Genomic DNA, 55,672 nt, shown 5'->3' with positions numbered 1-55,672 from the left:
CGGTGGACAGGATGTGCAGGGGTGCGTAGGTGTCGCCAATCCAGACCGGGCGGATGGCCAGGCCGGTGATCTCGCCGGTGATCTCCGGCAACGGGCGCGCGCCGCTGCAGCGGGCGGAGAGCGGGCGGCGGTGGTGGCGGGGGTTCTGCACCAGGTCGAAGCAGGACAGGGTGCTGGGTTCGCCGGGCGCGCCAGAGACCAGGAGCAGGCGGCGGTTGGGGGTGAACACGCCGCCGCGGACCCGGGTCAGTGGCAGTGGGCTGGGGCCGAGGTCGATGTCCCAGTACGGCAGGTGGGCCAGGGTGCTCGGGTCGTAGGCGCGCAGGGTGCGGGGGTGGCAGGCGGTGCTGGTGTAGAGCAGGCCGAGCTGGCTGCCGCACCAGGTGAACAGGTCGGCCTCGGGCAGTTCCCTGGCGGGCAGCCAGCTCTGGTCGGTGCCGTCGGGGCGTAGTCGCCAGATCCCGGCCGGGCCGGTGACGGGCACGTCGAGGTGGCCTCGGTGGGAGACCGGGGCGCCGTAGCCGGTGGCCGAAGCGGGCACCGGGGCGGTGGGGTGCAGCAGGCCGAGTTGTTCGCCGTCGTGGGCGTGCGCGCCGAGGGCGGGGCGGCCGCCTGCGGTGGTGGGCAGGTACCAGCAGAGGTGTTCGCAGGAGGTGGTGGCCTCGGCGCGGACCTCGGTCCAGGCGGCCACGTCCGGGGGCGCCAGGCCTGGGCTCTGGTGCTGGGTGCTGGTGTGGGCCATGGACGGGTCCTTCCGCGCCGGCGCGATGTGGTGGGACCGCCCGCGACCCCCAAAACGCGGGCGAGCCCACCTCATCAAGCTTCTGTCATCGGTGTGCGCCGGTGCGTCGTGGAAACTACGGACATCGGGCGCGTCTTGGGTGCTGTCACAGCTCGATCGGCTCGGGCACCGCCAGTCCGTGTGCGCCGCCGTGCGCGGTGAGCACGTGCAGTGGGGTGAACTTCCCGTCCTGCCACCAGGACCGCAGCACCAGTGCGGTGGTGCGGCCGGGCAGCTCGGGCAGCGGGCGGGCGCCGGTGCACACCCCGATCAGGCGGGGTTCGCCTGGCACGCGGAGCAGGTCGAAGCAGAACACCGTGTTCGGGTCGTCGGCGATGAGCAGCACGCGGGAGTTCGGGGTGAACAGGCCGCCGCGCACGCCGGTCAGCGGCAGTGGCGCCGGGCCGAGCGGGATGTCGCGGCCGGGGTCCGGGGTGTGCGTGGCGGGGTCGTGTGCGCGCAGCCACCGCGGGGCCGTGGGAGCCACGGTGTAGTGGACTCCGTCGTGTTCGCCGAGCACGCCCGGTTGCGGTGGTCGGTCGGGCAGGCCGGGGCAGCCGGTCGGCGCCCAGTCGCCCACGTGCGGGACCGGGCGCAGGGCGGCGAGGTCGTGGCCGATGAAGGTGCTGGTCATGGCGAGTCCCCTCCCGGAACGGTGGCGCCAGGGAAGAGTGGCCGCATCCGGTGGGGAGTCGCGTCGGTGTAACTACGTACATCCGGCGATCGGGTGAACTTCTACCAGAGGTCGCCGTCGCGCCAGTCGCAGGTGAGCAGGCCGGTGCGGTCCAGGGCCGCGTCCACGGGCAGGACGTGCACGGCCTCGGTCTCCTCCGGGGTGGGCAGGATGCCCTCGGGGGTCAGCGCCGCGGTGGTGCCGAGCCAGGGTAGCCAGCCCCGGCGGCGGTAGAGGGGCTGGGCGTCCTGGGCCGCGCCGAGGGCGCCGAGCTGGTAGCCGTGGCGGATGATCCGCTCCAGTGGGGCCATCAGGGTGCCGCCGTGGCCGCGGCGCTGGTGGGCGGGGTGCACGGCCACGCCTTCGACGTAGCCGGTGCGCAGTGTGCGGCCCTGGTGCAGCAGCTGTCGCTGGACCACGGCGGCGTGCCCGATCAGCGTGTCGCCGGAGTACAGGAGGGCGTGCAGGCCGCCGAGGCAGTGTTCCCAGTCTTCGTCGGGGAACTCGCCGTCGAAGGCCAGGTCGAGCAGGGCGCGCAGGTCGCGGCGGGTGGGGGCGTCGAGGTCGGCGGTGTGGAGTACGCGGGGCTCAGTCATGGGTGATGTCCTGGGCGATGCGGCGCAGGCCTGCGGAGAGGTCGGCGGCGGTGGGGGCGGCGTCGGGGTCGATCAGCCATTGCGCCAGCACGCCGCTGAGCAGGGCCTGGTGGATGGCGCCGACCTGGCGGGCGTCGCCGCTGGCCGCGCCGATGTTCTGGAGCAGTTCGGCCAGGCCGAGGCGGGCGTGTTCCATGCCTTGGGCCAGGGAGGCGCGCACCTCGGGCAGCTGGTCGATCAGCGGGAAGATCTCGAAGGTGGCCACCCACATCCGGCGGTGGGTGCGGAAGCTGGCCTGCACCCGTTCCCAGTAGCTCTCGAAGCGTTGCAGGGGAGTGGCCTCGGGGTCCAGCTCGGCGGAGAGCGCGGCCTCGACCTCGTCGCCCCATTCCTGGATGGCGGCGTAGAGGGCCTGGTTCATCAGTTCCTGGGTGGAGCCGAAGTGGTAGCCGATGGCGGCCAGGCTCACCCCGGAGGCGCCGGCGATGTCCCGGGCGGTGGTGCGCGCGTAGCCCTTGTCGTAGAGGCACTGCTTCGCCCCCGCCAGCAGGGCCTCGCGGTTGTTTCCCATGGTCACCATCCTAACCCGCGTCTGAGACACCTGTCTTGCACAAATGTTCTAGACACGCGTCTGAGACACTTGTACTGTCTGCGGCATGACCAAGACCGTGCTCATCTCCGGCGCCAGCATCGCCGGTCCCGCCCTCGCCTACTGGCTGCGCCGCCACGGCTTCCGGCCCACCGTCGTGGAACGCGCCCCGGCCCCGCGCGAAGGCGGCTACAAGATCGACGTCCGCGGTGCGGCGATGACGGTGTGCGAGCGGATGGGCATCCGGGCGTCGATCGAGGCGGTGGACACCAAGGTCCGCGGTGTCACCTTCGTCACCGAGGGCAACAAGCCGATCGCGAGCATGGACGCGGACTTCATGTACGGCCGCGGCACCGGCGACGCCGAGCTCTGGCGCGGCGACCTCAGCCGCATCCTGGTCCAGGCCTGCGACGACCAGGTCGAGTGGATCTACGGCGACTCGGTCACCGCGCTCACCCAGACCCCCGAGGGCGTGCAGGCCGTCTTCGAGCGCGCCGCGCCGCGCACCTTCGACCTGGTGGTCGGCGCGGACGGCCTGCACTCCACCACCCGCGCGCTGGCCTTCGGCCCCGAGCCGGACTACCTACGGCACCTGGGCCGCTACATCTCCATCTTCACCACCGGCCACCACATGGACCTCGACCGCTGGGAGCTGTTCCACAACGGCGTCGGCGGCACCGCCAGCATCTACCGCACCAGCCCGCGCGAGGCGGCCAAGGGCCTGCTGATGTTCGGCGCGGGCGAGCTGAACCTGGGCCGCGATGTCCAGGCCCAGCACCAGGCGCTGCGCACGGCCTTCGCCGGGATCGGCTGGCAGGTGCCCAACCTGCTCGCCGACCTGGCCACCGCGCCGGACTTCTACTTCGACGCCGTCGCCCAGATCGAGATGCCCGGCTGGAGCACCGGGCGGATCGTCCTGCTCGGCGACGCGGGCTACTGCGCCTCACCGGCCTCCGGGCAGGGCACCAGCCTCGCGCTGGTCGGCGCGTACGTGCTGGCCGGGGAGCTCGCCCGCCACGCCGAGCACACCGCCGCCTTCGCCGCCTACGAGCGGATCATGCGGCCCTACGTGAGCGCCAACCAGCAGCTCGGCGTGCACGGCGCCAAGGGCATGATCACCGACACCGCCTGGCAGCGCAGGCTGCGCGGACTCTCCTTCCGGATGATGAAGTTCACCCCGCGGGGCGCGCGCAACCGGATCGCGGCCAAGATGCACGAGCAGATCCAGCACGCCGCGCACGCGATCGAGCTGCCCGACTACCCGATCAGCACCAGGGTGTGAGTCAGCCCCACTCCGGCTCGGTCGCCCCGGCCGCGATCGCGGTGACGATCTTGAAGCACTTCATCGCCTCGGTCATGTCGGGGGCGTCGAAACCCACCCGCAGCACATCGACCTGCTCCACGGTGGGGATCACCGCGGCGGCCATGGCCAGGTGCGCGGCGTCGAACTCCACCTCGATCCGGTGCGGGCCCGGCACCGGGTCACCCCGCCCGGCCCGGTTCATCGACCGCTGCGCCGCGCTGATGATCAGTTCCCACGATCGGGTGGGTGGCAGGCAGATCGCGGCGTAGCGGCTCACGCACTCCTTGACCGCCACCCGCTCGGCCTCCGGCACGTAGGCCGCGGCGTCCTCGCAGCACCGGTCGTCCCCGGTGATCATGAGCACCGGGACGCCGTGCTCGGCGGCCAGCGCGGCGTTGAGGCGGCCCTCGCTGGCCAGCACCCCGTCCAGCCACACCCCGGTGATCGAGTTTTCCAGGTAGGTGTGCGCGAGCACGCCCTGCTGGCCCGCGGCGGCGTGGTAGCCGAGGAAGACCACGCCGTCCACGCCGGAGTCGATGCCCTGCATCATCGACAGCGGCTTGTGCCGCCCGGTGAGCATCCGGGCCCGCACATCCAACTCTTCGATCAACAGGTTCCGCTGCGAGGAGTGGGCCTCGTTGACCAGGATGTCGGTAGCACCACCGGCCACCAGGCCGGAGATGCAGGCGTTGACATCGCCGGTGAACACCGGCCGGAACCGCTCCCAGCCGGGCGTGCCGGGCTTGACGTCAGCGCCCCAGGTCACCCCGGTGACACCTTCCATATCGGCCGAGATCAGAATGCGCACGGTTGATCACGTTACGACCTGGACAGTTCTTCGCGGTACTCGTTGACTTGTTATGTGGCGAGATGGTTATTTCTTGGCACCAGCTGGAAGGGGAAGTCGATGACCTCGGCACGCAGGGTGCGCGGACTGCTCGGCGCGTTGCTCGCCTGCGCGGTGGTGGCCGCGCCGGCCATGCTCGCGGCGGCGCCGCAGGCCACCGCGCAGCAGCAAGCGGGCACCACCTTGCGGGTGGGCCTGTTGCAGGGCATCGACTCGCTCAACCCGTTCCTGGCCAGTCTCCAGTCCTCCACGGAGATCGGCAGGCTGATGTATGACTTCCTCACCTCCTACAAGGCCGAGGACAACAGCCCCGGCGAAGGCCTGGCCAAGGAGTGGTCCGCCTCGCCGGACAAGCTGACCTGGACCTTCACCCTGCGGGACAACGCGAAGTGGTCCGACGACACGCCGATCACGGCCAAGGACGTCGCCTTCACCTACAACCTGATGATGAAGGACCCGGTGGCGGCCACCGCCAACGGCAGCTTCGTGACCAACTTCGAGACCGTCACCGCCTCACCTGACGGCAAGCAGGTGGTGATCAAGACCAAGACGCCGCAGGCCACCATGCTGGCCCTGGACGTGCCGGTGGTGCCAGAGCACGTCTGGTCCAAGGTCGGCGCGGGCCTGAAGGACTACACCAACGAGCAGCAGCCGGTGGTCTCCAGCGGGCCGTTCACCCTGCTGGAACACAAGGCCGAGCAGTACGTCAAGCTCAAGGCCAACAAGAGCTACTGGCGCGGCGCGCCCAAGATCGACGAGCTGCACTTCGTCTACTTCAAGAACAGCGACGCCGCCGTGCAGGCGCTGCGCAAGGGCGAGATCGACCTGGTCAACCGGCTCACCGCCGCCCAGTACCAGGCCCTGCAGAACGAGAACGGCGTCAAGCTGAACAAGGCCAACGGCCGCCGCTTCTCCGAGCTGGTGCTCAACCCCGGCGCGGCCACCAAGGACGGCGCGCCCATCGGTGACGGGCACCCCGCGCTCAAGGACGTCAAGGTGCGCCAGGCCATCGCCAAGGCCATCGACCCCAAGCAGCTGGTCGAGCGGGTGCTGCAGGGCTTCGGCCAGGTCGGCGGCGGCTTCATCCCGCCGGTCTACCCCGACTTCCACCTCACCCCCGAGGCCGCGGGCAGCGCCTTCGACCCCGCCGCGGCCAACGCCGCCCTGGACGCCGCCGGATACCCCAAGGGCGCCAACAACATCCGCGCCGGGGCCGATGGCAAGCCGCTGACCTTCCGGCTCTTCGCCCGCAACGACCGGCCTAACGACATCACCAGCGCCGAGTACGTCAAGCGCTGGCTGGCCGACATCGGTGTCGGGGTGGAGCTGCAGACCATCTCGGCCAACCAGATGAACGAGCGCACCACCGGCGGGCAGTACGACATCGCCTTCTCCGGCTGGGGCACCAACCCCGACCCCGACTTCATCCTCAGCCTGCACACCTGCGACCAGCGTCCCGGCGCCGACGGCAAGGGCGGCACCACCGACTCCTTCCTCTGCGACCCGGAGTACGACCGGCTGTACAAGGCGCAGCTGGGCGAGTTCGACCGGGCCAAGCGCGGCGAGCTGGTCAAGCAGATGCAGAAGGTCGCGGTGGACCGGGCCGCCAGCGTGATCCTGTACTACGAGAACGCGATGGAGGCCTACCGCAGCGACAAGTTCGCCGCCTTCACCACCCAGCCCAGTGAGGGTGGCGTGATCCGCGAGCAGAACGGCATGTGGGGCTACTACAGCGCCACCCCGGTCGGCGCGAGCGGTGACACCGGCTCCGGTGACAACACCGGGCTGATCATCGGCATCGTCATCGCGGTGGTCGTGGTGGGCGGCATCGCCGTGCTGCTCATCGCCCGTCGCCGCAAGGCCTCCGCCGACGATCGGGAGTGAGCTCGTGACCGACCTGCTCGCCCCGGCCGAGCAGCTGGAACCAGCGGGCAAGACCGGTAGGAAGTCCACCGGCACCCTGCGCTACGTGCTCGGCAAGCTCGGCGGCGCGCTGATCAGCGTGCTGTTCGTGATCGTGCTCGGGTTCCTGCTGTTCCGGGTCATCCCCGGCGACCCCGTGCAGACCATGACCCGCGGCCGCCCGGTCGGGGCCGAGCAGCTGGCCCAGCTGCGCGTCGAGTTCGGCCTGGACCGTCCACTGTGGATGCAGTTCCTGGACTACTTCGGCGGGCTGTTCCAGGGCGAGCTGGGCGTGTCCTACACCTACCGGCGGCCGGTGGGCGAGCTGATCCTGGACCGGCTCGGGCCCACCCTGCTGCTGGTGGGCACCGGCACGCTGATCGCGGTGCTGATCGGGCTGTGGCTGGGCGTGCGCAGCGCGTGGAAGCACGGCAGCCGCTTCGACAAGCTGGCCACCGGCAGCGCGCTGACCCTGTGGTCGGCGCACACCGCCTGGCTCGGCCTGATCCTGATGATGGCCTCCGGCAGGCTGTTCCCCTCCGGCGGCATGGAAGACCCTTCGGTGCCGAATGAGTTCTTCCCCAAGCTGCTGGACATCGCCCACCACCTGGCCCTGCCCTGCCTGACCTTCGTCGCGGTGGTCTTCGCCCAGTACCAGCTGGTGATGCGCTCGGCGCTGCTGGAGGAGACCGGCGCGGACTACCTCACCACCGCCCGCGCCAAGGGCCTCACCGACGACGAGGTCCGCCGCCGCCACGCCGTGCCGAATGCCATGCTGCCCACCATCACCCTGATCTTCCTGCGCCTGGGCCTGGTGGTGCAGGGCGCGGTGACCGTGGAGACCGTGTTCACCTGGCCCGGTCTCGGGCTGTTGCTCTACGAAGGGCTCAGCGTGCCCGATCTGCCGCTGCTGCAAGGAGTCTTCACCGTGCTGGCCGGCAGCGTGGTGGCCATGAACGTGGTGGCCGACCTGCTCTACCGGGTCTTCGACCCCAGGGTGCGTGCCGCGTGAGCGCCCCCGTCTCGCCCCGCGCCCTGGCCTGGGCCCGCCGCCGTGAGGCCGCCGGCCGCGCCTGGCGGCAGTTCCGGCTCGACCGCGGCGGCCTGGCCGGGCTGTGCGGGCTGATCCTGATCACGCTGCTGGCCCTGCTGGCCCCGCTGGTCACCGACGCCACCCAGCTCGATGTCACCAAGACCACCGGACGGCCGTTGCAGGGGCCCAGCGCGGACTACCTGCTCGGCACCGACGAGACCGGCCGCTCGGTGCTGCTGCTGGTCTGGTGGGGCGCGCGGGTCTCGCTGACCGTCGGCCTGGCCGCGGCGGTGCTGACCATGGTCATCGGCACCCTGGTCGGGTTGCTGGCCGGGCACTTCGGCGGCTGGGTGGCCGCGGTGCTGATGCGCTTCACCGACTTCTTCCTGGTGCTGCCCTCCCTGGTGCTGGCCATCGCGCTGAGCAGCGTGCTCGACCGCAGCCTGCTCACCATCGTGGTGGCCATCGGCCTGACCTCCTGGCCCAGCGCGGCCCGCCTGGTCCGCGCGCAGACCCTCGCGGTGGAGGCCAGGCCCTACATCGAACGCGCCCGCGCCCTCGGCGGCGGGCATAGCCACCTGATCCTGCGGCACGTGCTGCCCTCCACCGCGCCCCTGGTCTTCGCCGACACCACGCTGCAGGTGGCCAGCGCGATCGTGGCGGAGTCCACGCTGTCCTTCCTCGGCCTGGGCGACCCCACCGTGGTCACCTGGGGATCGATGCTGCGCGCCGCCCTCAACAGCGGCGCGGTCTCCGCCGGGGCCTGGTGGTACGTGCTGCCACCCGGCATCGGCATCATGCTCGTCGTGCTCGCCTTCACCCTGTGCGGGCGAGCCTTGGAAGCCGTGCTCAACCCACGGCTGCGCAACCCGGGGGGACGCTAGAGATGACCCTGCTGGAACTGCGCGACCTCACCATCACCTACGCCTCCGCGCGCGGCCCGGTGCCCGCGGTGCGCGGGGTGAACCTGTCCCTGGACGCCGGGCAGACCCTCGGCATGGCGGGGGAGTCCGGCTGCGGGAAGTCCACCGTGGCCATGTCCATCCTGCGGCTGCTGCCGCGCAGCGCCACCATCGAAGGGCAGATCCTGCTCGACGGGGAGGACGTCACCGGCATGTCCTGGGGCCGGCTGCGCGCGGTGCGCTGGGCCGCGGCCTCGGTGATCTTCCAGGGCGCCATGCACGCGCTCAACCCGGTGCGCCGCATCGGCGAGCAGATCGCCGAACCCATCCTGGTGCACAAGGGCGCGGGCGCGGCCTCCAGCCGTCCGTCCGATGTGGACGCAGCAGTGGCCGAGCTGCTGGAACGGGTCGGACTGCCCGCCCGGCACGCCCGCGCCTACCCGCACGAGCTCTCCGGCGGGCAGAAGCAGCGGGTGATGATCGCCCTCGCGCTGGCCTGCTCACCACGGCTGGTCATCGCCGACGAACCGACCACCGCGCTGGATGTCATGGTGCAGGCCCAGGTGCTGGACCTGCTGGCCGAGCTGGTCGCCGAACGCGGCATCGGCCTGATGATGATCAGCCACGACCTGTCCGTGCTGGCCCAGACCTGCCAGCGGCTGGCGGTCATGTACGCCGGGCGGATCGTCGAGCTCGGACCCGCCCGGCAGGTCACCACCGCCCCGGTGCACCCCTACAGCGCCGCGCTGTCCGCGGCCTTCCCGACCGTGGGCGACCCGGCCTCCCGGATGGCCCCGCGCGGCCTGCCCGGCGACCCGCCCGACCCGGCCGACCTGCCCAGCGGCTGCCCGTTCCACCCCAGATGTGGTGTCTCCCAACCGGAATGCGCCACCACCGATCTGCAACTGCGGCCCGCGGGCGAGGACCACGCCGCGGCCTGCGTGCACGCCCACGTCCCGGAGGCCGCCCGATGAGCCCGCTGCTGCGCGCCGAGGACCTCGCCGTGCACTTCCGCTCCCGCGCGGGCGCCACCGCCCGTGCGGTGGACGGGGTGAACCTGACCGTCAACGCCGGGGAGATCACCGCGCTGGTCGGGGAGTCCGGCTGCGGCAAGACCACCCTGGCCCGCACCCTGCTCGGCCTGGAACGCCCCACCCGCGGCCAGGTCAGCTTCGAAGGGCAGCCGCTGCCGAGCTCCAGCAAGGGACTGCGCGCCTACCGCCGCCAGGTCCAGCTCATCCTGCAGGACCCCACCGGCGCGCTCAACCCGCGGCACACCGTCTACGAGGCCGTCGCCGAGGGCCTGCGCATCCACCGCACCCCCGGCAACGAGGCCGAACAGGTCGCCGACGCGTTGTCCCGCGCCGGGCTCCGCCCCCCGGAACGCTTCTTCCGGGTCTTCCCGCACGAGCTCTCCGGCGGCCAGCGCCAGCGCGTGGTCATCGCCGGCGCGCTGGCCCTGCACCCCAGGCTGCTCATCGCCGACGAACCGGTGGCCTCCCTGGACGCCTCCGTCCGCGGCGAGATCCTCGCCCTGCTGCTCAAGCTCCGCGCCGAGCTCGACCTGGCCGCCCTGGTCGTCACCCACGACCTCGGCCTGGCCTGGAACATCGCCGACCGGGTCGCGGTGATGTACCTGGGCCGCATCGTGGAAGCCGGACCGGTCGAACAGGTCCTCACCAGCCCCCGGCACCCCTACACCCAGGCACTGCTGTCGGTGCTCGGGGAGAACCGCACCGTGCTGACCGGCGAGGCCCCCGACCCCACCCGCGTGCCCGGCGGCTGCCGCTTCCACCCCCGCTGCCCCGCCCTGGCCGGTGGCGCCGCGGCCGCGGTGGCCAAGGACTGCCGCCGGATCGACCTGCCCGTGCTCACCGCCGACACCGGAACCGAGGTCGCCTGCCACCTGGCCACCGCCCCCGTGCACCGCTGACGAGCCGGGAAGGGCATGCTGAACCCGTGCCAGCCGAACCCGCCATCCCCGTCGAACTGGTCCAGCACGCGCTGCGCGCCATGCGCGCGGGCACCTACCGGCTGGAGTCCACCGCGGACGGGGTGACCGTGAGCCTGGTGATGGCGGTCAGCCCCGCGGGTCGCCGCAACGCCGCCGAACGCCTGCTCCGGTCCCTGGCCGAGTACAACCTCACTCTGGCCACCCCGGACCCGCTGACCGCGCTCACCGACAGCCCCACCGGCCTGCGCGTCATCCACGCCCATGGCTGAGCGCCTGGGCGGCAAACCCGCGCCCGCCACCGACACCACCGTGCACGACCGGGACTGGGACGTCGAGCAGGACCTCTCCGGCCAGAGCTTCACCCGGGTCGCCTTCCTGGACGTGGACCTCTCGGAGATGGACAGCCGCCAGGCCACCTTCACCGACTGCACCTTCCGGCAGTGCCGGTTCAACGCCAGCGAACACACCGGCAGCGCCTTCCTCAACTGCACCTTCACCCGCTGCCGCTTCTTCGACACCCGCTTCGCCGACTGCAAGCTCACCGGCAGCATGTTCGACGGCTGCACCTACGAGCTGTTCACCGTCACCGGCGGCGACTGGTCCTACGTCGGCCTGCCCGGCGCCAACCTCAGCCGCGCCACCTTCACCGGCACCCGCCTGCGCGAGGCCGACCTCACCGCCGCCCGCCTCCGCAAGGCCACCCTGCACCGGGTCGACCTCACCGACGCGCTGCTGCACCGGGTCGACCTCACCCAGGCCGACCTCCGCGGCACCGACCTGACCGCGCTCGATCCCCGCAACGCCGAGCTGCAAGGCGCGCGCATCGACCCGGACCAGGCCCTGGTGCTGGTCACCGCGCTCGGCCTGCGCGTCGGCTGACGCGCCGGAAATCCCGCGACCGGTCGCCCCCGCAGCGGCTAGCTTGCCCGCCATGAAGGACCGGCCACCCACCCTGACCGACGAGGTCCTGCGCGAAGCCCTGCGCGCCTGGCACATCACCCCCACCACCCTCACCCACGCCCCCGTCGGCTTCGGCGACCACCACTGGACCGCCACCGACAACCACACCCGCCGCTGGTTCATCACCGTCACCGACCTGACCGACAAGCCCCACTGCGGCCCCACCCCCGAGCTCGCCTGGCACGGCCTGCACCAGGCCATGGCCACCGCCGCCGCCCTACCCCTGGACTTCGTCGCCGCCCCGCTCCGCACCCCCGACGGCCACACCCTGCGCCGCCTCGGCACCCACTACGCGATCAGCGTCTTCCCCTACCTGGACGGCATCGCGGGCGACTTCGGCGACCCCCTCACCCCCGACGACCGCGCCGAGCTCCTCGACCTGCTGGCCAGCCTCCACGGCACCCCACCCCCGCCGACCACTCCGCCGCACCGCCCTGACCTGCCCTCCCGGTCCCACCTCGACTCCGCCCTCAAGACCCTCCACGACCCCTGGACCGGCGGCCCCTTCGCCGAACCCGCCCGCGACCTGCTCACCCGGCACGCCGCCACCCTCCAGCGCCGACTGGAGGAGTTCGACCACCGGGCCGCCACCCTGCGCGGCCGACCGGTGCTCACCCACGGCGAACCCCACCCCGGCAACCTGCTCCGCACTCGGCGCCGCCGATACCTGCTCGACTGGGACACCGTTGCCCTGGCCGTGCCCGAACGCGACCTGTGGCTCATCGCCCAGGACATCGAGGACCTGGCTCGCTACACCGAAACCAGCGGCCACCCGGTCGACCCCTCGGCCCTGGAGCTGTACCGGCTGCGCTGGGCACTGGAGGACGTCGCCGCCTTCCTCACCTGGTTCCGCGCCCCGCACACCCGCACCGCCGACACCGAACAGGCCTGGACCGGCCTCAGCGGCACCCTGGCCGAGCTGGGCGATGGCTAGGGTGGGTGATCATGAGCGAGCAGAAGGAACGCATGCTGCGTGGCGAGCTGTACCGGGACAACGACCCGGTGCTGGTTGCCGAACGCCGGCACTGCCAGCGCCTGGTCGATGAGTTCAACGCGACCCGCTCCGGTGAGGACGAAGAGCGTCAACGGATCCTGACCGAGCTGCTGGGCGGCATCGGCGCCGGATCGTGGATCATGCCGCGGTTGCAGTGCGACTACGGTTACCTCATTCGCTTGGGGGACAACAGTTTCATCAACTACGACGCGATCCTGATGGACTGCGCGCCGATCACCATCGGCAACGACGTCTCCATCGGGCCGAGGGCCCAGCTGCTCACCGCGCTGCACCCGATCGAGGACCACGAGCTCCGCCGCCAGCGCTGGGAGACCGCGGCGCCGATCACCATCGGCGACAACGCCTGGCTCGGCGGCGGCGTCATCGTCTGCCCCGGCGTCACCATCGGCGCCAACACCGTGGTCGGCGCGGGCAGCGTGGTGACCAGGGACCTGCCCGAGCGGGTGCTGGCCGCGGGCAACCCCTGCCGGGTGATCAGAAACCTCTGAGCCTCTGACCTGGGCCATTACCTCTGAGGTAATCGACAGCGTGACCCCCGGCGGGAGATCGTCATCCCGGCAAGCACGAACGACGATCTTCCGACCGAGGAGTCACGATGACCACTCAGACCACCGCCACCACCGCTGCCAACCCGCACGGCCTGCTCCGCCTGGCACTGCGCCTGGACGCGGTGGCCTCCGGCGGGATGGGGCTGCTCCTGCTGCTGGGCAGCTCCTTCCTCACCGAGCTGCTCGGCCTGCCCGCCGGACTGCTGCTCGGCGCGGGCGCGGTGCTGGTCGTCTTCGCCGCCGGGGTGGCCACCGTGGGTATGCGGCAGCGACTCAGCCGGGTTGGCGCCTGGGAGATCGTGGTGATCAACGCGCTGTGGGTCATCGCCAGCCTCGCGGTCGCCGCCACCGTGTCCATGACCGGCCTGGGCCTGGCGTTTGTGCTGGTCCAGGCGGCCACGGTGGCGGTGTTCGCCGAGCTCCAGGTGGTCGGGCTGCGCCGCGCGGCCCGCTAGCCCGGTGACTTGTCGAAGGCTCCGGTGCTGGATACAGTGGCGCTCCATTCAAACTTGAGTATTGGGGGAGTCATGCGGATCCTGGTCACCGGAGCCAGCGGGACCATCGGCGGCGAGGTGCTCCGGCAGCTGCTCGCCGCCGGGCACCCGGTGCGGGCGCTGACCCGCGACCCGGCCCGGGCCGGCCTGCCCGAAGCCGCCGAGGTGGTCGCCGGGAACCTGGCCGAACCGGACACCCTCACCGGGCTGTTCACCGGCGTGGACCGGATGTTCCTGGCGCCGGCCTTCGCGGTGGCCAGGACGGCGGAGCAGGTCGTGGCCGCCGCCACCGCCGCCGGGGTGCGGCGGATCGTGACGCTGTCCTCGGGCGCGGTGGTCGACGACGAACCCGGGGTCGAGGACGCCGACTACCACCACGCCGACGAGGTGACCGTGGAACGGGCGGTGGAGGCCGCGGGCGTGGAGTGGACGCACGTGCGGGCCGGGGAGTTCATGGCCAACACCCTGGACTGGGCGCAGGCCATCCGCACCACCGGCGTGGTCAGCTCGCCCTTCGGCAAGATCGCCAGCGGTATGGTGCACGAGGCCGACATCGCCGCGGTCGCGGTCGCGGCGCTGACCCAGGACGGGCACCACGGAGCCAAGTACGTGCTCACCGGATCAGAGCTGGTCACCCCGCCGGAACAGGTCGCCGCGATCGCCGCGGCGATCGGCCGACAGCTGCGGTTCGAGGCGATCAGCCCGGCCCAGGCGCGGGCGAGCTGGCAGGCTCAGGGGTACGACCCGGCGTTCATCGACTGGATGCTGGGACCTGAGGACGCCCCGCTCGCCGAGTCGGACTTTGTGGGGGCCGCGGAGTTGACCGATGACGTCGAGCGGGTGCTGGGACGCCCCGCTCACACCTACGCGCGATGGGCCGCCGATCATGCAGCTGACTTCCGGTAAGCCAAGGGCCTACGCCCCCGCCGGTGACCGGGCCACCCGCCCGGTCGGCGAACTGCTCCGCGGCTGGCGGGACCGCAGGCGGCTCAGCCAGCTGGAGCTGGCGGTGCAGGCCGACATCTCCACCCGGCACCTCAGCTTCGTCGAGACCGGGCGGTCCAAGCCCAGCCGGGACATGCTGCTGCACCTGGCCGAGCAGCTGGACCTGCCGCTGCGGGAACGCAACCACCTGCTCTTCGCCGCCGGCTACGCACCGGTCTACGGCGAGTCGGCACTGGACGCGCCGCACATGGCCGCGGTCCGCACCGCGGTGCGGCAGATCCTCACCGCCCACGAGCCCTACCCGGCGGTGGTCATCGACCGGGCCTGGACCATGGTGGAGGCCAACGCCAGCATCGGCGTGCTGATCGAGGGCGTGCGCGCCGACCTGCTCGCGCCACCGGTGAACGTGCTGCGGGCCAGCCTGCACCCCGACGGGCTCGCGCCGCGGATCGCGAACCTGGGGGAGTGGCGGGCGCACCTGCTGGGCAGGCTGCGGCGGCAGGTGGCGATGACCGCCGATCCAGTGCTGACCGAGCTGTACGCCGAGCTGTCCGGCTATCCGTGCGCCGAGCCGGAACCCGAGGTCGAGCTGCCGGGACCGGGCGAGGTCGTGGTGCCGCTGCGGGTGCGCCACGACGGCCGGGAGCTGACCTTCTTCAGCATGGTCGCCACCTTCGGCACCCCGGCCGACATCACCGTCTCCGAACTGGCCATCGAGTCCTTCTTCCCGGCCGACGCGGCGACCGCGGCCGCGCTGCGCGGGTAGTCAGGAGGTCGGGCGCAGTGAGCTGAGCAGCAGCTCGGTGAAGTCCGCGCCGATCTCCGCCGCGCTCTTCGGGCCGCTCGGGCGGTACCACACCGCCATGTGGTGGATGGCGCCGAAGAAGGAGTGCGTCACCAGGTCCGCCGAGATGTCCGGGCGGAACTCGCCGGTGCGCTGGCCCTCCTCGACCAGGCCGCGGAAGCGCTCGTGGTAGCGGCGGCGCTCGGCGCGGACGGTGGCCAGGGTGGTCGGCGGCAGGTGGTGCATCTCCCGGAAGAAGACCGTCACCTCGCGCAGGCTGCCCGCGCTGCTGGTCACCACGTCCTCGGCGGCCGCGCGCAGCCGCTGGGCGGGGGAGCCCGCGCTGGTGGCGATCTCCTCCAGGCGGTAGGTCTCGCGGAACAGCAGGCGCCGGTAGACCTCGTGCAGCAGCTCGGCCTTGGACTTGAAGTAGTGGTACAGGCCGCCCTTGGTCACCCCGGCGGCATCGGAGATCTCCTGCACCGAGGTGGCCGGGTAGCCCTTCTCGGCGAACAGGCGGGTGGCGGCCTCGACCAGCCGCTCCGGCACAAACCGGTCGGTAGGTTCGGGTGCGGATCGTGCGGACACAGTGCAGATAATGCCAGCAAAGCAGCCGATTGGCTGCACCCGATGAGCGGCATTGCCGACATTCCAACCGGTCGGTAACCTCTGTGGGGTGGCACTGACGGACACCCGAGAGGTCGACGCCCTGGTGGTGGACTACGGCGGGGTGCTGACCACCTCGATCCGCTCCTCCTTCCGCGACTGGTGCGAAACCGACGGCATCACCCAGGACAGCCTGCGCGGGCTGCTCGGCGACTGGCTCGGTGCGCGGGCCGAGGCGGGCAACCCGATCCACCTGCTGGAGACCGGCGAACTGGACACCGGCGAGTTCGAGCGGCACCTGGCCGGCCGCCTCGAAACGGTGGACGGGCGGGCGATCGAGCCGAAGGGGCTGATCCGGCGCATGTTCGCCGGGGTGCGGCCGGATGAGGCCATGCTCGGCCTGCTGCGGGCCGCCCGCGCGGCCGGGCTGCGGACCGCGCTGCTGTCCAACAGCTGGGGCGGCGGCTACCCGATGGCGCGGCTGCGGGAGCTGTGCGAGGTGATCGTGATCAGCGGCGAGGTCGGGCTGCGCAAGCCGGACGCGGCGATCTATGAGCACACCGTGGCACTGCTGGGACTGCCCGCGGATCGGTGCGTCTTCATCGACGACGCCGAGCCCAACGTGCTCGGCGCGCGAGCGGCAGGCATGCACGCGGTGTGGCACACCGATGCGGAGAGCACCATCGCGGCGGTGGCCGCGCTGGCGCCCGGACTGGCGGGAGGAGCGGCATGAGCGGACCAGACTCGTTGCCAGGACTTGACCTTGGGCGGTTCCGGGACTACCTCGATGAGCAGCGGCCCGGCTTGCGGGCCGGAGAGCTGCGGGCCGAGCTGATCGCGGGCGGGCGCTCGAACCTGACCTACGCCGTCACCGACGGGGCGCACGAGTGGGTGCTGCGGCGGCCGCCGCTGGGACATGTGCTGGCCACCGCGCACGACATGAGCCGGGAGCACCGGGTGATCACCGCGCTGCGGGACACCGCGGTGCCGGTGCCGACCACCGTGCTGCTCTGCGCCGACCCCGAGGTGCTGGGCGCGCCCTTCTACCTCATGGAGCGCACGCCGGGGCAGGTGCTGCGGACCCGGAGCGACGCGGCCTGGCTGCGGCCGGAGCAGGCCCGCGCGCTGTCGCTGGAGCTGGTGGAGGTGCTGGCCGACCTGCACGCCGTGGCCCCGGAATCGGTGGGACTGGGCGACTTCGGGCGGCCGGAGGGGTTCCTGACCCGGCAGGTCAACCGGTGGAAGAAGCAGCTGGACGCCTCGCGCAGCCGGGCGCTGGCCGGCATCGACGAGCTGCACGCCCAGCTGGGCGCGCGGATCCCGGACTCCGGGCCGTCGGCCATCCTGCACGGGGACTACCGGCTGGGCAACGTGCTGGTCGGCCAGGACCCGGTGCGCATCACCGGGGTGCTGGACTGGGAGATGTCCACCCTGGGCGACCCGCTGACCGACCTGGGCCTGCTGGCGGTCTACAACCACGACCTCGGCGCCGCGGGGGAGGAGATCTCCGGCAGCAACTCCGTGCCGGGGCTGGCCGCCACCGAGGAGCTCATCGCGCACTACGCCCAGCGCAGCGGCCGGGACGTCGGACGGCTGAACTGGTACGTGGCACTGAGCTTCTTCAAGCTCGCGGTGATCGTGGAGGGCATCCACTTCCGGTTCGTGGCCGGCCAGACCGTCGGCGCGGGCTTCGACAAGATCGGCAATCTCACGCCCCTGCTGGTGAGCAGCGGGTTGACCGCACTGGCAGAGGAGAGCTAGATGGACTTCGCCCTCGACGAGCGCACCCTGGAGCTGCGCGAGAAGCTGCTGGCGTTCATGGACTCCCACATCTACCCGGCCGAACGCGAACTGCTCGGCGCCGAGCCCGCGCCCGGCGCGGAGTGGGACCGGCCCTCGGTGATGGAGGACCTCAAGGAAGAGGCCCGCAAACGGGGTCTGTGGAACCTGTTCCTGCCCGGCGCGCACGGAGCCGGGCTGACCAACCTGCAGTACGCGCCGCTGGCCGAGGTCACCGGGCGCAGCCCCGCGCTGGCCCCGGAAGCGCTCAACTGTGCCGCGCCGGACACCGGCAACATGGAGCTGCTGGCCGAGTTCGGCTCCGAGTCGCAGCAGCGGCGGTGGCTGGAACCGTTGCTGGGCGGGCAGATCCGCTCCGCGTTCTGCATGACCGAACCGGAGGTGGCCTCCTCCGACGCGAGCAACATCGCCACCCGGATCGAACGCGACGGCGACCACTACGTCGTCAACGGCCGCAAGTGGTACGCCTCCGGCGCGATGAGCCCGGACTGCGCGGTGCTCATCGTCATGGGCAAGACCGATCCGGCCGCGGACCGGCACCGCCAGCAGAGCATGATCATCGTGCCGGCGGACACACCGGGGGTGGACATCAAGCGCGGCATGCACGTCTTCGGCTACACCGACGGCGCGCACGGCGGGCACGCCGAGGTCGTCTTCACCGACGTGCGGGTGCCGGTGGAGAACCTGGTCGCCGGTGAGGGCGACGGGTTCGCCATCGCGCAGGCCCGGCTCGGCCCCGGCCGGATCCACCACTGCATGCGCCTGGTCGGCATGGCCGAGCGCGCCCTGGAGCTGATGTGCCGACGGGCCTGGGACCGGGTGGCCTTCGGCAGACCGCTGGCCGAGCAGGGCGTGGTGCGGGAGTGGATCGCCGAGTCCCGGGTGCGCATCGAGCAGACCCGCCTGCTGGTGCTCAAGACCGCGTGGCTGATGGACAACGTCGGCAACAAGGGCGCGCACACCGAGATCCAGGCGATCAAGATCGCCACCCCGCGGATGACGGAATGGGTGGTGGACAAGGCGATCCAGGCGCACGGCGCCGGGGGAGTCAGCCAGGACACGCCGCTGGCACACCTGTGGGCGCAGGCCCGCACGCTGCGGCTGGCCGACGGTCCGGACGAGGTGCACCTGGCCTCGCTGGCACGCCGGGAACTGAAGAAGTACCAGGGCTAGCCGACGGGCCGGGGACCGGTACGTCCACTGTGGACATACCGGTCCCCGGTCTCGGTCAGCTGCGCCGGAACGAGAACGGGCAGTGCGTGCCGCCCAGGCCCAGCGTGGTCGGCCGCTCGAAGGTCATCCCGTGCCGGTCCGGATCGATCGCGCCGATCCAGCTCTCATCCCACGCGCACATCACCGGCGTCAGCTCGGCGGCCTCGTGTGCGACGAGCACGTCGTGGTAGAAGCACCGCCGCACCTCCAGCAGGTAGGCGCGGTCGTCGTCGGCCGCGCGGTGGAAGGTGAAACCCGCGCCGAAGGCGTGTTCCTCCCGGGCTTTGCTGATCGCGACCATGGTGGTGAAGGCGTCCTCGGCGTAGTCCAGGGCGTACTTCGTGCCCTGGGCGACCTGCTCGGCGAACGGCTCGGTCAGCGCCCGCCGCAACAACGTGTGCCGGTCGGCCTCGGCAGGCAGCGCCCGGAACGCGGCCACCAGCACGGTGACCAGGGCCAGGTTGTGCCGGGCCGCCTCATCGACGATCCGGTGGGCCTGCCTGGCGGCCAGCTCCGCGCCTGTCGCCCTGGCCGCGGCGGTGTCGAAGCCGGGGACCAGTTCGGCGAGCCTGGTGAGGAAACCGTCGATCAGCGGGGGAACCTCGCTCGCCGGATCCGGCACGTAGGCGGCGTCGAGCGGTTCGAACTGGTTGGTGGACATACTGGTCCTCTCTCAAGGTCCCAGCGCGCTCCACCAACCGACCTGGCGCTGACTAATGGTTGACGGCGACCACTATGGCACAGCGGTCAGCTCGTCAGGGTGAAATCGGTGAAGGTGGCGGTGAACCCGGTGCCGTCGGGGGAGGCGCACATCGGGCCGATCCAGGCCGGGCGCTTCGGCGGCAGGTAGGCCAGCCGCAGCATGGTCTCCGGGGCCGCGCCGTCCACGCCGTAGCGGATGGTCACCGCGTCGCCGGAGCGCTGCACCGACAGCCGCACCTCGCGCAGCCCGGCGGGCGCGGGCAGCACCGACCAGTCGGAGAACTCCCTGGTCGCCACGGCGCTGAGCCACAGCCTGCCGTCCAGCTCGATCCCGGTCTTGATCCAGTTCCGCTCGTCCAGGCGGATCATCAGCCCGGCCTGGTCGTAGCGGTCGTGGTAGTCGGCGCGGAAGGTCACCGAGGCGGTGAAGTCACCCGGCATCCGGCGGCCCAGAAAGTGCCCGGTGTCGCGGATGAAACCGTAATGGGTGACCCGCCAGAAGTCGGTGTCCGGTGCGGTGCGCACGGTCAGCCGACCGTCCGAGACGCTCCACCCGGGCGGCTCGTTGAGCCAGGCCCAGTCACTGCTGCCGAAGTCCGCCGAACTCATCCCGCGATCCTAGGTCGGCGGAAACTCGGTTGGCTCCGGCCAGACGGCGGGAGCATGATCGGCGGCGATGGCTACCGAGTCGGTTCTGGTGAACTACGTCTACGCGCACAACGTCGGCCACGCGATCGAGGCGCTGCACTACGCGCACGGCTACCACCTGGCCGGTCCGGATCGCCGGATCGCGGTGGCGCTGAACAAGAACACGCCGGTGGAGCTGGCCGCGCTCTGCGACTGCGTGGATGAGGTGTACCCGGTCGAGGTGGACCTCTTCGACGGCGGATTCGACGCCGCGGCCGCGCTGGCCGGGATCCCCCGGGACTGGGACTGGGTGGTCGGCGACGTCCGCTTCACCCAGGACTTGCAGCGGCAGTTGTTTCCCGGGCTGGCCCACTACTACGACACCGCCGCCACGCACTTCCGCCCGGCCAAGGGCATCGGCTTCGCCGGGCTGACCAAGGTCGGACCCGCCTACCAGCCACACCAGCGGCTGCGCCTGACCCTGCCGCCCGCCGAGGCCGCGCGGGGCAAGGCGCTGGTGGGGGACGCGCCGGTGACCATCGCGGTGCTGCCCGGCGGCAGCGCGCCGCGCGAGCTCTACCCCGCCACCGAGTCCTGGGAGCTGATCCTCGGCGCGCTCGCGGAAAAGTTCCCCGGCACGCGGTTCTGCTTCCTGGGCAAGCTCGACAGCAGCGACGGCCGCACCGGCACCAGCTTCGGCCCCGGCGAGCTTGACCGGCTGCGCACCGCCTTCCCCAGCGTCGCCGCGGTCGACGTGCCGGTGGTCGAACAGCTCGCCGCGCTGGCCGCCTGCGACCTGCTGGTGGCCCCGCACTCCGGGTTCGCCTTGACCGCCTCCACCCTCGGCGTGCCCTGGCTGGCCCTGTCGGGCAACCGCTGGCCCGAGTACTACTTCAACGGCGTCCCGTTCTACTCGGTGCTGCCCGACCCGGCCAGGTTCCCCTGCTACACCCTGTTCGAGGCCGATCCGGAGCTGGTGACCGAGCCCGGCGGGCCGCGCGCGCCCAGCATGAGCCACGCCCGTTTTGTCGCGGATCTCCCGGAAATCCTGACCGGAGCGCAGCTGTTGCTCGGCGACTGGCCCTATCCGGATGCGCTCAGTGACCACTTCCAACGTCTGAGCCGCCGTTTTCCCGACTGGAGCACCTGGTTCTTCTCCCTGGATGGCGCGCACCAGCCGTTCCTAAGCTGATCGTGGACCCATGTTCACCTGATGCGGGCGGATGCCGCGGTTGACCCGCTCAGCGCTCGAACCCGTCACTGAGTCTTGGCATGCTGTATCTCTGCGTGACCACTTCGCCACGGCTTCAGGAGACGACCATGCTCAGTGCGTTGCAGCGCGAGAACATCGGCGCGCTGTTCGACGTGTTCGACCACAGCGGCCTCGGCCGCATCGAGTGGGCGGACATGGAGCGCATCGCGCTGACCGTGATCGCGCGCCTCGGGATGACCACCGAGGACCCCAAATGCGTGCTCTACCTGCAAGCTTACCGACGGTGGTGGGCGCAGTTGCAGCACGACGCCGGGCACGGGGACATCGGCTGGGTGGACCGGCCCTCGTTCATCTCCGCCTTCGAGAAGGGCATGATGGCCGAGCCGGGCTACCTGGACCGGGTGCTCTCGGTCGGCCTGACCGCCTTCGACGCGGCGGACACGGACGGTGACGAAGTGCTGGACGAGGAGGAGCTCGTCACGCTCTACGTGGCCAGCGGTCTGCCCAAGGAAGGCGCGATCGCGTTGTTCCAGCAGATCGACACCGACGGCGACGGCAAGATCAGCCGCCAGGAGTGGCTGGCCGCCAGCCGGGAGACCTACGTCGGCGACGATCCGGCAGGCGTCGGCGCGAGCACCCTCGCGCAGAACTGGCTGGCCCAGACCTGAATCCGCCATGACCAGCACGCTCCCCGTCGCCCCCGGCCGCCTGCCCGGCCTCGGCCACCTGCCCTACCTGGCCCGCGACCAGATCGGCTTCTACTCCTCGGTGCGCGAGCTCGGACCGGTGGTGCGCATCTACCTCGGCCCGATGGAAGCGTTGCTGCTGACCGATCCGGCGCTCATCCACCAGGTGCTGGTCACCGATGCGGACAAGTTCATCAAGGGCCGGATCTTCCGCAAGACCCGGCCGTTCTTCGGCAACGGGGTGGCCACCTCCGACGGCGAGTTCCACCTGCGGCAGCGGCGCCTGATGAGTCCGGCCTTCCACCAGCGGCGGCTGGCCGGCTACGGCGAGGTGATGCGCGCGGAGGTGCAGCGGATGACCGCGCGCTGGGTGCCGGGCCAGCGCATCGCCTGGGAGAAGGCCATGTACGCGGTCACCCCGCACATCATCGCCAAAACCCTGTTCCACAGCGACCTCGGCGAAGAGGCCGCCACGGAGATCCACCGCTCCCTGCCGCTGATGCTGCGCGGCGCGGTGACCCGCTCACTCAACCCCCTGCCCTGGCTGCCCGCCGTGCTGTCCCGCCGCTACGACCAAGCGGGCCGGCGGCTCAACGCGATCATCGACCGCATCCTGGCCAGCTACGCCCACGACCAGACCGACCGGGGCGACCTGCTGTCCATGCTGCTCACCGCCCGCCACGAGGACACCGGCGAGGGCATGAGCCGCCAACAGGTCCGCGACGAGATCATGACCCTGCTGGTAGCGGGCACCGAAACCGCCGCGGTCACCCTGTCCTGGCTGTTCCACGAACTCTCCCGCCACCCCGCCGTGGAAGCCCGCCTGCACACCGAACTGGACACCGCGCTAGCCGGCCGCCCAATAACCTTCGCCGACTTACCCAACCTCCCCTACCTGCGCCAAGTGATCGACGAAACCCTCCGCCTGCACAACCCGGTCCCCATGTCCATGCGCGCCGCCCAAACCACCCTCCGCCTGGGCCCAGCCACAACCCGCCCCGGCACCGAGATCGTCTACAGCCCCCTGGCCCTGCACCGCGACCCACGCCACCACCCCCGCCCCCTGCACTTCGACCCGGACCGCTGGACAACCCCACCCGCCCCCGGCACCTACCTGCCCTTCGGCGGAGGCAGACACCGCTGCGTCGGCGAACGCTTCGCGATAGCCGAAATGATGATCGCCACCGCCACAATCGCCAGCCAATGGCGCCTCCGCCCCCTGCCCGGCTACCGAGTCCGCTCAGTCGCCTACGCCACCCACCACCCGGTTTCACTCCCGATGATCATCGAAAAGCGGTGATCCAGGCGTGGCGAGGGCGGGTCGGATCACCCGATGGGGTGGACAGCGAAAACACGAAGGCAACCAAAACGGGGGTTTGAGCGTTCCGCTAGAGAGCGGTGGCGGGGCGGAGGGCCGGAGGCGCGGTTCGGCGCTGCCAGCCTCCACACGCCGGCGAGTGACTTCCGCCCGGTGTGCGCGACGAGTGGTCTCCGGATGCTGGCGAGCGAGTCGGGCTGCTGGCGACCCGGGGCACCAAGCCCGGCCAGCCAGCCCAAAACCGCTGCCGCGGGGAGCCGCCGCGCGGGCTTGTCGCGCAGGCATGGGTGTCGGCATGGGCGGCGGCAGCACGCGTAGTGCCCGGGCCTCGCGCGCCCGAGGTGCGCGGTACGGCAGGCGCTGGGCGTGCGCAGAGCACCGCACCGCGAGCGAAGTGCCCGTACCGCGTGCGCAGAGCACCGCGCCGCGAGTGGGGTGCCCGCACCGCGAGCGGGGTGCGCGCGTCGCGCGGCGTGGCGGGTGTCGGGCGCGGCGTGCCCGTGCGGCCGCGGGGTGCCGCGCCTCGGGGCACGCTGCTCGCCGGGCGACCGGCGCATGATGCGCGGGGCGTCCCTCGCGTGCCTCGCCGCGGCTAACGTGGAGCCATGCGCACCATCGGCCTGCTTGGCGGCATGAGCTGGGAGTCCTCGGCGATCTACTACCGGCTGATCAACGAGGAGGTCCGGGCGCGGCTTGGTGGCCTGCACTCGGCCAGCTGCGTGTTGTACTCGGTGGACTTCGCCGAGATCGAGGAGTTGCAGCGCGCCCAGGACTGGCATGCCGCGGGGGTGCGGTTGGCGCAGGCGGCGAAGGCGCTGCACCAGGCTGGGGCGGAGTTCGTGGTGTTGTGCACCAACACGATGCACAAGGTGGCCGACCAGGTCGCCGGCGCGGTGGACATTCCGTTGCTGCACCTGGGCGACACCACCGCGGCGGCCGTGCTCGCCCGCGGGGTGCGGCGGGTGGGGTTGCTGGGGACCGCGTTCACGATGGAGCAGGAGTTCTACCGGGATCGGTTGGCGGGACATGGGCTTGAGGTGATCGTGCCGGGAGCGGCGGACCGGGAGCTGGTGCACCGGGTGATCTACGACGAGTTGTGCCAGGGGGTTGTGCGGGAGGAGTCGCGGGCCGGCTACCGGGAGGTCATGGCTCGGCTGGCGGCGGCCGGGGCGGAGGGGATCATCCTGGGGTGCACCGAGATCGAGATGCTGGTGGGGGACGGGGACTCGGAGCTGCCGCTGTTCCCGACCACGCGGCTGCACGCGGTGGCGGCGGTGGCGGAGGCGTTGCGCTGAGCGTGTAATTGGACCTTTCGGCTGGGCTTGGCGACTTTTTGTGGTGGGCGGGTCGGGTGTGTGGCTCGAGGGCTCGACCGGCGTCGTGACAGCACCGCGTCGGCGGGCTCGAACAACGCACCGGCCCGCGCGGTGAGGCAGTGCTACAACTCCTGACGACACGCCGCCAGCTCCCCGAGCGCGCCTTCGCTAGCGACATTCCCGCAGTGCAGAGATCTTGTTGTCGCGCCACGGAGCTGCTCACGCGGTCTCGGCGCCGCATCCCCGCGCGCGATGACGCTGGCGCGTCGGCGATGCTGTGCGCGTGGAGTACGTGTCCAGAGTGCCGCGACCGCCGCTGGACGGGCTGATCGACGACCTCTACTACCTGGCGGGTGCGCCGCCGTACGCCCGGCTGATGCTGCCGCCATCGCCGTCGGCGTTGCTCATCGTCAACCTCGGCGCGCCGTTTCGCATCCGCGCCGGCGCCGAGATCGAGACGGCCGAGTACGCCGACGGCTGCGTGGTCACCATGCCCACCCGCGCGTTCGAGTTCGGCTATCCACCCCGGACCCGGTCCGTCGGCGTGCACTTCAAGCCCTGGGGGCTGGCGCCGTTCCTGCCGATGCCCGCGGCCGAGCTGTGTGACCGGCCGGTGACGGTGGAGCAGGTTTGGGGTCGGCCCGCCATTGCTGAGTTGCGGGAACGGCTGGCCGCGGCGGACAAACCGCACGAGATGCTGACGCTGCTGGAGGAGGAACTGCTGCGACGGCTGTGCGAGACCGCCGGTCTCGGGCTGGTCCGCCATACGAGCAGCGTCATCGCGGCGACCGGCGGGGCGGTGGCGATCGGCGACCTCAGCGAGGCAGCCGGGGTCAGCAGCACTCATCTGGCACGGCGGTTCAAGGACCTCGTCGGCGTCACGCCGAAGCGGCTGGCCCGCACTCACCGCTTCACCGCCACCGTGTTCGCGATCGACCCCGCCGGACCGGTCGACTGGAGCGAGCTCGCCGGTGGCGCGGGCTACTTCGACCAGGCTCACTTCGGCCACGAGTTCCGGGCGTTCACCGGGCTCACGCCGACCCGGTACATCGAAGTCCGGCGGCGGTTCCTGCGCGAGCACCCCGGCCACGTGCTGGACAGCTGGCCGCTGCCGGCCGATTGATTTCTTACAAGAGCGAGAGCTCACCACGCGCTAATTTGGGGCACCCCAAGCAGAGGAGAGCCCCGTGGGCAAGGTGGTCATGTACAGCTCGGTGTCGGTGGACGGCTTCATCGCGGACGAGAATGACCAGCCCGGACCGCTGTTCGACTGGTTGTCCAGCGGTGACGTCCCGTTGGACGACAGCGGCGCGCTGAAGGTGTCGCAGACCTCCTACGACTACACCCGGCCGTACTGGGACCAGATCGGGGTGACCATCGTCGGCCGCCACGTCTTCGACCTCACCGACGGCTGGGACGGGAAGCCGCCGGGCGGGATCGACCACGTGGTCGTCGTGACGCACCGGCCGGCGCCCGAGGGCTGGGACCCCGGGGCGCCGTTCCACTTCGTCGACGGCATTGAGGCAGCCGTGGCCAAGGCGCAGGAGCTCGCGGGGGACCGCCTGGTCGAGGTCGCCGCCGGCGACGTCGGTGGCCAGGTGTTTGCCGCGGGCCTGGTCGACGAGGTGCGCATGGACGTTGTGCCCGTGGTGTTCGGGTCCGGCAAGCGCTACTTCGGATCGGTCAACGCGCAGCACCTGCTGGCGGACCCTGACGAGGTGGTCCAGGGCAACCGGGTGCTGCACCTGCGCTATCGGGTGCGCCGTTGACCGATCCGAGCGGGTAGGCCTCAGCGGCGCAGGGCGGCGCCGAGGCGTCGGATGACGTCGGCCTCGGCGGGGTTGTCGGCGGCCGGGGCGTGTTCGGTGATCGCCGCGCCGACGACGTTGTCCAGCCGGGAGATCAGCTCGACCAGATCGGACGATCGGACGCCGTTCGGTTCGGGGTAGCAGACCGAGCCGAACTCGGCGGGGTCGAGCACGTCCAGGTCGACGTGGACGTAGGTGGGACCGGAGAGTCCGTCGAAGGCCTGCTCCAGCTGGTCGACGCCGTGCACGCGGAGGCCGGTCTTGCGGAGGTATTCGCGTTCGCTGGCGCCGCCGGCCCTGACCCCGGCGAGGATCACCTGTGCTGGAGCCAGGGTTCGCGCCGGGGTCAGCAAGGCGGGACCGTCTCCGAGCAGGGTGCGCACGACCATGCCGTGGAACGCCCCAGAGGCCAGGTCGCCCGGGCCGTACACATCGGGGTGCGCGTCGATCCACAGCACCGTCAGCTGGTCGCCGTAACGCTGTCGCGCGGCGGCGATCGGCGCGATGTCCACCCCGCAGTCGCCGCCCACGGTGATGGTGAAGTCATCGATCTCCGCCAGCGCTTCGCCGGTCAGCCGCAGGTTCTCGGCCAGCGCCCCGCGTGCGCGGATCCCCTCCGTGATTTCGCCGCTGCCACTGGCGATCGGCACCGACACCACGGTGTCCGCCCGCAGGAGCTCAGCGGTTCGATGTGCCCCCGGGGCCAGCAGCGGCGCCCGGTCCGAGGCCGATCCTTGCCATTGCGGCACGCACAGCACAGTTGTCATGTCTGCTTCTCCGAGTAAACGAGATGGGTCCCAGGACTGTCGTGTCGATCAGAACGACGACAGGTCGGTCCATCCCGCTCGGTTCTGCCGCAGCAGCCGCTGCATCTCAGACGTGTGCGCGGGCACCTCGACCCGACGGCTGAGGAGGACCACACTCAGCCGCGCGAGGCCGGGCACACGCGTCATGGCCCGGACCGTACAAGATCACGGACCGGGTTGTCCACGGTGCCGGGTGACCGCGGTGACCCCGGGCGGGCGTGGGCGGCGCGGCTTGCCTAGGTTGAGGGGTATGAGCAGCCTGACGAGCCTGGGTGTCCTTGCGCAGTGGCCGGTGGATCATGCCGCGGCGGCTGTGGTTCGCGCGGATGGGGCCGTGCTCGGTGTGGCGGGGGAGCAGGAGCGGGCGTTTCGGCTGGCTTCGGTGACCAAGCCGCTGACCGCCTACGCGGTGCTGGTCGCGGTGGAGGAGGGGGCGCTGGAGTGGGATCAGCCCGCGGGGCCGGACGGGGCGACCGTGCGGCACCTGGCGGCGCACACCTCGGGGCTGGCTTTTGACTCCGCGGCGGTGCAGGCGGCGCCCGGGAGCAGGCGGATCTACTCCAACACCGGGTTCGAGGTGCTGGCCGAGACCCTGGAGAAGAGTTCCGGGATCGGGTTCGCGGACTACCTGCACGAGGCCGTTTTCGCGCCGTTGGGGATGACCGGGTCGGCGTTGACCGGGTCCGCTGGGTCGGGGGCGGTGTCGACCTGCGCGGATCTGGTGCGGTTCGCGGCGGAGTTGCACCGGCCGACCTTGGTGTCCGCGGCGACCGTGGCCGAGGCGACCTCGGTGGCTTTCCCCGGGCTCAACGGGGTGGTGCCGGGGTATGGCATGCAGAAGCCCTGTGACTGGGGGCTGGGGTTCGAGATCCGGGGGGAGAAGTCGCCGCACTGGACCGGCACGCGGAACTCGGCGCGGACCTACGGGCACTTCGGTCAGGCCGGGACGTTCCTGTGGGTTGATCCCGAGGCCGGGGTCGCCTGCGTGGCGCTGGCGGACCGGGACTTCGGGCCGTGGGCGGTGCAGGCCTGGACGCCGTTCAACGACGGGGTGCTGGCGGAGCTGGGACGGTGAAAGGGGGCGGAGGCGCGACCACCGCGCCTCCGCCCCGGCGCCGCGCCTGATCACAGGCCGCCGGTGTAGAGCAGTCGGTTGGGCGTGGCCGCCGGCATGCCGGCGATCCGGTCCGGGGTGCCCGCCTGCCAGAGCCAGTTCATGATCGTTTGCTGGGACTGGTCGCCGTGGGCCTGTTTGAACAGCGCCGCCACACCCGCCACGTGCGGGGTGGCCATGCTGGTGCCGCTGATCGTGTTGACCCGGCTGCCCGGCCAGGCCGAGGTGATCTCGGTGCCAGGCGCCAGCAGCTGCACGCAGCTGCCGCGGTTGCTGTAGGCGGCGAAGCCGTCGGTGCGGGTGGTCGCGCCGATGGTGATCGGGCGGGCGGCGCGGGCCGGGCTGTACTTGCACGCGTCGTCGGTGGAGTTGCCGCCGGCCACCGCGACGAACACGCCCCGGTCGGACAACCGGTTCGCCGCCTCGTCGACCTGGGCGATGCCCGGGGTGCCGCCGAGGGACAGGTTGGCCACGGCCGGGCGGACCGCGTTCGCGCCGATCCAGTCCAGGCCGGCGATGATGCCGGACCACGAACCCCGGCCGTCACAGCCGAGCACCCGCACCGCGACCAGCCTGGTCGCCTTGGCCACGCCGAACTGGGTGCCGCCGACGGTGCCCGCGACGTGGGTGCCGTGGCCGTTGCAGTCCTCGCCGTTGCGACCGTCGCCGATCGCGTCGAACCCTGGCCTGGCCCGCCCGCCGAACTCGGGATGGCTGAACTGGATGCCGGTGTCGACGATGTAGGCGGTGACACCCGCGCCGGTGTGGCTGGCGGTGTAGGAGCCATCTAGGGGGAGGGCGCGCTGGTTGATGCGGTCCAGGCCCCAGGAACCGGCCGCGCGGGGCGATCCGCCTGCGGCGCTGGGCAGTTCGAGCTTGACCTCCGCGTCGGGGACCACCGACTCGATCTCCGGGAGCAACTTCAGGGCGCTGGCGACCAGGGGGTTGAGCTTGGCGGCGAAGCCGACGAACAGCGAGCCGAAGTTGAACTTGACGTCGATGTTGAACCGGTTGACCAGCTTGAGCACGGTGTCCGCGGTGCCGCCCTTGGTCAGGGAGACGATGAACTGGCCGTCGATGGCTGCGGTGGCGGGTGACGCGGTCGCGGTGCCGGTGGTGGCGGTGATCAGCAGCGCGGCGGCGGCGAGTGTCCGGGCCGTGCGTTTCATGACTTCCCCGATCGGTCGGCGGTAGGGCTTTCGCCCACCACTGAGCGTGGTCTCGCCGGGGCGACCTGGGCATTCCCCGACGGAGCGGGGGTCCGACGCGGAGTAACGCAACACCGGTGTCCATCGCGGAGCGTGCGGGTAAGACCACCGCACCGGATGACGGCCGCGGGCGGCGTGGTCATCCGGTGCGGGGAACTCACGGCGGTGGTCGCACGGAAAAAGGAGGTTTGGGCGGCGAGGTTCACGCGGCCGGGGAGACCGCGGGGACCGGCGTCGCTGACCTTGGGTCACCACCTGGTTGAGCCGGTCGGCGGGAGCCCCGCTCACGTGGCGCAACCACCTGGTTCGTCTCTAGACGAGCGCGGGTTCCTCCAGCACCAGGGTGCCCGCGTCGGCGTCCAGCAGCGCGACCACGCCCAGCGGCACGGTGAGCTGGTTGGCGCAGTGCCCGAACCCGACCTCCCAGGCTATCGGCACGCCGAGCCCGCCCAGCCGGTCGGTGAGCACCGTGCGCACCTGCTCGATCGGGCCGCAGGAGGTCCAGGAGCCCAGCGCGATGCCGGTGACCCCGTCGAACCAGCCCGCGCGCAGCAGGTGGGTGAGCATGCCGTCGAGGCGGTACGGGTCCTCGGTGACGTCCTCCAGCACCGCCAGCGACCCCGGCTGCGGTCGCCACCGGCCCAGGCCCACCTCGGCGGCGAGCAGGCTCAGCGTGCCGCCGACGGTGACCCCGCGCGCCTGGCCGCCGATGATCGGCTCGGCGCCGCGGCCGAGCTTGGTCACCGAGGCCGGGTCCAGCAGCGAGTAGCGCAGGTGCTCGCGGGCAGGCAGGTCGTCGGTGAACATCGCGCTACCGGTCATCGGCGCGAACAGCGTGACCTGACCCAGCTCGCCCGCGATCCGGGCGTGCAGCGCGGTGACATCGCTGGACCCGGCGAACACCTTGGGCGGCAAGCCTTTCAGCTCCGCCCACGGCACCAGGTCCACCATCCGCTGACAACCGTAACCGCCGCGGGCGCACAGCACCGCGTCGAACTCCGGCCGCGTCCACGCCCACACGAAGTCCGCCGCCCGGTCGGCGTCCTGACCGGCCAGGTACCGCATCTCCGGGTGCTTGTCCCGCACGTGCGCGCCCTCGGAGACGGTCAGCCCCCAGGACCGCAGCTGCTCGATGCCGATGTCCAGCTGGGCAGGGGACACCGGCCCGGCGGGGGCGATCACCGCGACGTGGCCGTGCCGGGGCACCCTGGGCGGGCGGCGCAGCCCGCTCATGAGCGCAGCTCCAGCGCGGGCACCCCGGCCGGACTGAAGCCCAGGGTCTGGCCGAAGAAGGACAGCTCGGCCTCCAGCGCGGCCTGGATGTTCTCCGCCCGCCGGAACCCGTGCTGCTCGCCCTCGAAGGAGCGGTAGGCGTGCGGTATGCCCTTACCGGACAACGCTTCCAGGAACTTCTCGCACTGCTCCGGCGGGCACACCTGGTCCTCGAGGCCTTGCAGCAGCAGGATCGGCCCGGCCAGCTGGTCGACCCGGTTGGCCGGGGACCGCTCGCGGTAGCGGGCCTCGGCCGCCGGCAGCGCGCCGACCAGGCCGTCGAGGTAGCGGGACTCGAAGTCGTGGGTGCCGCCCGCGGCGAAGGAGAGCAGGTCCAGCACCGGGAAGTAGGCGGCGCCGCCGCGGTAGGTGGCCACCGAGGTCAGCGAGGCCGCGGTGGTCCAGCCGCCCGCGCTGCCGCCCCGGATGCCCAGCCGCAGCGCGTCCGCGGTGCCCTCGGCGGCCAGCGCCTCGGCCACGGTGGCGCAGTCCCGCACGTCGACCACGCCCCAGGCCTCGCGCAGCCGGTCCCGGAAGGCGCGGCCGTAGCCGCTGGAGCCGCCGTAGTTGACCGCGACCACGCCGATGCCCCGGCTGGTGAAGTAGGCGAAGTCGGCGCTGAGCACGGGGGAGACCTCGCCGGTGGGGCCGCCGTGCACGTGCACCAGGAACGGCGGCCGCTCGCCCTCGGGGGCGGTGAAGTCCGGGTTGTGCGGCAGGTAGACGTAGGCCGGGATGCCGACTCCGTCCTGGCCGGTGAACACCCGCTCGACCACCGGCGGCAGGTAGGCCGGGTCGGGCAGTCCGGCTGGCTGGGCGGTGAGCGTGCTCAGCTGCCCGGTGCGCAGGTCGACCTGGGCCACCGCGGGCGCGGCGGCCGGGCCGGCGGCGACCCCGGTGACCAGGTCGCCGTCGTGGGCGAAGGTGGTGCGCCACACCGGCAGCGGCAGGTCCAGTGGGGTGAGTTCGCCGGTGTCCTCGGTCAGCAGGGACAGGCCGAGCCTGCCGCGCAGGAGGTGCCGTCCGCCGCCGAGCGGGACGAACCAGGTCGCGCCGAGTGTCCACAGTGGACCGCCGTAGTCGGCCTCGGCCCGGTGCAGGGCCCGCTGAGTGCCGTCCAGGTTCACCCGGTGGAGGTTCCACCAGCCGTCCGGGTCGGTCATCGCGTACAGCGAGTCCTCGTCGGCCCACTCGAACTGGCAGACCGACTCGGCCGCCCCGCCGGCCACCACCCGGTGCGGCCCGGCGGTGCCGCCGACGAGCTCGGCCACGCACAGCTCGGTGCCGTCCCAGGGCATCGCGGGGTGCTCCCAGCCGATCCAGGCCAGGTGGCGGCCGTCCGGGCTGGCCTTGGGCGCGCTCATGAACCGGTGGCTGGCCGCCAGCACCCGGATCGCGGCCGGGTCGGCGGCCCCGGCCCCGGAGACCGGCACGGCCACCAGTTCGCGGACCAGGTCGGTGGGGCGGTCGCCGGTGATCCGCTCGCGCACGCACCAGATCTCGGCGCCGTCCGCGCTGGGGTGCAGGTCGCCGTAGCGCAGGCCGTGCTCGCGGTCCGGGGCCGGGGTCAGTGGCGCCGGCTCGCCACCGGCGGCGTCCACCAGGTGGATCCGCTGGTCGGCCCAGTGCGTGAAGGCCACCCGGTCACCGTCCGGGGTGGCCAGCACGGTGTAGGGCGCGCCGCCGTACTCGTGCAGCCGGTTGCGCGCGCTCCACGGCGCGGCCAGCACCTCCCGCGCCGCCTCGCCCGCCCTGCCGCGCAGCAGCGTGACCCGGCCGCCCTCGGTGGGCCTGCCCTCGGTCCAGTAGGTGAAGCCACCGTGCGCGCGCACCCAGTGCGGCGGCGCGGTGACGGCGCTCGCGTCGGCGGCGCTGATCGGCGATGTCCAGTTGCCATACCCCAGTACGGTGACCACGAAGCCGAGGGTAACCGGCCACCGTCTACCGGCCGACAGAAGATCACCACAAAGATCGCCGGCAGGTGAATTCACGTCCTCGATCCCGGATGTCGGGGATGCCTCTGCCGTCCGCGCGGGCGTGGCCTAGGGTCAGTGGTGCCATGGCACGTGTCATTCACCTCTTCCGCCAGCCCGAACGGTTCGTAGCCGGAACCGTCGGGCAACCAGGCGACCGCTCGTTCTACCTCCAGGCCAGCGAGAGCGGCCGTACCGTCAGCGTGCTGCTGGAGAAGCAGCAGGTGTCGGTGCTGGCCGAACGGCTGGGCGCGCTGCTCGAGGAGGTGCACCGGCGCTTCGGCGCCGAGGTGCCGCCCGACGCGCCTGAGGACGTCGTCGACACCGAACCCCTCGAGGTGCCCCTCGAGGAGGAGTTCCGGGTCGGCACCATGGGGCTCGGCTGGGACGCCGACTCCAGTGCCGTCGTCGTCGAGCTGCTCGCCGCCACCGAGGAGGAGATCGACGAGTCGGTCGTCCTCGACGACACCGAGGAGGGGCCGGACGCCGTCCGCGTCTTCCTCACCCCGGTGCAGGCCAGGGCGTTCGCCCAGCGCGCCGAACGGGTGGTCAGCGCCGGTCGCAAACCCTGTCCGCTGTGCAACGAGCCGCTGGACGCCGAGGGCCACGTGTGCCCGCGGCAGAACGGCTACCGTCGCGGCGAGCCGAGCTGAGCACGCCGGTGCGCCCTGGGGACGACGGCGCGATCGAACTGCTCACCCACGGCACGCTCGACGTGCGGGGACGGCTGGTCGACGCCTCCAACGCGACGCTGTTCTGCGGCATCGAGCACGAGGGTGTGCAGGCCGAGTGCGTGTACAAGCCGGTGCGCGGCGAGCGCCCGCTGTGGGACTTCCCGGACGGCACCCTGGCCGGGCGGGAGGTGGCCACCTACCTGGTGTCGGAGGCGGCCGGTTTTGGACTGGTGCCGCCCACGGTGCTGCGGCCGGGCCCCTTCGGCGAGGGCATGGTGCAGCTGTGGGTGGACACCGAGCCCGAGGCTGACCTGGTCGACCTGCTGCCACCGGATGACGTGCCGCAGGGCTGGAAAGAGGTGCTGCGGGCGCACGACCGCTTCGGCGACCCCGCCGCGCTGGTGCACGCCGACCACCCGCGGATGCGGCTGCTCGCGGCCCTGGACGTGGTGGTCAACAACGCCGACCGCAAGGGCGGGCACGTGCTGCACGCCCTCGGCGGCGCGGTCTACGGGGTGGACCACGGGATCTGCCTCAACGCCGAGGACAAGCTGCGCACCGTGCTGTGGGGCTGGCTCGGCGAGCCGCTGGGCGAGGAGGCGGCCGAGGGGCTGCGGCGGCTGCGCGCGGGGCTGGACGGGGAGTTCGGCGAGGCGCTGCACGAGCACCTGACCATCACCGAGGTCCGGATGCTCACCGAACGCACCGACAAGCTGCTGGGCGCGGGCGTGTTCCCGGCCCCGACCGGGGACTGGCCGCCGATCCCCTGGCCCGCGTTCTAGTTCGCCTGGCGAACGCTGTCGGCGGCCCGGGTTAGGTTGGCCCCGTGTTGGTGACCGAACTGCTGGCCGGGACCCCCGGCGACGTGCTGACCAGGGTGCTCGGGCTGCCCGGCGAGCAGCGGCGCGGCTTCGCGCCGGAGCTGGCCGCGACCGTGCGGGACGGCTTGGAGCTGGTGCTGCTCGACAACGGGCACACCTACGGGGCACGGGACCGTCGGCTGGCGGAACGGGCCTCGGTCGCGTTGCTGGCCACGCTGCCCCCGCGTGATCCGCTGCTGCGCGAGCTCCGGCCACCGGAGGCCGAGCTGACCAAGCGGATCCTGCTGGCGCGGCCCCCACGGGAACGGGCCGCGCTGGCCGGCTGGCTGGTGGAGTGGCAGCCCGGATGGGACGCGGTCCGGGAGCTGGCGCGCGCGGGCGAGCTCGAACCGGTGCGCACGCCGGAGTACTTCGCGGGCTGGTTCCGGTGGTCGCGGCGGGACCTGACCACACCCCTGGCCGAGCGGCTGCGAGCCACACCCGGGGCCCTGGACGAGGTGTGGGAGCTGCTGCCGGTCGAGGGCACCGGAGAGGCGAGCTTCGCCGCCTTCGACAAGTACGTGCCCCTGGACTGCCAGTGGTCGACCGCCCTGGTCGAGCTGAGCCGCACCGGCGAGCTGGACCGGGCGCGGTTACTGCGCATCACGCTGGAGGTGCTGGCCAGGGACTTCGCCGTGTTCCGAGCCCGGTGGTACGCGGCGCTGCACGAGGCGCTGGAGCCGAATCCGGTGGAGCGGGCTGGGTGGCAGCACGGGTACGCGCGGCTGTGCGGCAGCGGGGTGCCGAGCACGGTGGGGTTCGCGGTGAAGGCCCTGGCCGCGGTGCAGAAGGCCGGGCTGCTCGACGCCGAGGTGGCGCTGCGGCACCTGCCCGCCGCGGCCGCCGGGCGCGGGGCCGGCACGGCCAAGCTCGCGGTGCGGCTGGCGGCCAAGGCCGGGCAGGCCGCGGCGGGGCTGGCCGGGGAGGTGTTCGCGGCGGCGGCCACGCACGAGTCGGCCGAGGTGCGCGAACTCGCGGCCGCGCACCTGGGCACGCCGGTGGAGGCGCCGGCCCGGGTGGAGCCGGTGGCCTATCCGGAGCCGGTGCTGCCGCCCTTCGCCGAGCGGCGGCTGCTGGTGGTGCCGTTGGAGGTGCCGGACTCGCCCGCGGCGGTGGCCGAGGCGTTCTCCGCGCTGCTGGCCGACCACTACCAGGGCGACCTGCTGCTGGCCGCGCTCGACGGGGCGCACCGGGTCGCCGGCGACGAGCTGCGGGATGCGCTCAAGCCCCTGGTCAAGCGGGCGGTCAAGGCCGACACCGAACACGCGGAGCTGATGCCCAAGCTGCTCAGCGTGCTGGTGCGCGGGCTGGCCGGGCGGGAGGTCGAACCGCCGGAGCTGGTCAACGGGTGGTCGCGGCCGCTGCGGCACCGGATGCGGGCGCTGTTGGCCGGGAACGCGAGGCCGGTGTCGGCGGCCACGCACCTGGGCGGCTGGCTGGATCCGGTGGTGTTCGTGCGGCGGCTGCTCCGGCATCCCGAGGCAGCCCTGGACGATGTGGTGGACGGGTTGCTGCGGCTGGCCCCGGACACCAGGGCCGAGGCCCTGGAGCTCGCCGCGGAGCTGACCGGGCCGTACGCGGCGGCGGTGCGCTTCGCCCTCGGCGGGCCGGAGACACCGGCCGAGGACTGGCTGGGGCTGGCGGCGGCCAAGGCCCGGCATCCGGAGGCCGCCGACCCGGTGGCGGTGCTGCGCGGCGAGCCGGGCGAGCCGTTCGGCTGGTCGGCGCGCCTGGTCACCGGGAGCTTTGACCTGATCAGGCTGGAGTTCACCAGGACACCGGCGGAGCACGAACCGGACGTGCCGTGGCTGGGCACGCTGAACACGCCGCCCCTGGACACCGGGTGGGAGGGGTTCACCAGCCCGCACGAGGTCATCGGCGCGCCGTATGACCGGGCGGTGCACGAGGCCGAGGTGGCCAGGGACCTGTTCGAGAACGACGTCGAGGTCGGCTACCCCAGCGAGGTGTACGGGCTCAGTCCGTTCCTGGATCGCCCGGCCGTGCCCTCCTATCCCGGCCTGCTGATGATCGCGGCCGCGCTGAACACCCAGCGCGCCTCGGGCGCCCAGCTCGGGGTGGACGCCGCGCTGTCCCTGCTGGACGCCCGGCTGCTCGGCCCCAGGGCGCTCGGCGAGGCACTGGGCGTCTTCGGCGGCGAGCTGACGCTGACCCGGCTGACCAAGCGGTTGTCCGTGCTGGCGGGGGAGCATCCGGCCGCTGTTCTGTCCACAGTGGACGCTCTGCTGCCGGTGCTGGACCGGTCGGCGCGCGGGCTGTCGGCGTTGCTGGAGCTGGCCGTGGACCTGGCCGAGCGCGGCGCGGGCACGGTCAGTCCGGCGACCAGGGACTGGCTGGGCGGGCTGACCGGGTCCTCGAAGGCGGCGAAGGCGGCCTTACGACTGCTCCGCTGACAGCCGGGCCGCCAGCACGTGCGAGCACGGTCCCCTGCGGTCCTGGTGCTCAGCCCACCAGGCGCAGGTGCAGCCGTCCGGGGACAGCCGGACCCGCTGCACCGAGGAGCCGTGCGCGATCTCGAAGCCGCCCCCGGGCAGCGCGCGGACCGCGCCCGCCGCGACCAGGGTCCTGGCCTTGGTCAGGCGGCCGTTGGCCGGGGCGCGGCCGCTGGGCAGCGGGCGGTCGAACCACACGCCGTCCACCACGTCGTGGCCGCGGCGGCCGGTGACCAGGTCCGGGTCCGCGGCCCCGCCGGCCAGGGTGGTCAGCCAGCCGCCCTCGCCGGAGAAGCCACGGGAGGGCGCCGGGGACAGGGTGACGGTCAGCCGGGCCCGGTCCAGGTGCAGCACCCAGCTGGCGGTCTCCGCGCCGGGGGCGGCGTAGACGGACAGACCGCGGGTGAAGCGCACCAGCGGGTCGGCCACCCGCAGCCGGTGCAACCCGGCCGCCGGGATCGCCTCGGCGGTGCGCCGGGCGGTCAGGCGCAGGCCCCGGCCGGACGGGACCACCCAGGAGGCGGTGTCCTTGGTGGGCAGCTGCCGCAGGAAGGAGCGGGCCGCGATCTGGTCGAGCTCGGCCCGCCGGGTCGCGCCCGCGGTGACCGCGGCGATCTCGGCGAACCCGGCCACCCACCGCTCCGGCAGTGGCACCCTGTCCTCGGCGCCGTCGCCGTCGAGGGTGCGCAGCCGGATGCCGTCCCCGCGCACCCGCAGGTGCAGCGGTTCCTCGCCGGCCACCCCGGCCAGCACCGCACGGGTGCCGGCGGAGAGGTCCACGTTGGTGCAGCCGCGGCCGACCGTGCCGACCGGCCGCAGGTCCAGGCGGGCGTGCATCCCGCAGCAGGGGGAGAAGGACTCAGCGCGCAGGGTGGCGCCGTCGGCGGTGAACACCGGGTCGGACTCGGCGAGCAGCCTGCTCAGCATCGACGGGTGCACCCAGAACCGGGTGCGGGCGATCTTGCCCAGCACCAGCAGCGCCTGCGCGGCCTGCGCACCCGGCTCCAGCAGGCCGTCCACGATCGTCGCGGTGTCCACGGCCTGGTCAGGCGGGGTGAGCAGGACTTCGGTCAGCACGCCGACACCCTAGCCGCGACCCCTGTCAGGGCAGGCGCTCGCCGGTTTCCAGCAGGGTTTTCAGGCCGGAGAGGATCGCGGGCCAGCCGTGCGAGACCGACTCGCGCACCTGTCCGCGCGGGTCGAACCGGTCGTGGGTGAGGGTGAGCTTCACCGTCTCGCCGTCGCGTTCCAGGGTGAAGGTGACCCGGGAGGCGTCCTCGGCGTGCAGGTCCGGGTAGTCCGCGCCGACCTTGAAGGTGTAGCTGAGCAGGTACGGCGGGTCGGCTGCCAGCACGGTCTCGCCCGAGGTGCCCAGGGTGCCGTCGTCGTTGCGCCAGTGGATGAGCGAGCCGGGCTGCCAGTCCGAGACCAGGTGCACGCCGTAGTACTGCTCGGTGAACTCGCCGTTGGTCAGCGCGGTCCACAGCTGTTCCGGGGTGGTCCGGATGTAGGTGACGTAGATGAAGTCGAGGTCACTCACGGTCGTCCTCCAGGGCCTGTTTGAGGGTGGCCAGGGCGTTGAGCTGCCGCTGGTCGTACTTGGCGAGCCAGCGGGCGCTGATGTCGTTGAGCGGGGCCGGGTTGAGGTAGTGCAGCTTTTCCCGGCCGGAGCGGGTGGTGGCGACCAGGTTGGCCGCTTCGAGGATGGCCAGGTGCTTGGTCACCGCCTGGCGGGTGAGGTCGGTTCCCGCGCAGAGCTCGTGCAGGCGCTGGCCGTTGTGGGCGTGCAGGGCGTCCAGCAGGCGGCGGCGGGTGGGATCGGCCAGCGCCTTGAACACCGCGTCGTCGTCCATGAGGCGCCTCCATTGGCAACTGGATGGTTGCCTTTCGGAGGCGAAAATAGGCAACCGGAGGGTTGCCTGTCAAGGCAGGGCCGGGTCAGGCGTGGATCAGGCGCACCTCGGGCAGGCCGCGGACCGTGGCCACCAGTTCCGCCTCGCGCTGGAGCTCCTGCTGCTGCGACTTGGTCAGCGGCTGGAACGCGGTGACCGTCAGCTCCAGCCGCTTCGCTGTGCTCTTGGGTCGCCAGGTCCCGGCCAGCTCGCCGTTGACCAGCAGTGCTCCCGGGTTGCCGATGATCTTCCAGATCTCCTTGCGGCGGGCCGCGTCCGGCACCAGCCGCTCCCGGTCCCTGGCCTGGAGGTAGGGGTCCAGTGGCGGGAGCAGGCGCACGACCTGGGTCTTCGGCGGGGTGCGGAGCTGGGGGAGGGCGTCGGCGGGGAGCCAGGTCTGGGCGCCGTCGAGGGTGACCTCGGCCAGGTCGGTGGGCCAGACCGGGGCGAGGGCGGACTGGGAGGTGCCGAGGTAGGCGGCGGCCTCGGCGCGGGTGGCGGGGCCGTGCAGGCGGAGGTAGTCGACGATCAGCGGGGTGGCGCCCGCGGAGGTTTCCGGGATGGGTGGGCGGTTTTCCAGGGGGCGCAGCAGCAGGGCAGGGCCGGCGACGTCGTGGCGCAGGCCGGCGAACAGGCCGATGGTCTGGAACAGGCTGCCGTAGATGTGGCGGGACTGGCAGGTGCGGCAGTCGTAGGAGTAGGCGGGCGGAAGCAGCGCGGTGACCGCGGCGCTGACCTCGCCCTTGGGCATCGGGGCGGGCACGGCTTCGCGGAGGGCGGTGGCGGCGGCGCGGAAGGCGTCCAGGGAGGAGATTCCGGCTGCCTTGAGGGGTTTGCGTTCCGAGCCCAGGCGGGCGAAGGCGTCCTTCTCATCCCTCGGCCACAGGTGTTGGGCCAGGGCGGTCAGGTCGCGGCGGCGGTGCAGGTGCGGGGCGCCGCGCACCGACCACAGCAGGGCCAGCTCCTCGGTCAGCTCCGGCGGCTCCGGCAGACGGGCGGCCAGGGCCAGCTGGGCCGAGCCCCTGGTGTCCTGCACACCGAGGGCAAGCACGTCCAGGTCGCGGGTGTGCCGCTGCGCGCGGTGCAGGCCCTGCGCGGCCATCCGGTACGCCAGGGCCTGGGCTCGAGTCACCGTGGTGGCCATCGCGACAGCATGCCGGGCCGGTCCGACATTCCGCGGCCGCGGAGTCCACTCTGGCCGGTCACAGTTCACCCGGTCGTGGTCGTCATCCGCCGGAAAGGACCTCGTCTCATCCACGAAACGTGGTGTGGGCTGAGTCGTGTTTTCGACCCGATCGTGATTGCGCGGCAACGGCTCCGAGGCGGATGTGGGTGAGAGGATGCGGTTCGAGTTCGAGACCTGCCCCCGGTGTGCGGGGTCCGGAGTGGACGTGGACAACGACTACGGCCCGTGTGGGAGATGTGGTGGAACCGGAGACATCCCGAAGCAGTGACCCCGACTTAGTGCCACGCTGCCACTGGTGTTCGGACACCGGGTTCATCACCTGGAGCCAGCCGGTGCCGCAGGCCGACGGGAGCTTCCGGTTCGCCGAACTGTCCCACCCGTGCACCCAGGGGTGCTCGGGCTGGTGGAAGCTCCCGGCGGCCCAGCGCGGCCGGGTGGTGGAGGGCCAGGTCTCGGTGGCGTTGCCGCCCGGTCAGCGGCGCAGGGCCAAGAGCTCCGAGACGGTCACGAAGCGGTAGCCGCGTTCCTTCAGTCCGGCGACCAGTCCCGGCACCGCGGCCAGGGAGGGTTGGCGCACCGGGTACATGACGTGCAGCAGGACGATCGACCCCGGGCGGGTCTTCTCCAGCACCGCCCTGGTGATCGCGGCCGGATCGGCGGCGTCGGTGCCGTCGGACTCCGGCTCCACGTCCCACATGATCGTCTGGCGCTGGTGCTGTGCCAGGTAGCGGGGCAGGCTGAGCAGCTTCTTGCCGTTCGGCGGCCGGAAGTGGATCTCCCCGGTGTGCCCGGCCGCCCTGATCAGCGCGTCGGTGCGCTCGACCTCGGAGCGCACGAAGTCCCCGCCCACCAGCACCATCCGCTGGTGCGAGTAGGTGTGGTTGCCCAGCTCGTGCCCGGCCCGCACGATCGCCTTGCCGTGCTCGGGGTGGGCGGCCAGCTCCCGGCCGGTGACGAAGAAGGTGGCCTTCACCTGCGCCTCCGCCAGGGCTTTGAGCACCTCGGGGGTGCCTTCGGTGGGGCCGTCGTCGAAGGTCAGCGCGACCACCTTGTCCGCGGTGTCCACCCGGTCGGTGAGCCCGCCGTAGAACTGGAAGGTCCGCGAGTCGCTCACCTGCCAGGTTCCCCACAACGAGATGAGCAGCACCAGCACCGGCACCAGGGTCCAGACCAGCCATCGGCGAGGTCGAAATCTCCGCATGTTCCCAGGACGCGTCAGCGGCTCTCCGGTTGATCATCGATGTCCGGCGGCGGGCAGCCGGTGGACAGGCGTACCGTCGCGCGGGTGAACACCAGTGTGCCAACGGCTCCCGCCGACCTGCCGCGCACCGTGGGCGCCCTGCGCGCCGCCGGGCACCAGCCGCGCAGCGTGGCCGAGGAGATCCGGACCAACCTGCTGGCCGCCCTCGGTGACGGGCGCCCGGTGTGGCGCGGCATCGTCGGCTTCGACGAGACCGTGCTGCCGCAGCTGGAACGCGCGTTGCTGGCCGGGCACCACCTGGTGCTGCTCGGCGAACGCGGCCAGGGCAAGACCAGGCTCGCCCGGACCCTGGCCGAACTGCTGGACGAGTGGACCCCGGTGATCGAGGGGTCCGAGCTCGCCGAGCACCCCCTGGACCCGATCACGCCGGCCTCCCGCCGCCGCGCCGCCGAACTGGGCGAGGACCTGCCGGTGGCCTGGCTGCACCGCTCGCAGCGCTACGCCGAGAAGCTGGCCACCCCCGACACCTCCGTGGGCGACCTGGTCGGTGACGTCGACCCGGTCAAGGTCGCCGAGGGCCGCAGCCTGGGCGATCCGGAGACCATCCACTTCGGGCTCATCCCGCGCGCCCACCGCGGCATCGTGGCCATCAACGAGCTGCCCGACCTGGCCGAGCGGATCCAGGTCGCGCTGCTCAACGTGATGGAAGAGCGCGACATCCAGGTCCGTGGCTACACCCTGCGGCTGCCGCTGGACCTGCTGCTGGTGGCCACCGCCAACCCGGAGGACTACACCAACCGCGGCCGGATCATCACCCCGCTCAAGGACCGCTTCGGCGCGGAGATCCGCACCCACTACCTCAGCGACCTCGACGACGAGATCAACCTCATCCGCCAGGAAGCCGAGCTGGTGGCCGAGGTCGGCGACCCGCTGCTGGAGGTGCTGGCCCGGTTCGTCGGGCACCTGCGCGAGTCCAGCGCGGTGGACCAGCGCTCCGGCGTCTCCGCCCGGTTCGCGGTGGCCGCCGCCGAGACCGTGGCCGCCGCGGCCCTGCAACGCGCCGCGCGCACCGGGGAGTGGCCCGCGGTGGCGCGGCCGGTGGACCTGGACGCGGTGACCCCGGTGCTGCGCGGCAAGCTGGAGTTCCACGCCGGCCTGGAGGAAGAGGCCGGGGAACTGCTCACCCACCTGCTGCGGCGCTCGCTGGCCGAGACCGCGCGCACCTCGCTGGCCGGGATCGACCTGCGCTCGCTGGTGGAGGCCGTGGCCGAGGGACACCCGGTGCGCACCGGGCCGAGGGTGCGGGCCGCGGAGGTGCTGGGCGCGCTGCCGGAGCTGCCGGTGCTGCACGAGGTCGCCGCCCGCTTCGGCGTGTCACCGGCCGACCCGCCCGGCCGGATCGCCGCGGTGGTGGAGCTGGCCCTGGAGTCGCTGTACCTGTCGCGGAACCTGGCCAAGGACGTCGAGTCCGGGGACGCGGTCTACGGGGGCTGATAGAACAGGGCGATGTCCCTGCGCTCAGTTCTCGGCTCGCTCCTGCTCGCGGTCGCCGCGACCGGCACGCTCACGCCCCCGGCCACCGCGGCCGGGGGCGGGCTGCCGCCGGGGTTCGTGGTGCTCTCCGACGTCGACCCCACCATCCGGCACGACATCCGCTACTTCGGGCGGCACAACTTCGTCGGCGAGCGCATCGACGGCTACCGGCGGCCGCTGTGCGTGCTCACCCGCCAGGCCGCGACCGCGCTGCGCACCGCCCAGCGCGCGCTGCTGCGGCAGGGCTACACGCTCAAGGTCTACGACTGCTACCGGCCGCAGCGCGCGGTGGACCACTTCGTGCGCTGGGCCAAGGACCTCGCCGACGAGCGGATGAAGGCCGAGTTCTACCCCAACGTGGCCAAGGACCGGCTCTTCGCCGACGGCTACATCGCGGAGAAGTCCGGGCACAGCCGCGGCAGCACCGTGGACCTCACCCTGGTCAAGCTGCCGGTCCGCCCGCAGCGCCCGTACCGGCCCGGTGAGCCGCTCACGCCCTGCTTCGCGCCGGTGGGCGCCCGGTTCCCGGACAACACCGTGGACATGGGCACCGGCTACGACTGCTTCGACCCGTTGTCCCACACCGACAACCCGGCTATCACCGGCCCGGCCCGCGTGCACCGCGACCTGCTGCGCGGCACCCTGGCCTCGGCCGGTTTCCGCAACCTGGCCGAGGAGTGGTGGCACTTCACCCTGAACAACGAGCCCTTCCCCGGCACCTACTTCGACTTCCCGGTCGCCCGCCGCGCACGGCCCTGAACCGGGGCTGTTCAGTTATGGGCGAATCCGGTGCCAAGATCGTCGTGGCTCTGGTTTCGTGGCCGGCATGCGTGAGTCGATGAACAAGCTCGTCGTGGCCGGGGTGAGCCTGGCGCTGGCCGGGGGCGCGGCACTGGCCGTCAGCACGCCCGCGATCGCCGCCGAGCCCGCCTCGGTGCCCAGCTGCGTGCAGAGCCTGGTCCAGGACGGCGCCAGCACGCTGACCGTGGTGGTGCGCAACAACTGCGACTTCCCGGTGCGGGTGCGGGTCGGCTACGAGCCCGGTCCGGCAGGCGCCTGCACCAGCATCCCGCCCCGCTGGAGCCACACCGAGTCCAGGGCCAAGCCGGTGAGCTTCGCCAGGCTCACCGCCTGCTGACCACGCCGCCGACGGCAGGCCACCATCCCTCCGGTGGCCTGCCGTTTTCCCGTTGCCTGACCGGAGATCGGCAGGCGTAGGGTGGCGGATATGAGCGATCCGGTTCGGCGCTACCGGTATGGGCGCTTCTCCGGCGGGCCCGACCCGCTGGCGCCACCGCCCGACCTGCGGGCCGCGCTGGAGGAGATCGGCCGGGACGTGATGGAGGGCCGCTCACCCGATGCCGCGCTGCGCGAGCTGCTCCGCCGCGGCCTGCCCGGTCAGCACGGGCTCGACGACCTCACCCAACGGCTGTGGCGCAAGCGCAGCGAGCTGCAGCGGCGGCACCGCCTGGACGGCACCCTGGAGCAGGTCAAGGAGCTGCTCCAGCGGGCACTGACCAAGGAACGCCAGGCCCTGGCCCGCGACCTCGACGACAACGCCCGCTTCCAGGAGTTCCAGCTCGACGCGCTGCCGGCCAGCCCGGCCGGGGCGGTCCGCGAGCTCACCGAGTACGACTGGCGCTCCGGCGAGGCCCGCGAGGCCTACCAGGAGATCCAGCGGATGCTCGGCCAGGAGGCCCTGGAACAGCGCTTCCGCGGCATGAGCGAAGCGCTCAAGGCCACCACGCCCGAGGACGTGGCCCGGGTGCGGGAGATGCTGGAGGACCTCTCCGCGCTGCTCGGCCAGCGAGCCCAAGGCGACCCGGACATCGAGGCCAAGTTCGCCGAGTTCATGGCCAGGCACGGCGAGTTCTTCCCGGAGAACCCGCGCACCGTCGACGAGCTGGTCGACCTGCTGGCCGCGCGGGCCGCGGCGGCGCAGCGACTGCTCAACTCGCTGTCCCAGCAGCAGCGCCAGGAGCTCTCCCAGCTGTCCCAGCAGGCCTTCGGCGACCCCCGGCTGGCCCAGGCCCTGCAACAGCTGGACAACCAGCTGCGGCAGCTGCGGCCCGGCCAGGACTGGACCGGGCGCGGCCGCTTCCGCGGCGACACCCCGCTGGGCATGGCCGAGGGCGCGGCCGCGTTACAGGACCTGGCCGAGCTCGACCAGCTCGCCGAACAGCTCGCCCAGTCCTATCCCGGCGCGCGGCTGGAGGACATCGACCTGGACGCGCTGGCCCGCCAGCTCGGCCGGGAGTCCACTGTGGACATGCGGCGGCTGGCCGAGCTGGAACGCCAGCTGCGCGAACGCGGCCTGCTGGAACGCGCCCCCGACGGGGAGCTGCGGCTGACCCCCAAGGCCATGCGGCAGCTCGGCGACACCGCGCTGCGCGATGTGCTCGACCAGGTCCGCACCCGGCGCGGCGACCGGGACAACCAGGCCGCGGGCGCGGCGGGCGAGCTCAGCGGAGCCACCAGGCCGTGGCAGTTCGGCGACACCGAACCGTGGGACGTGGGGCGGACCGTGCGCAACGCCGTGCTGCGCGCCGCGGGGCAGCGGGAGCACGCGGTGCGCCTGGACGTGGCCGATGTCGAGGTGGCCGAGACCGAGCACCGGTCCAGGGCCGCGGTCGCGCTGTGCGTGGACACCTCCTGGTCGATGGTGCAGGACGGGCGGTGGCTGCCGATGAAGCGCACCGCGCTGGCCCTGCACCACCTGATCAGCACCCGGTTCCGCGCGGATGCCCTGCAGGTCATCACCTTCGGCCGGGAAGCGGCCACCATGGACATCGGCGAGCTGACCGCGCTGGAGGGCGCCTGGGAGCAGGGCACCAACCTGCACCACGCGCTGCTGCTGGCCGGACGGCACCTGCGCCGCCACCCCGACGCCCAGCCGGTGGTGCTGGTGGTCACCGACGGCGAGCCCACCGCGCACCTGGAACCCGACGGCGAGGCGGTCTTCGACTACCCGCCCCGGCCGGAGACCCTGGCCCGGACCCTCGCCGAGCTGGACGCGCTGGCCAGGCTGGGCAGCAACCTGACCGTGTTCCGGCTCGGCGAGGACCCTCGGCTCACCCGGTTCGTGGACCTGATGGCCCGGCGCAGCAACGGCCGCGTGGTCGCCCCGGACCTGGACGGCCTGGGGGCCGCGGTGGTCTCGGACTACCTGCGCAACCGGCGCTCGCGGTAGCGCCACCGGTTCGATGCTTCACATGGGGTCCACCTCCGTGAGGGTGTCGGTGAGCAGGAGCCAGCGGGTGATGCCGAGGGTGCGCAGGAACGGCAGGTCGTGGCTGGCGACCACGAGCGCGCCCGCGTAGGCCGACAGGGCCTGGGTCAGCTGGGCCACGCTGGCCAGGTCCAGGTTGTTCGTCGGCTCGTCCAGCAGGAACAGCTGCGGGGCGGGCTCGGCGAGCAGCAGTGTGGCCAGCGAGGCCCGGAACCGCTCCCCGCCGGAGAGCGTGCCCGCGGCCTGTTCGGCCTTGCGGCCGCGCAGCAGGAACCGGGCCAGCTGCGCCCTGATCCGCTGGTGACCGGCCTCCGGCGCGGCCTTGGCCACGTTGCCGATGGCGGACAGCTCGTCGTCGAGCACGTCCAGCCGTTGCGGCAGCCACCGCATCGGCACCTTCAGCGACACCTCGCCGGAGACCGGGGCCAGCGCGCCGGTGATGGTGCGCAGCAGCGTGGTCTTGCCGGAGCCGTTGGCCCCGATGAGCGCGATCCGTTCCGGGCCGCGCACATCCAGGTCCACCACCGGTCCGCAGCGAAGCTCCACTGTGGACAGTCGGAGCACCTCGCGGCCCGGCGGCACCTCGGTGTGCGGCAGCTCCACCCGGATCTGCCCGTCCGCGCGCACCGCCTCCTCGGCCTCCTGCACCCGGTCCTTGGCCTCGGCCAGCTTGTCCAGGTGCATGTTGCGGTGCTTGCCCGCGGAGACCTCCGCGGCCCGTTTCCGGTTGCCCATCACCATCTTGGGCTCCCGCTTCTGGTCCCACATCTTCTGCCCGTAACGCAGCCGCCGGTCCAGCTTGACCCGCGCGTCGATGAGCTCCCGCTGCTGCCGCCGCAGGTCCTGCTCGGCCGCGCGCACCAGCCGCAGCGCGGTCTCCTGCTCGGCGGCCACCGCGGCCTGGTAGTCGGTGAAGTTGCCGCCGTAGTAGCGGACTTCCCCGTCCCGCAGGTCCGCGATCCGGTCCATCAGGTCCAGCAGCTCCCGGTCGTGCGAGACCACCACCAGGATCCCCGGCCACTCCGCTACGGCGCGGTGCACCAGGCGGCGGGCACGAAGGTCCAGGTTGTTCGTGGGCTCGTCGAGCAGCAGGACCGGCGGCCGTCGCACCAGCAGCGCGGCAAGCGCGAGCAGGACGGACTCGCCGCCGGAGACTCCGCCGACGGTGCGGTCGAGGCCGAGGTGACCGAGACCGAGGCGGTCGAGGGTGGCACGGGTGCGTTCCTCGACGTCCCAGTCCTCACCGAGGACACCGAAGTCGGCTTCGGTGCCCCGGCCGGACTCGATCGCCGCGAGGGCCGCGCGCTGCGCCGAGATACCGAGTACGTCATCAATCCTCCTGGAAGCGTCCAACGTGATGGTCTGCGGCAGATAGCCGATCTCGCCGGTGACCGCGATCGACCCGGCCGCTGGCGTGAGCTCACCGGCGAGCAGGCGCAGCAGCGTCGACTTGCCGGAGCCGTTGACCCCGACCAATCCGGTCCGGCCCTCGCCGATGAGCAGGTTCAGCTCCTCGAACACCGGCTCGCCGTCGGGCCAGCGGAAGTCGAGTGCGGAACAGGTGACGGATGCGGACATGGCGCACCTCCTGAGGTGTCGTCGCGAGAAGAGAGGGCGACACGCGAGCGCACGGCGACGACACGGAACTCAGGGAAGGGGCGCGTCCAACGGGGGAGTCGCGGCCGGGTCCGAGCACGGGCGGAGGCGGGCATGCCTCAACGTCGCGGTGACTCGCAACCTCAGCCGATCAACCTGTGCTCCCCTGGACGGCAATGGGACGACGGCTACGTTAGGCGCCCGCCGCTCGCGCCGCAACGCGTTTTCGCTCCGTCCACATGAGACGATGCTCGGCGTGCGGGACCACGGTCTGCCGACCCCGGTCGGCTTCGTTCTCGGTGGCGGCGGCAGCCTGGGCGCCATCCAGGTCGGCATGCTCCGCGCGCTGGCCGAACACGGCATCCGGCCCGACCTGGTGATCGGCACCTCGGTCGGCTCGGTCAACGGCTCGCTGCTGGCCCTCGATCCCGAGCACGCCGCGGGCAGGCTGACCAGGATGTGGGCGCTGATGACCCGCTCCAGGGTCTTCCCCGGCGGCCCGGTCCGGCAGCTGCGCACCCTGCGCGCCGGGCGCAACCACCTGTTCCGCAACACCGGCCTGGCCGAGGTGCTCGCCGAGGGCCTGGCCGGCGCGAGCCGGTTCAGCGACCTGGCGCTGCCCTTCGGCGCGGTCGCGGTGGACGCGGTCACCGCCTCCCCGGTGGTGCTGACCGAGGGCGAGCTGATCCCGGCGATCCTGGCCAGCGCGGCCATCCCCGGCATCTACCCGCCGGTGCGCATCGGCGGGCGGGTGCTCTACGACGGCGGCGTGCTGGCCAACGTGCCGGTGCAGCAGGCGCTGAGCATGGGCGCGAAGTCCCTGGTCGTGCTCGACTGCGCCTTCCCTGGCCACCTGCCAGGGGTGCCCGCCTCGCTGCCGGAGACGCTGCTGTTCTGGGCCACTCTGGCCACCCGCAACCAGGCGGTGCTGGAGGCCACCCGCTGGGCGGAGACCGCGCCGATCGTCTACCTGCCAGGTGCTCCCGCCCGGCCGGTGACGCCGCTGGACTTCCGGTTCACCAACGAGCTGATCGCCACCTCCTACGCCGAGTCCACCGAGTTCCTGGCCACGCTGCGGGTGGACGGGCCGGGCCTGTACGGCCATCCCGCCGGGCCGACGCCCAGCACCCCCTGAGCACTCTGGTTGTCTTGCCCGCATGGGGAGAAACGCGCTGCTGGTCGCGCTCGGGGTGGACTCCTTCGGCACCGGGGTGTTCCTGCCGGTCACCGTGCTGTACCTGACCTTCGTCATCGGCCTGGACCTGCCGACGGCCGGGCTGGTCGGCGCGGCGGCCACCGCGGTCGGCCTGCTGGTGCCGCCACTGGCCGGGCACCTGGTGGACCGGTGGGGGCCGCGCACGGTGCTGGTCACCGCCCAACTGGTGCAGGCGGCCGGGGCCGGGATGTACCTGGTGGCCACCAGCGTGCCGGAGGCGTTCCTGGCCGCGGCGCTGCTGGCCATGGGGCAGCGCGGGTTCTACTGCTCGGTGTTCGTGCTCATCGCCGACCTGTCCGCCGAGACCAGCAAAGATCGGCCGTTCGCACTGGCCGGGGTGACCATGTCGGTGTGCTTCGGCCTCGGCGCCGGGGTGGCCGGGCTGCTCACCGGCGCCGAGGGGGACTGGCCGTACCGGCTGGTCGCGGCGGGCAACGCGGTCAGCTTCCTGGTGTGCGCGGCCATCCTGCTCCGCTTCGTGCGCCCCGCCCCGCACACCCCGAGCGAACGCGGCGACGGCGCCTTCCGGCAACTGCTGGGCGACCGCCCGTACCTGGGCCTGATCCTGGTCAACTTCGCCTTCGCGCTGGCGGTGGACCTGTTCGTGCTCGGCGTCCCGGTCTACCTGCGCCTGGTGCTGGGCGCGCCGGCCTGGATGATCGGCGCGGTCATCGTCACCAGCACCGTGTTCCGGCTGTGCTTCCAGGTCGCCACGGTGGACCGGCTGCGCAACGTCCCGCGCACCACGGCGCTGGCCGGCGCGGGCCTGCTGTGGATCACCTGGGCACTGGCCACCGCGGCCGCGCTCTGGGTGCCCGCCCCGTGGAACCTGGCCTACCTGCTCGTGATCACCCTGGTGCACTGCGTGGCCAACCTGGTGCACGCCCCCACCTCCACCGCCCTGGCCGAGGCCAGCGCCCCGCCCGGGGCGCGCGGCCGGTACGTGGCCAGCTTCCAGTACTCCTTCGGGGTGTCGAACGTGGTCGCGCCCGCGGTGATCTCGCTGACCGCTGTGCACCCGGTCCTGCCGTGGCTGGTTCTCGCCGCTGTGCTGACCGCGGCCACCGCGGCGCTGCCGGTGCTGGGCCGCACCCTGCCCGCGGTTGCCGTACACCGCTGACCAGGTCATTCCCTCATGTTGGGAGGATCACGAGAAGACGCTGTGGGCTGTGACTCATGCGGAGCTGTTGATTATCGTCTGAGGAATGCAGACCTGGTCGTCAACTCCGGTACCCCGGCTCCCCGGCACCCCCCGCCCCCTGCGGCTCTACGACACCGCCGCCGCGGAGGTCCGGCCGACGACCCCGGGCGACACGGCCCGGCTCTACGTCTGCGGCATCACCCCCTACGACGCCACCCACCTCGGGCACGCCGCCACCTACCTGGCCTTCGACCTGGTGCACCGGCTGTGGCTGGACAACGGGCACACCGTGCACTACGTGCAGAACGTCACCGACATCGACGACCCGCTGCTGGAGCGCGCCGCCCGCGACCAGGACGACTGGGTGGTGCTCGGGATGCGGGAGACCGCGCTGTTCCGGGAGGACATGGAGGCGCTGCGGGTGCTGCCGCCGCGGGACTACGTGGGCGCGGTGGAGGCCATCCCGGAGATCACCGAGGCCATCGCCAAGCTGCTGGCCTCCGGCGCGGCCTACCGGGTCGAGGACGCGGAGTTCCCGGACGTCTACTTCGACCACAACGCCACCGGCCGCTTCGGCTACGAGTCCAACTACGACGAGGCGACCATGCTCGGCTACTTCGCCGAACGCGGCGGCGACCCGGAGCGGCCCGGCAAGCGGCATCCGCTGGACGCGCTGCTGTGGCGGCTGGAGCGGCCGGGCGAGCCGGCCTGGGACTCCGAGTTCGGGCGCGGGCGGCCCGGCTGGCACATCGAGTGTTCGGTGATCGCGCTCAACCGGCTCGGCGCGGGCCCCGACGTGCAGGGCGGCGGGTCGGACCTGGTGTTCCCGCACCACGAGTACAGCGCGGCGCACGCCGAGGCGCTGACCGGGTTCCAGCCCTTCGCCCGGCACTACAGCCACGCCGGGATGATCGGGCTGGACGGGGAGAAGATGTCCAAGTCCCGCGGCAACCTGGTCTTCGTCTCCCGGCTGCGCGCGGACAAGGTCGACTCCATGGCCGTGCGCCTCGGCCTGCTCGCCGACCACTACCGGGCGGACCGGCCGTGGAGCGACGACCTGCTCCAGGCCGCGCAGCGGCGGCTGGACACCTGGCGGGCCGCGGTCGCCCTGGACGCCGGGCCGGACGGGCAGGCGCTGGTGGACCGGCTGCGCGACCACCTCGCCGACGACCTGGACACCCCGCGCGCGCTCGCCGCGGTGGACGCCTGGGCGGCCGAGGCCCTGGAACGGCGCGCCGGGGGCGACCCGGCCGCCCCCGCGCTGGTGCGGGCGGCGGTGGACGCGCTGCTGGGCGTGGCACTCTAGCCGCTGTGCCCGATCTCGACTTCCGCCTGCTCGGCCCGCTCCAGGTGGTCATCGGCGGGCGGGAGGTCGAGATCGGCGCGGCCAAGCACCGGATCGTGCTGGCCAGCCTGCTGCTGCGGGCCGGCCGCACCGTCCCGGTGGCCGACCTGGTCCGCGAGCTGTGGCCGGACGGCGCGGGCGAGCAGGCCAAGGCGACCGTGCAGACCTACGTCTCCCGGCTGCGGCGGCAGCTCGGCGACGGCCTGCTGCGCACCGAACCCACCGGCTACCGCGCGGCCGTGCCACCGGAGACCGTGGACGTGCACCGCTTCCGCGCGCTGGTGGCCGAGGGAGCGGGGCAGCGGCAGCGGCTGCACCAGGCACTGGCGCTCTGGCGCGGGCCCGCGCTGCAAGGCGTGCCGGCCGGGCAGCTGCACGAGCACGAGGTGCCCCGGCTGGAACGGGAACGCCTGGCGGCCCTGCAACGGCGGATCGAGCTGGACCTGGCCGCGGGCGCGCACGCCGAACTGGTCGCCGAGCTCCAGGTGCTCACCGCCCGGCACCCGCTGCACGAGGACTTCTGGCGGCTGCTCATGCTCGCGCTGCGCCACGGCGACCGCCAGGGCGAGGCGCTCACCGTCTACCAGCGCGCCCGCGCGGTGCTGGCCGAAGAGCTCGGCGCCGAGCCGGGACCCGCGCTGCGGGCGGCCTACCAGGCCATCCTCACCGGTGACAGCGCACCGGCCGCGCCGTGGCGGCCGGTGAACCAGCTGCCCGGCGACATCGCCGCCTTCGTCGGCCGCGCCGACCTGCTCGCCGAGCTGGACCGCCTGCTGCGGCCCGGCGCGCGGGTGCTGCTGTCCGGGCCGCCCGGCATCGGCAAGACCGCGCTGGCCGTGCACCTGGCGCACCGGCTGCGCGGCCGGTTCCCGGACGGACAGCTGCACGTCAACCTGCGCGGCTACACCACCGGCGCGCTCACCGACCCGGCCGAACTGCTGGCCAGGCTGCTGCGCGCGCTCGGCCTGCCCCCGGCCGAACTGCCCAGCGGGACCACGGAGCTGACCGCGCTGCTGCGCCAGGTCACCGCGGGCCGACGGCTGCTGGTGCTGCTGGACAACCTCACCGAAGCCGCCCTGCTGCCCGACCTCGGTGACTGCGCCGTGCTGGCCACCAGCCGCGCCGAGCTGCGCCTGCCCGGCGCGCACACCTGCCCGGTCGGCGTGCTCGACACCCCGGCCGCCCTCGACCTGCTCACCAGCCTGCTCGGCGAGCAGGTCGCCGCCTGCCCGGAAGCCGCCGCCGAGCTGCTCGACCTGTGCGGCCGCCTGCCCCTGGCGCTGCGCATCGCCGCAGCCAACGCCCTGGACGGGGCCGACCTGCCCGCGCACGTGGCCCGGCTCCGGGTCAGCGACCGGCTCTCCGAACTGTCCATCCCCGGCGACCCCGAGGCCGCCGTGCGCGCCGTGTTCGACCAGTCCTACCAGCGCCTCAGCCCGGCCGCGCGACGCCTGTTCCGGCTCTGCGGCCTGATCCCCGGCCCGGACATCACCGCCCCCGCCGCCACCGCCCTCTGCGGGGACGAGGCCACCGGACTGCTCGCCGAGCTCACCGCGGCCGGGCTGCTCACCAGCGAGGACGGCCGGCACAGCTGCCACGACCTGCTGCGCCTCTACGCCGCCGAACTGGCCGCCGAGGACACCGACGGACCGGCCGCCCTGACCGCGCTCACCGAGCACTACGCCGCCACCGCGGCCACCGCCACACCGGAGTGGCTGGCCGCCGAACGCGCGGTGCTGCTGGCCACCGTCGAACAGGCCGCCGTACAGGGGCCGCACGGCCCCTGCCACCGGCTGGTCACCGCGATGCTGCCGGACCTGTTGCGGCACGGGCTCTCCGCCGCCATCGCCACCGTCTGCGAGGCCGGTTGCCACGCCGCGGCCAAGGACGGCGACCAGGAAGCCGAGGCCAAGCTCGCGCTCGTGCTCGGCGAGGTGCTGGTCACCCTCGGCCAGCACAACTCGGCCACCGAGCCGCTCACCCGCGCCCGCGAGCTCGGCACCGGCTCGACCGAGCGGGTGGCCAGGGCCAACCTGCTGCTGCTGGAGGGCTACCGCGGCAACTGGCCCGAGGTCTTCGGCCAGCTCGAGGCGCTGCTGGCCGAGTGCACCGAGCTGGGGGACAACAAGGGGCAGGTCGCCGCGGTCTACGTGCTGGTGGTCGGCCGGTGGGCCACCAGCGAGCTGGCGGAGCTGGTCCGGGTCTCCGAGCTGGGCCTGACCCTGGACTCCGAACCCGGCGACCGGGCCGCCTTCCTGGCCGGGCTGGCCTCGGCGCACTGGGAACAGGGCAGGCTCGAACCCGCCATCGCGCACCTCCGCGAAGCCCTGGCGGTCTCCGCAGGCGGCGACGCCTGGCACAGCGCCACCGCCATGCAGGTCTTCCTGGCCGACGTGCTGGCCGAGGCCGGGCACGACGCCGAGGCGCACGCCGTGGCCCACGAGGTGCGCAGGCGGCTGGTGGGCGCGCACGACTACCGGATGCGGGCCTTCGCCCTCAACGTCCTCGGCGTGCTGCACCGCAAGGCCGGCAGGCTCACCGAAGCCCTGAGTTGCCACCAGGAAGCCCTGCTGGAACAGGGCGGGGCGGTCGGCGGCGTGGCCGATGAGATCAGGCTGCGGCTGTCCCAGGCGCTGCGCGCGCTGGGCCGGGCCGAGGAGGCGCTGCCGGTGATGGAGTCCGTGCAGCAGAGCCTGCACCTGATGGACTCCCGGATGCTGGCCGCCCGCGCGGTGCTGGAGCACGCCGAGGTGCGGGCCGCCCTCGGCCAGACCGCTCGCGCGATCGAGCTGGGGGAGCGGGCGGTGGCGGAGTTCCGGCGGATCGGCAACCCGCGCGACGAGCGGGCCGGGCTGGCGTTCCTGGCCGGGCTCAGCTGAGGTGGCGGCCGAACCACTCGGTCAGCACCCGGTCCACCTCGCGGGTCAGCGGCAGCTGCGGGGCGGGCTCGATGCCGGGCTCCTCGGCCAGCGGGTGCGCCAGCCCGGGGATCGAGGCCAGCTCGGCCTGCTCGCCCAGCTCCTCGGCCAGGCGGATCGCGTCGGCGCGCAGCGCGGGGTGGTCCAGCTCGCCACTGACCACCAGCAGCGGCGCGCGACCGGCCAGCTGCCCGGCCTTGGCGAGGAAGTCCAGGCTGTCCACGGCCGCGCTGGACTCCGCGTCGTAGGGGTAGTCGCCCGGGAACAGGTCCACCACCGAGCGCAGGTGGATGGCGGCGTTGAGCAGGGCGGCGGCGAAGACCGGGACGTCGCTGTCGGCGAGCACCCGCAGCGCGACCGCCCCGCCCAGTGAGCCGCCGAGCACGCCGATCGGGCCCTCGGCCACCGGCAGCTGCTCGCGGAGCGCGGCCAGCGCGGCCGGGAACTCCTCGAAAGCCTGTCGCACGAACGGGTACAGGAAGGACATCAGCGGGTCCTCCTGCACCAGCGCCAGGCCCGCGTCCATGGAGCCGTCGACCATGCGCGCCCCGCACATCGGCATGCCCAGGTGCACCCGCCACGCGGGCAGGCCGTGCATGGGCAGCGCGGCGGCGAAGGCGGCGTCGGAGCGCGGCGCGTCCAGCATGTGCCAGGTGACGATCAGCGGAGCGGGACCCTCCCCGGCCGGCGGCAGGGCGGTGAACGGCACGCCGGCGGCGGTGCCGGTGATCGGTGACTGCATGCGGCCACCGTAGGGCTCCGGCCGCGCGGCCGGGACCGGTTACGCCACCGGCGGAATCCCGGCCGGCCCGAGATGCCGCGCTGGAGCGGACAGCACCGCCCTGACGTGGCACGATCTGGCCTGTGAGCAGCAAGCCCGACGCCACGGCGCAACACCTGCGCGACCTCGCGCTGCTGCGCCGCGTGCGCGACCGGATCGACCGCGAGCACGCCCAGCCGCTCAACGTGGAGGCCCTCGCCCGCGGGGTGAACATGTCCGCCGGGCACCTCAGCCGGGAGTTCCGCCGGGCCTACGGCGAGTCGCCCTACTCCTACCTGATGACCCGGCGGATCGAGCGCGCGATGGCGCTGCTGCGCCGCGGCGACCTCAGTGTCACCGAGGTCTGCTTCACCGTCGGCTGCCAGTCCCTCGGCACCTTCAGCACCCGCTTCACCGAGCTGGTCGGCGTGCCGCCCAGCGTCTACCGGCAGCAGGCCGCCGGACCCGCCGGACTGCCGTCCTGCGTGGTCAACCAGGTGACCAGACCGATCAGGAATCGAGAAGCGCCGGTGTTCGAGCGCAACTAGCGTGACCGCCATGACCTTCACCATCCACGCGAGCTTCCTGCCGCACACCGACCCCGAGGCCAGCCTGGCCTTCTACCGGGACGCCCTCGGCTTCGAGGTCCGCAACGACGTCGGCTACAACGGGCTGCGCTGGCTC

The 55,672-nt window shown here is 72.5% G+C and carries 55 protein-coding genes and 2 pseudogenes (2 of these 57 running past the window's edge); 37 read left to right on the top strand and 20 right to left on the bottom strand.

What is annotated here, in order from left to right; all coding sequences use genetic code 11:
• The 4 genes from M8C13_RS10740 to M8C13_RS10725 all read right to left on the bottom strand — a co-directional run.
• Positions 1-742, bottom strand: the 5' portion of a protein-coding gene (locus tag M8C13_RS10740) for a hypothetical protein (protein ID WP_252480371.1). The gene continues 50 nt to the left of window position 1, outside the view; the window shows 742 of its 792 coding nt (coding positions 1-742); its start codon is at positions 740-742; the stop codon falls past the left edge of the window.
• Between the two features lie 145 nt (positions 743-887).
• On the bottom strand, positions 888-1,415 hold the full coding sequence (locus tag M8C13_RS10735; RefSeq protein WP_252480370.1) for a hypothetical protein: 528 nt from the start codon (positions 1,413-1,415) through the stop codon (positions 888-890).
• A gap of 101 nt (positions 1,416-1,516) precedes the next feature.
• Positions 1,517-2,050: a GNAT family N-acetyltransferase gene (locus M8C13_RS10730; protein WP_252480369.1), complete on the bottom strand. Its 534-nt coding sequence runs from the start codon at positions 2,048-2,050 to the stop codon at positions 1,517-1,519.
• Positions 2,043-2,621: a TetR/AcrR family transcriptional regulator gene (locus M8C13_RS10725; RefSeq protein WP_252480368.1), complete on the bottom strand. Its 579-nt coding sequence runs from the start codon at positions 2,619-2,621 to the stop codon at positions 2,043-2,045. The genes M8C13_RS10730 and M8C13_RS10725 overlap by 8 nt, the downstream gene beginning before the upstream one ends.
• Before the next feature lie 85 nt (positions 2,622-2,706).
• Between M8C13_RS10725 and M8C13_RS10720 the strand changes: the two genes are divergently transcribed.
• Positions 2,707-3,921, top strand: coding sequence for an FAD-dependent monooxygenase (locus M8C13_RS10720; protein ID WP_252480367.1), 1,215 nt, complete (start codon positions 2,707-2,709; stop codon positions 3,919-3,921).
• Between the two features lies 1 nt (position 3,922).
• Here M8C13_RS10720 and M8C13_RS10715 read toward each other — a convergent pair whose 3' ends face one another.
• Entirely contained in the window at positions 3,923-4,750 is an 828-nt protein-coding gene (locus tag M8C13_RS10715; RefSeq protein ID WP_252480366.1) for a M55 family metallopeptidase, read from the bottom strand.
• A gap of 99 nt (positions 4,751-4,849) precedes the next feature.
• On the opposite strand from M8C13_RS10715, the gene M8C13_RS10710 reads away from it, so the two are divergent.
• From M8C13_RS10710 to M8C13_RS10650, 12 genes and pseudogenes are all read left to right on the top strand, one after another.
• Positions 4,850-6,673 carry an ABC transporter substrate-binding protein gene (locus tag M8C13_RS10710; protein ID WP_252480365.1) on the top strand — a complete coding sequence of 608 codons (1,824 nt, stop codon included), beginning with the start codon at positions 4,850-4,852 and terminating at the stop codon, positions 6,671-6,673.
• A gap of 4 nt (positions 6,674-6,677) precedes the next feature.
• The gene (locus M8C13_RS10705; protein WP_374213050.1) at positions 6,678-7,703 is read left to right on the top strand and encodes an ABC transporter permease; all 1,026 of its coding nucleotides are present in this window, start codon (positions 6,678-6,680) and stop codon (positions 7,701-7,703) included.
• On the top strand, positions 7,700-8,608 hold the full coding sequence (locus tag M8C13_RS10700; protein ID WP_252480364.1) for an ABC transporter permease: 909 nt from the start codon (positions 7,700-7,702) through the stop codon (positions 8,606-8,608). The genes M8C13_RS10705 and M8C13_RS10700 overlap by 4 nt, the downstream gene beginning before the upstream one ends.
• A gap of 2 nt (positions 8,609-8,610) precedes the next feature.
• A pseudogene (locus M8C13_RS45765) lies at positions 8,611-10,349 on the top strand (dipeptide ABC transporter ATP-binding protein); the annotation flags it as partial.
• Positions 10,329-10,559: pseudogene (locus tag M8C13_RS10685) on the top strand (hypothetical protein); the annotation flags it as partial. The pseudogenes M8C13_RS45765 and M8C13_RS10685, both read left to right, overlap by 21 nt.
• 26 nt (positions 10,560-10,585) lie before the next feature.
• Positions 10,586-10,849 carry a hypothetical protein gene (locus tag M8C13_RS10680; RefSeq protein WP_252480463.1) on the top strand — a complete coding sequence of 88 codons (264 nt, stop codon included), beginning with the start codon at positions 10,586-10,588 and terminating at the stop codon, positions 10,847-10,849.
• Positions 10,842-11,459: a pentapeptide repeat-containing protein gene (locus tag M8C13_RS10675; RefSeq protein WP_252480362.1), complete on the top strand. Its 618-nt coding sequence runs from the start codon at positions 10,842-10,844 to the stop codon at positions 11,457-11,459. The genes M8C13_RS10680 and M8C13_RS10675 overlap by 8 nt, the downstream gene beginning before the upstream one ends.
• A gap of 52 nt (positions 11,460-11,511) precedes the next feature.
• Entirely contained in the window at positions 11,512-12,474 is a 963-nt protein-coding gene (locus M8C13_RS10670; protein ID WP_252480361.1) for a phosphotransferase, read from the top strand.
• Between the two features lie 11 nt (positions 12,475-12,485).
• On the top strand, positions 12,486-13,043 hold the full coding sequence (locus tag M8C13_RS10665) for a sugar O-acetyltransferase (RefSeq protein WP_252480360.1): 558 nt from the start codon (positions 12,486-12,488) through the stop codon (positions 13,041-13,043).
• Between the two features lie 107 nt (positions 13,044-13,150).
• Positions 13,151-13,558, top strand: coding sequence for a hypothetical protein (locus M8C13_RS10660; RefSeq protein ID WP_252480359.1), 408 nt, complete (start codon positions 13,151-13,153; stop codon positions 13,556-13,558).
• A 72-nt stretch (positions 13,559-13,630) separates the two neighbouring features.
• Positions 13,631-14,503: an SDR family oxidoreductase gene (locus tag M8C13_RS10655; RefSeq protein WP_252480358.1), complete on the top strand. Its 873-nt coding sequence runs from the start codon at positions 13,631-13,633 to the stop codon at positions 14,501-14,503.
• Entirely contained in the window at positions 14,484-15,308 is an 825-nt protein-coding gene (locus tag M8C13_RS10650) for a helix-turn-helix domain-containing protein (RefSeq protein WP_252480357.1), read from the top strand. Before M8C13_RS10655 ends, M8C13_RS10650 begins: the two co-directional genes overlap by 20 nt.
• On the opposite strand, the gene M8C13_RS10645 is transcribed toward M8C13_RS10650, so the two are convergent.
• On the bottom strand, positions 15,309-15,923 hold the full coding sequence (locus M8C13_RS10645) for a TetR/AcrR family transcriptional regulator (protein ID WP_374213053.1): 615 nt from the start codon (positions 15,921-15,923) through the stop codon (positions 15,309-15,311).
• Between the two features lie 79 nt (positions 15,924-16,002).
• Here M8C13_RS10645 and M8C13_RS10640 point away from each other — a divergent pair, with 79 nt between their 5' ends.
• From M8C13_RS10640 to M8C13_RS10630, 3 genes are read left to right on the top strand one after another with little or no spacing between them, the layout of a single operon-like run.
• Positions 16,003-16,665, top strand: coding sequence for an HAD family phosphatase (locus M8C13_RS10640; protein ID WP_252480355.1), 663 nt, complete (start codon positions 16,003-16,005; stop codon positions 16,663-16,665).
• A complete protein-coding gene (locus tag M8C13_RS10635) occupies positions 16,662-17,693 on the top strand; it encodes a phosphotransferase family protein (RefSeq protein ID WP_252480354.1) in 1,032 nt (343 codons plus the stop codon). The genes M8C13_RS10640 and M8C13_RS10635 overlap by 4 nt, the downstream gene beginning before the upstream one ends.
• Positions 17,694-18,905: an acyl-CoA dehydrogenase family protein gene (locus tag M8C13_RS10630; protein ID WP_252480353.1), complete on the top strand. Its 1,212-nt coding sequence runs from the start codon at positions 17,694-17,696 to the stop codon at positions 18,903-18,905.
• 55 nt (positions 18,906-18,960) lie between these two features.
• Here the strand turns inward: M8C13_RS10630 and M8C13_RS10625 are convergent, their stop codons facing one another.
• Positions 18,961-19,605: an L-2-amino-thiazoline-4-carboxylic acid hydrolase gene (locus tag M8C13_RS10625; RefSeq protein WP_252480352.1), complete on the bottom strand. Its 645-nt coding sequence runs from the start codon at positions 19,603-19,605 to the stop codon at positions 18,961-18,963.
• An 86-nt stretch (positions 19,606-19,691) separates the two neighbouring features.
• The gene (locus M8C13_RS10620; RefSeq protein WP_252480351.1) at positions 19,692-20,255 is read right to left on the bottom strand and encodes a DUF1349 domain-containing protein; all 564 of its coding nucleotides are present in this window, start codon (positions 20,253-20,255) and stop codon (positions 19,692-19,694) included.
• Between the two features lie 67 nt (positions 20,256-20,322).
• Between M8C13_RS10620 and M8C13_RS10615 the strand changes: the two genes are divergently transcribed.
• From M8C13_RS10615 to M8C13_RS10590, 6 genes are all read left to right on the top strand, one after another.
• Positions 20,323-21,465 carry a hypothetical protein gene (locus M8C13_RS10615; RefSeq protein WP_252480350.1) on the top strand — a complete coding sequence of 381 codons (1,143 nt, stop codon included), beginning with the start codon at positions 20,323-20,325 and terminating at the stop codon, positions 21,463-21,465.
• Positions 21,466-21,593: 128 nt separating this feature from the next.
• Entirely contained in the window at positions 21,594-22,154 is a 561-nt protein-coding gene (locus M8C13_RS10610) for an EF-hand domain-containing protein (protein WP_252480349.1), read from the top strand.
• 7 nt (positions 22,155-22,161) lie between these two features.
• Positions 22,162-23,472, top strand: a complete 1,311-nt coding sequence (locus M8C13_RS10605) for a cytochrome P450 (protein WP_252480348.1) — start codon at positions 22,162-22,164, stop codon at positions 23,470-23,472.
• A 623-nt stretch (positions 23,473-24,095) separates the two neighbouring features.
• A complete protein-coding gene (locus tag M8C13_RS10600) occupies positions 24,096-24,785 on the top strand; it encodes an aspartate/glutamate racemase family protein (RefSeq protein WP_252480347.1) in 690 nt (229 codons plus the stop codon).
• 322 nt (positions 24,786-25,107) lie between these two features.
• Positions 25,108-25,929: a helix-turn-helix domain-containing protein gene (locus M8C13_RS10595; RefSeq protein WP_252480346.1), complete on the top strand. Its 822-nt coding sequence runs from the start codon at positions 25,108-25,110 to the stop codon at positions 25,927-25,929.
• Positions 25,930-25,993: 64 nt separating this feature from the next.
• Positions 25,994-26,575: a dihydrofolate reductase family protein gene (locus tag M8C13_RS10590; RefSeq protein ID WP_252480345.1), complete on the top strand. Its 582-nt coding sequence runs from the start codon at positions 25,994-25,996 to the stop codon at positions 26,573-26,575.
• A 20-nt stretch (positions 26,576-26,595) separates the two neighbouring features.
• Here M8C13_RS10590 and M8C13_RS10585 read toward each other — a convergent pair whose 3' ends face one another.
• Together M8C13_RS10585 and M8C13_RS10580 are read right to left on the bottom strand one after the other, a co-directional pair.
• Positions 26,596-27,381 (bottom strand): arginase family protein, encoded by a 786-nt coding sequence (locus M8C13_RS10585; protein WP_252480344.1) that lies wholly within the window; start codon positions 27,379-27,381, stop codon positions 26,596-26,598.
• Positions 27,382-27,429: 48 nt separating this feature from the next.
• Positions 27,430-27,567: a hypothetical protein gene (locus M8C13_RS10580; protein WP_252480343.1), complete on the bottom strand. Its 138-nt coding sequence runs from the start codon at positions 27,565-27,567 to the stop codon at positions 27,430-27,432.
• 103 nt (positions 27,568-27,670) lie between these two features.
• Here M8C13_RS10580 and M8C13_RS10575 point away from each other — a divergent pair, with 103 nt between their 5' ends.
• Positions 27,671-28,495 (top strand): serine hydrolase domain-containing protein, encoded by an 825-nt coding sequence (locus tag M8C13_RS10575; RefSeq protein WP_374213049.1) that lies wholly within the window; start codon positions 27,671-27,673, stop codon positions 28,493-28,495.
• 50 nt (positions 28,496-28,545) lie between these two features.
• Here M8C13_RS10575 and M8C13_RS10570 read toward each other — a convergent pair whose 3' ends face one another.
• From M8C13_RS10570 to M8C13_RS10560, 3 genes are all read right to left on the bottom strand, one after another.
• Positions 28,546-29,703, bottom strand: coding sequence for a S8 family peptidase (locus M8C13_RS10570; protein WP_252480342.1), 1,158 nt, complete (start codon positions 29,701-29,703; stop codon positions 28,546-28,548).
• Positions 29,704-30,054: 351 nt separating this feature from the next.
• Positions 30,055-30,975, bottom strand: coding sequence for an LD-carboxypeptidase (locus tag M8C13_RS10565; RefSeq protein WP_252480341.1), 921 nt, complete (start codon positions 30,973-30,975; stop codon positions 30,055-30,057).
• Positions 30,972-32,930 (bottom strand): prolyl oligopeptidase family serine peptidase, encoded by a 1,959-nt coding sequence (locus M8C13_RS10560; RefSeq protein WP_252480340.1) that lies wholly within the window; start codon positions 32,928-32,930, stop codon positions 30,972-30,974. Before M8C13_RS10560 ends, M8C13_RS10565 begins: the two co-directional genes overlap by 4 nt.
• A gap of 143 nt (positions 32,931-33,073) precedes the next feature.
• Here M8C13_RS10560 and M8C13_RS10555 point away from each other — a divergent pair, with 143 nt between their 5' ends.
• Genes M8C13_RS10555 through M8C13_RS10545 form a run of 3 tightly spaced genes read left to right on the top strand, consistent with a single transcriptional unit; the run spans position 33,074 to position 36,932 of the window.
• On the top strand, positions 33,074-33,640 hold the full coding sequence (locus M8C13_RS10555) for a DUF3090 domain-containing protein (RefSeq protein WP_252480339.1): 567 nt from the start codon (positions 33,074-33,076) through the stop codon (positions 33,638-33,640).
• Positions 33,641-33,648: 8 nt separating this feature from the next.
• A complete protein-coding gene (locus M8C13_RS10550; protein ID WP_252480338.1) occupies positions 33,649-34,443 on the top strand; it encodes an SCO1664 family protein in 795 nt (264 codons plus the stop codon).
• 44 nt (positions 34,444-34,487) lie between these two features.
• A complete protein-coding gene (locus M8C13_RS10545) occupies positions 34,488-36,932 on the top strand; it encodes a DUF6493 family protein (RefSeq protein WP_252480337.1) in 2,445 nt (814 codons plus the stop codon).
• Here the strand turns inward: M8C13_RS10545 and M8C13_RS10540 are convergent.
• From M8C13_RS10540 to M8C13_RS10530, 4 genes are all read right to left on the bottom strand, one after another.
• Positions 36,915-38,048: a hypothetical protein gene (locus tag M8C13_RS10540; RefSeq protein ID WP_252480336.1), complete on the bottom strand. Its 1,134-nt coding sequence runs from the start codon at positions 38,046-38,048 to the stop codon at positions 36,915-36,917. The two genes, M8C13_RS10545 and M8C13_RS10540, sit on opposite strands and share 18 nt — an antisense overlap.
• A 25-nt stretch (positions 38,049-38,073) precedes the next feature.
• Entirely contained in the window at positions 38,074-38,511 is a 438-nt protein-coding gene (locus tag M8C13_RS45380; RefSeq protein WP_308202783.1) for an SRPBCC family protein, read from the bottom strand.
• Positions 38,504-38,824, bottom strand: a complete 321-nt coding sequence (locus M8C13_RS45375; RefSeq protein WP_308202782.1) for a metalloregulator ArsR/SmtB family transcription factor — start codon at positions 38,822-38,824, stop codon at positions 38,504-38,506. Before M8C13_RS45375 ends, M8C13_RS45380 begins: the two co-directional genes overlap by 8 nt.
• An 85-nt stretch (positions 38,825-38,909) precedes the next feature.
• Positions 38,910-40,007, bottom strand: a complete 1,098-nt coding sequence (locus tag M8C13_RS10530; protein ID WP_252480335.1) for a DNA glycosylase AlkZ-like family protein — start codon at positions 40,005-40,007, stop codon at positions 38,910-38,912.
• Between the two features lie 320 nt (positions 40,008-40,327).
• Between M8C13_RS10530 and M8C13_RS10525 the strand changes: the two genes are divergently transcribed.
• Positions 40,328-40,567, top strand: coding sequence for a hypothetical protein (locus M8C13_RS10525; protein WP_252480334.1), 240 nt, complete (start codon positions 40,328-40,330; stop codon positions 40,565-40,567).
• On the opposite strand, the gene M8C13_RS10520 is transcribed toward M8C13_RS10525, so the two are convergent.
• Positions 40,522-41,250 carry a polysaccharide deacetylase family protein gene (locus tag M8C13_RS10520; protein WP_252480333.1) on the bottom strand — a complete coding sequence of 243 codons (729 nt, stop codon included), beginning with the start codon at positions 41,248-41,250 and terminating at the stop codon, positions 40,522-40,524. The two genes, M8C13_RS10525 and M8C13_RS10520, sit on opposite strands and share 46 nt — an antisense overlap.
• A gap of 96 nt (positions 41,251-41,346) precedes the next feature.
• Here M8C13_RS10520 and M8C13_RS10515 point away from each other — a divergent pair, with 96 nt between their 5' ends.
• The 4 genes from M8C13_RS10515 to M8C13_RS10500 all read left to right on the top strand — a co-directional run bounded on the left by M8C13_RS10515 (position 41,347) and on the right by M8C13_RS10500 (position 45,973).
• Positions 41,347-42,744, top strand: coding sequence for an ATP-binding protein (locus M8C13_RS10515; RefSeq protein WP_252480457.1), 1,398 nt, complete (start codon positions 41,347-41,349; stop codon positions 42,742-42,744).
• A gap of 12 nt (positions 42,745-42,756) precedes the next feature.
• A complete protein-coding gene (locus M8C13_RS10510; RefSeq protein ID WP_252480332.1) occupies positions 42,757-43,542 on the top strand; it encodes a M15 family metallopeptidase in 786 nt (261 codons plus the stop codon).
• 67 nt (positions 43,543-43,609) lie between these two features.
• The gene (locus M8C13_RS10505) at positions 43,610-43,921 is read left to right on the top strand and encodes a hypothetical protein (protein WP_252480331.1); all 312 of its coding nucleotides are present in this window, start codon (positions 43,610-43,612) and stop codon (positions 43,919-43,921) included.
• A gap of 90 nt (positions 43,922-44,011) precedes the next feature.
• Positions 44,012-45,973, top strand: a complete 1,962-nt coding sequence (locus M8C13_RS10500) for a VWA domain-containing protein (protein ID WP_252480330.1) — start codon at positions 44,012-44,014, stop codon at positions 45,971-45,973.
• An 18-nt stretch (positions 45,974-45,991) separates the two neighbouring features.
• On the opposite strand, the gene M8C13_RS10495 is transcribed toward M8C13_RS10500, so the two are convergent.
• On the bottom strand, positions 45,992-47,590 hold the full coding sequence (locus M8C13_RS10495; RefSeq protein WP_252480329.1) for an ABC-F family ATP-binding cassette domain-containing protein: 1,599 nt from the start codon (positions 47,588-47,590) through the stop codon (positions 45,992-45,994).
• A 265-nt stretch (positions 47,591-47,855) separates the two neighbouring features.
• Between M8C13_RS10495 and M8C13_RS10490 the strand changes: the two genes are divergently transcribed.
• The 4 genes from M8C13_RS10490 to M8C13_RS10475 all read left to right on the top strand — a co-directional run bounded on the left by M8C13_RS10490 (position 47,856) and on the right by M8C13_RS10475 (position 54,189).
• A complete protein-coding gene (locus M8C13_RS10490) occupies positions 47,856-48,743 on the top strand; it encodes a patatin-like phospholipase family protein (protein ID WP_252480328.1) in 888 nt (295 codons plus the stop codon).
• 22 nt (positions 48,744-48,765) lie between these two features.
• Positions 48,766-49,944 (top strand): MFS transporter, encoded by a 1,179-nt coding sequence (locus M8C13_RS10485; RefSeq protein ID WP_252480327.1) that lies wholly within the window; start codon positions 48,766-48,768, stop codon positions 49,942-49,944.
• Positions 49,945-50,029: 85 nt separating this feature from the next.
• Positions 50,030-51,271, top strand: coding sequence for a cysteine--1-D-myo-inosityl 2-amino-2-deoxy-alpha-D-glucopyranoside ligase (gene mshC, locus M8C13_RS10480; RefSeq protein ID WP_252480326.1), 1,242 nt, complete (start codon positions 50,030-50,032; stop codon positions 51,269-51,271).
• A gap of 5 nt (positions 51,272-51,276) precedes the next feature.
• Positions 51,277-54,189 carry a BTAD domain-containing putative transcriptional regulator gene (locus M8C13_RS10475; RefSeq protein WP_252480325.1) on the top strand — a complete coding sequence of 971 codons (2,913 nt, stop codon included), beginning with the start codon at positions 51,277-51,279 and terminating at the stop codon, positions 54,187-54,189.
• Here the strand turns inward: M8C13_RS10475 and M8C13_RS10470 are convergent.
• The gene (locus M8C13_RS10470) at positions 54,182-54,970 is read right to left on the bottom strand and encodes a S9 family peptidase (RefSeq protein ID WP_252480324.1); all 789 of its coding nucleotides are present in this window, start codon (positions 54,968-54,970) and stop codon (positions 54,182-54,184) included. The genes M8C13_RS10475 and M8C13_RS10470 overlap by 8 nt on opposite strands.
• 122 nt (positions 54,971-55,092) lie before the next feature.
• On the opposite strand from M8C13_RS10470, the gene M8C13_RS10465 reads away from it, so the two are divergent.
• Positions 55,093-55,536 carry a helix-turn-helix transcriptional regulator gene (locus M8C13_RS10465; RefSeq protein ID WP_252480323.1) on the top strand — a complete coding sequence of 148 codons (444 nt, stop codon included), beginning with the start codon at positions 55,093-55,095 and terminating at the stop codon, positions 55,534-55,536.
• Between the two features lie 10 nt (positions 55,537-55,546).
• A protein-coding gene (locus tag M8C13_RS10460) for a VOC family protein (RefSeq protein ID WP_252480322.1) crosses the window boundary here: on the top strand, positions 55,547-55,672 show its beginning. 285 nt of this gene lie beyond the right edge of the window; 126 of the gene's 411 nt are visible here — the first part of the coding sequence; its start codon is at positions 55,547-55,549; its stop codon lies beyond the right edge, outside the window.

The organism is Crossiella sp. SN42, from assembly GCF_023897065.1.
In the GTDB taxonomy this organism is placed as follows: domain Bacteria; phylum Actinomycetota; class Actinomycetes; order Mycobacteriales; family Pseudonocardiaceae; genus Crossiella.
This window is presented reverse-complemented; position numbering and strand designations above follow the sequence as displayed.

Coding starts and splice junctions, on each gene's coding strand:
- M8C13_RS10735 (WP_252480370.1), bottom strand. CDS start 1,415: ATGACCAGCACCTTCATCGGCCACGACCTCGCCGCCCTGCGCCCGGTC.
- M8C13_RS10730 (WP_252480369.1), bottom strand. CDS start 2,050: ATGACTGAGCCCCGCGTACTCCACACCGCCGACCTCGACGCCCCCACC.
- M8C13_RS10725 (WP_252480368.1), bottom strand. CDS start 2,621: ATGGGAAACAACCGCGAGGCCCTGCTGGCGGGGGCGAAGCAGTGCCTC.
- M8C13_RS10720 (WP_252480367.1), top strand. CDS start 2,707: ATGACCAAGACCGTGCTCATCTCCGGCGCCAGCATCGCCGGTCCCGCC.
- M8C13_RS10710 (WP_252480365.1), top strand. CDS start 4,850: ATGACCTCGGCACGCAGGGTGCGCGGACTGCTCGGCGCGTTGCTCGCC.
- M8C13_RS10675 (WP_252480362.1), top strand. CDS start 10,842: ATGGCTGAGCGCCTGGGCGGCAAACCCGCGCCCGCCACCGACACCACC.
- M8C13_RS10670 (WP_252480361.1), top strand. CDS start 11,512: ATGAAGGACCGGCCACCCACCCTGACCGACGAGGTCCTGCGCGAAGCC.
- M8C13_RS10665 (WP_252480360.1), top strand. CDS start 12,486: ATGAGCGAGCAGAAGGAACGCATGCTGCGTGGCGAGCTGTACCGGGAC.
- M8C13_RS10660 (WP_252480359.1), top strand. CDS start 13,151: ATGACCACTCAGACCACCGCCACCACCGCTGCCAACCCGCACGGCCTG.
- M8C13_RS10655 (WP_252480358.1), top strand. CDS start 13,631: ATGCGGATCCTGGTCACCGGAGCCAGCGGGACCATCGGCGGCGAGGTG.
- M8C13_RS10650 (WP_252480357.1), top strand. CDS start 14,484: ATGCAGCTGACTTCCGGTAAGCCAAGGGCCTACGCCCCCGCCGGTGAC.
- M8C13_RS10635 (WP_252480354.1), top strand. CDS start 16,662: ATGAGCGGACCAGACTCGTTGCCAGGACTTGACCTTGGGCGGTTCCGG.
- M8C13_RS10630 (WP_252480353.1), top strand. CDS start 17,694: ATGGACTTCGCCCTCGACGAGCGCACCCTGGAGCTGCGCGAGAAGCTG.
- M8C13_RS10625 (WP_252480352.1), bottom strand. CDS start 19,605: ATGTCCACCAACCAGTTCGAACCGCTCGACGCCGCCTACGTGCCGGAT.
- M8C13_RS10620 (WP_252480351.1), bottom strand. CDS start 20,255: ATGAGTTCGGCGGACTTCGGCAGCAGTGACTGGGCCTGGCTCAACGAG.
- M8C13_RS10615 (WP_252480350.1), top strand. CDS start 20,323: ATGGCTACCGAGTCGGTTCTGGTGAACTACGTCTACGCGCACAACGTC.
- M8C13_RS10610 (WP_252480349.1), top strand. CDS start 21,594: ATGCTCAGTGCGTTGCAGCGCGAGAACATCGGCGCGCTGTTCGACGTG.
- M8C13_RS10605 (WP_252480348.1), top strand. CDS start 22,162: ATGACCAGCACGCTCCCCGTCGCCCCCGGCCGCCTGCCCGGCCTCGGC.
- M8C13_RS10600 (WP_252480347.1), top strand. CDS start 24,096: ATGCGCACCATCGGCCTGCTTGGCGGCATGAGCTGGGAGTCCTCGGCG.
- M8C13_RS10585 (WP_252480344.1), bottom strand. CDS start 27,381: ATGACAACTGTGCTGTGCGTGCCGCAATGGCAAGGATCGGCCTCGGAC.
- M8C13_RS10580 (WP_252480343.1), bottom strand. CDS start 27,567: ATGACGCGTGTGCCCGGCCTCGCGCGGCTGAGTGTGGTCCTCCTCAGC.
- M8C13_RS10575 (WP_374213049.1), top strand. CDS start 27,671: ATGAGCAGCCTGACGAGCCTGGGTGTCCTTGCGCAGTGGCCGGTGGAT.
- M8C13_RS10570 (WP_252480342.1), bottom strand. CDS start 29,703: ATGAAACGCACGGCCCGGACACTCGCCGCCGCCGCGCTGCTGATCACC.
- M8C13_RS10565 (WP_252480341.1), bottom strand. CDS start 30,975: ATGAGCGGGCTGCGCCGCCCGCCCAGGGTGCCCCGGCACGGCCACGTC.
- M8C13_RS10555 (WP_252480339.1), top strand. CDS start 33,074: ATGGCACGTGTCATTCACCTCTTCCGCCAGCCCGAACGGTTCGTAGCC.
- M8C13_RS45375 (WP_308202782.1), bottom strand. CDS start 38,824: ATGGACGACGACGCGGTGTTCAAGGCGCTGGCCGATCCCACCCGCCGC.
- M8C13_RS10530 (WP_252480335.1), bottom strand. CDS start 40,007: ATGGCCACCACGGTGACTCGAGCCCAGGCCCTGGCGTACCGGATGGCC.
- M8C13_RS10520 (WP_252480333.1), bottom strand. CDS start 41,250: ATGCGGAGATTTCGACCTCGCCGATGGCTGGTCTGGACCCTGGTGCCG.
- M8C13_RS10510 (WP_252480332.1), top strand. CDS start 42,757: ATGTCCCTGCGCTCAGTTCTCGGCTCGCTCCTGCTCGCGGTCGCCGCG.
- M8C13_RS10505 (WP_252480331.1), top strand. CDS start 43,610: ATGCGTGAGTCGATGAACAAGCTCGTCGTGGCCGGGGTGAGCCTGGCG.
- M8C13_RS10500 (WP_252480330.1), top strand. CDS start 44,012: ATGAGCGATCCGGTTCGGCGCTACCGGTATGGGCGCTTCTCCGGCGGG.
- M8C13_RS10495 (WP_252480329.1), bottom strand. CDS start 47,590: ATGTCCGCATCCGTCACCTGTTCCGCACTCGACTTCCGCTGGCCCGAC.
- M8C13_RS10490 (WP_252480328.1), top strand. CDS start 47,856: ATGCTCGGCGTGCGGGACCACGGTCTGCCGACCCCGGTCGGCTTCGTT.
- M8C13_RS10485 (WP_252480327.1), top strand. CDS start 48,766: ATGGGGAGAAACGCGCTGCTGGTCGCGCTCGGGGTGGACTCCTTCGGC.
- mshC (WP_252480326.1), top strand. CDS start 50,030: ATGCAGACCTGGTCGTCAACTCCGGTACCCCGGCTCCCCGGCACCCCC.
- M8C13_RS10470 (WP_252480324.1), bottom strand. CDS start 54,970: ATGCAGTCACCGATCACCGGCACCGCCGCCGGCGTGCCGTTCACCGCC.